Source organism: Bordetella muralis, assembly GCF_965139205.1.
Classification (GTDB): domain Bacteria; phylum Pseudomonadota; class Gammaproteobacteria; order Burkholderiales; family Burkholderiaceae_B; genus Bordetella_A; species Bordetella_A muralis.
Genome location: NZ_CBCSIU010000005.1, coordinates 57,159 through 114,514, shown reverse-complemented (window position 1 = coordinate 114,514; position 57,356 = coordinate 57,159). Strand labels below are relative to the sequence as shown.

The window sequence follows — 57,356 nt, the reverse complement described above, 5'->3', positions numbered from 1 at the left end:
GCGTCCAGGCGAGGGCCGCCATCGGCCGGGTAGACCCCGCGCCGGCGCAACTCGGCGCGGACAGCCAGCATTACATAGAAAATGACGCCCACCCCGGCCAGGTTCTTGGAGGGAAAACCGCAACCCGGTTGATTGGGATTGACCAAGGCCAACGCGTCGGGCAGCGTGTCGCCGGGCAAGTGGTGGTCGGTGACGACCACGCCGATGCCGGCGTCATTCGCCGCAGCGACGCCGTCCACGCTCGCGATTCCATTGTCTACGGTAATGATCAGGTCCGGCTTGCCATTGCGGTGAGCGCAGGCCAGATCGACCACGGCGGGCGACAGGCCGTAGCCGGTTTCAAAACGGTTCGGCACCAGGAAATCGACATTGGCCCCAAAGGCGCGCAACGCCCGTAACCCGACGGCGCAGGCGGTGGCTCCATCGCAGTCATAATCGGCGACGATCAACAACCGTTTCCCTGCCAAAATCGCGTCGGCCAGAATGTGGGCGGCGTGATCTACGTGGGTAAGGCCTCCGGGAGGGATCAGTGCAGGCCAGGCCATGCGGGTCTGATCGGGGTGGGTTACTCCCCGTGCCGCCCATAGCCGGGCTAGTAACGGATGAATGCCCGCAGCCTCCAGCGAGAGCCGGGCATCGTGATTGGTCGAGCGGACGGTTAAACGGGGCGAGACCACCAGGAATTCCAGTTCTTTTTGGGCGCAGGCAGCCAGGCGAGCAGGCGGCTGCGCGGTTGCAGGGTAAGCGTGGCGCGCCGGTCGGCGCCCAGCAATATGAGTTGTGTCGGCTGCTCTGGCAGACCGGAGGAACCGCTGAGCGGTTGAAGATGATGCTTGTCCAGATAGGCCAGAGCATCAAGCCAATTGGCCCAGTCTTCGGTGCGATGGGCGGCATCCAGTTCGGTGAGGATATGCGTCTGGCCTTTCGATGCGACGGAATCACTTGCCGTGGGCGAACTCGTCGCTGTTCCTGACCAGCGACGTGCGCCTCCATATAGCCATAGTGCGTTCACGGGAGGCAACCCTCGCTCTGCCCGGGCCTCGTTGGCCGGATGCTCGTACCAGGCCATCTGTATTTCATTGAGCAAACGCCGCCAGGGCCGCATGGCGGCGTCCTGGCTCCACCAGTCGCGCAATGGTTGGCCAGCGACGGCGGCAGGGCTGCCCGTGCGGGGTTCCAATTCATCGGGTAGCGTCAATCGCCAGCGTTGTGGCGTCAGAACAGTGACCCCAAATCCGGCGGCCTCTATGCTGGGCAGCGCGGTGGCCAACAGTGCCTCGGCTTCGTCGGCTCGGATATCCATCACTCCCGGATCCAGCAAAACGGCTTGATCTGTGCCCAATGAGAGATGCGCCAAGTCGGCCAGCCATACTGGATGATTGTCGTTGATGGCGTCGCCCGCCAACAAGGGCCCTAATCCCGCGCCTGAGGGTGTCCCGGCAGCGGGCCGATAGCCGGCTTGCTCGAGCTGCCAAGCCTCATAGGGCGTACAGCCTTGCGCGCGGACATCAAAGCCGTCCACTTGGGCGGCCGCCGCCAGCAGCCAGCCGTGCAGGACTGGCGCGCGCTGCGGCAGCAAGCGCGCCAGCTCGGCGGCAACAGGCAAAGAGGGCAGAGCGCCCGGAATTACGATCAGCATGGCAACGATTGTAGTCGCTGCCCGTCCATGACTATGTCGAGGCCATTTCCGTCCACATATTTCCGAATGTTGTTTCCTGGAACATCCGGGAACTGCCCCGGCCTTCGCAGCTCAAACTCACCTCCCAGTTAATGCCATAATGCACGCGTGCTGAAAATACCTTACGAACTATGGATCGGCGCCCGCTATGCGGGGATGGCCCGACTCCGCAAACGCCGTGGCCGCCGCGATGGCTTCATCTCTTTCATTTCTGCCAGTTCCATGGTGGGTATTGCGCTGGGCGTCGCCGCCCTGATCGTGGTGCTGTCCGTGATGAACGGCTTTCAGAAAGAGGTGCGCGACCGCATGTTGTCGGTGCTGCCGCATATCGAGCTGTACATCCCGGGCGCTGCGCCCGAGCGCGTCGTCGAGCAATGGCAGCGATTTGCCAGCGTGGCCGAGCGCAATCCCGAGGTCAAAGGTGCTGCACCTTTTGTCGCCGCGCAGGCCATGGTGGTACGCGGCCAGACACTGCGTGGCGCGCAGGTCCGTGGTATCGACCCCGAGCGCGAAGGGCAGGTATCGGATCTGCCCCAGCAAATGGTCAGCGGCAAATTATCCGACCTGAAACCCGGAAGCTTTGGCGCTATCCTGGGTAGTGACCTGGCCAACATGATGGGGGTCAAGGTCGGCGATACGTTGATGATGATGGCGCCGCAGGGCTCGATCAGCCCGGCAGGTTTTGCGCCGCGCATGCGTCAGTTCACGGTGGCCGGCATTTTTTCATCCGGCCATTATGAGTACGACTCCAGCCTGGTTTTCGTCGATGACGAAGACGCGGCAAAGATGTTCCGCGAAAGCGGCACGGGCGGCGTACGCCTGCGAGTGCAAGACATGCAGCGCGCGCCGCAGGTGGCGGTTGAGCTTTCCAAGACCTTGCCGCCGTATGTGATGGCAAGCGACTGGTCGCGCAACAACCGCACCTGGTTCGCCGCCGTGCAAACCGAAAAACGCATGATGTTCCTGATCCTGGCGATCATCGTCGCGGTTGCGGCTTTCAACCTGTTGTCCTCGCTGGTCATGGTGGTCAAGGACAAACAATCCGACATCGCGATCTTGCGCACCTTGGGTGCCAGGCCGAGCGTGATTGCACGCATTTTCCTGGTGCAGGGTATGTTGATCGGGGTAGTTGGGACAATCATGGGCGTGGTGTTCGGCATCCTGATTGCCTACAACGTGGATGTCATCGTGCCATTTATCGAAGGCCTGCTCGGCGTTCATTTCCTGCCTCGCGAAATTTATTTCATCAGCGAGTTGCCGTCCGATCCGCAATCCCAGGATATTGTCGTGATCGCTGTGACGTCGTTCGTGCTGTCGTTGCTGGCCACCTTGTATCCCAGTTGGCGCGCCTCGCGCCTGCAACCCGCACAGGTGCTGCGCCATGACTGATAACGATTTGACACGACAGGCGGGTACCCCCGCCTTGCAGGCCAGCAAACTGAGCAAGGTCTATGACGAAGGTCCCGCCCGCATCCAGGTGCTGGATGACGTCAGCCTGACCGTTGAACGCGGCGAGATGGTTGCGATCGTCGGCGCCTCTGGTTCAGGCAAGAGTACCTTATTGCACATCCTGGGATTGCTGGATGTGCCGAGCTCCGGCGAAGTCACGGTTGACGGCGTGTCAGCCGCTGGGTTATCCGAGGTCCAAAAAAGCGCCTTGCGTAATCGCAGTCTGGGGTTCGTGTATCAATTCCACCATCTGCTGTCGGAATTTTCTGCGCTGGACAATGTCGCGATGCCCTTGATCGTGCGCCGCGAAAATCGTGACACGGCGCGCGAGGCGGCTCGCCAAGTGCTGTCGCTAGTGGGCTTGGCCGAGCGCGCCGAGCACTACCCAGGGCAATTATCTGGCGGCGAGCGGCAGCGTGTGGCGCTGGCGCGTGCGCTGGTCACACGGCCCGCCTGCGTGTTGGCCGACGAGCCGACCGGCAACCTGGATCGTGGCACCGCGCACAAAATGTTCGAGCTGCTGACCCAGGTAAATCGCGAGTCCGGCACGGCATTTGCTATCGTGACGCATGACATCGAATTGGCTGCACGCGCCGATCGGCAATTGCTGATGGAGCGCGGGCAATTGGTTTCGGGGTAACCCACTCATCGGCACGAGGCTGCCATGTTGATCGACACGCACTGTCATCTCGACGCCTCTGAATTCGATCCTGACAGGATGCAGGTGGCTGAGGCAGCATGGGCGGCCGATGTGCGCAGGATCGTGATTCCGGCGGTCGAGGTCGCAAATTTCGCGACGGTACGGGACCTGGCCGCACAGATCCCGGGCGGCGCGTATGCGTTGGGTATCCATCCGCTCTACGTGAGCCGTGCCCAGGACGCCGATCTGGATACCTTGCGCCAAGCCGTCATCAGCGCATTGGATGATCCGCGCTTCGTGGCGATAGGCGAGATTGGACTGGATTTTTTCGTCCAGGACATCGCATCAGGCAAGCCGCGCGAGCGCCAGGAATATTTCTACGATGCGCAGTTGGCCCTGGCCGCGGAGTTCGATCTGCCCGTGTTGTTGCACGTGCGCCGGTCGCAAGACATCCTGCTGAAATACTTGCGGCGCCGCACGGGTGTGCGCGGCGGCATCGCCCACGCCTTTAACGGCAGTGCTCAGCAAGCGCATGCCTTTGTGGACCATGGCTTTGCGTTGGGGTTGGGGGGCGCAATGACTTACCCTCGTGCCCTGCAGATCCGCCGTCACGCTGTGGATGTTGGACTGGAACATCTGGTCCTGGAAACCGATGCGCCGGATATTCCTCCTGCCTGGTTGTATACACCGCATCGGCGCAATTCCCCTGATCAATTGCCACGTATTGCTGAAATCCTCGCCGAGTTGCGCGGGCAGAGTGTGTCCGACATTGCCGAGGCGACGACAGCTACCGCGCAGCGTGTGCTGCCACGCCTGGCGCATTAATTGGTCAGGCCGCTGACGGCGCTGGGAGACAGGGCCAGGGCGGGGCAGGCGATTCGTAGGGGCGTCAAGGAATAATCAGAGATAGCCGTCTTTTACGACGCTTGCTTTTTCAGCGCCAGAATCGATTGCCCACCCTGCAGAATGTCCGTCTGTACGGCAATGCGCGCGGCCTGCCCGTCGCGTTGGCGCATTGCGCCTAACAGCGCATAGTGCCCGTCAATCATGTCGCGGCCTCCCTGCACATAGCATTGGGCGATCAACGGACCCATCTTGAGCCATAGACGTTCCAATATGTCCAACAGTACGGGCATGTTGGCGAGTCGGCAATACTCAAAGTGAAAACGTTGGTTCAACCGGATCGCAGCCGCGACGTCGCCTGCGGCCAGAGCCTGCTCGTTAACGGTGATCAATGCTTCGAGACGGGCGATATCTGCGTCGGTGGCGGAGACAGCGGCGCGTGCCGCTGCCATTCCTTCGAGTTCCAGACGTATGTCGCGGATCTCGAGATATTGCGCCAGGTCCACTTGCGCCACGCGAATATCCCGGGCGCTGCGCATGACCAGCGCGCCGTCTTGCACCAGTCTCAAAATCGCATCGCGCACCGGAGTGACACTTGTCCCGATTTCGGCAGCGAGCTCGCGGATACGCAGTCGGTCGCCTGGCTTGAGCTTGCCTTCGATTAAGGCTCCGGCGACTTGCTTATAGACCCGGTCTCCCATGCTGTCGTATTGCACAGTAGAAAATCGGGACGTTTCGATCTCGGTCTCAGGCGTCATGGTTCTGGTGAGTGAATGGCCTTGAAATTCACGATGATGCATCATAATCGGGAATATACTAGTTCAAACCCCAAAGTAACAGATTCATAATGCATCAAACATTAGGATCTATGAGGGCATGCCGTGGCATCTCAGGGCGTCGCAGAGCAACAAGTACCGGGCGATATCAGAGCATTGTTTACGACGTCACCGCCTCCCGTGTCGTCGGAAGACGCAGAGCGCGTAGCGCGCGCATGTTTTCCCGGCAGCGTCGCCTGCGCGCCGCTATCTGGTGAGCGAGATGCCAATTTCCGGGTGACTCGGGCCGACGGATCGATCCTGACGCTCAAATTCATCAACTGCGCCGAGCAAGTCGCCGAGACCGAGATGCAGGTGGAGGTGCTCAAGCACCTGCGAGACACCATGCCTGTACAGGCGCCTCATCATCAGCCTATCGATCCTGCCGGATTGGCTGCCTTATCGGGTTCCCAAGCGGGACAGGCGAGTACGGGCCCAACCTTGGACTGGATTCAATATCGGCCATTGTCAGGCGGACACCGAATCCGTGTGCGGGCCTATGGATATTTGCCCGGCGCGCCGGGTACCAATCTCCAGGCCGATCCGCGGTCGTGGCGCGCTGTAGGCCGGACTGCAGCCATCCTGGACCGTACACTACAGCAGTTTGATCACCCGGCAGCACACCGGAAATTCCTTTGGGATGCCTGCCAAGTCCTGGATTTGCGACCGCTTTTGAATGCGGTAGAGAGTCTGGCCGTACGGCAGGTGATTGCCGAGTTCCTGGCGTTGTTTGAGCATCGAGTGACGCCGGTGTTGGATAAATTGCCCAGGCAAGTCATTCATAATGATCTGTCACCCAGCAACATCCTGGTCGAAGAGGATGGATTGGAGCTGGCCGGCATACTCGACTTTGGCGATATGGTCTATGCCCCGCGTATTGCCGAGATCGCTATCGCCGGGTCATATTTAATGACCTACTCGTTGGATCCGATGAGGGCGCTCGATGGTGTGGTGACCGGCTACTGCGAGGTGTCTCCCTTGCACGCGATGGAGCACGCCCATTTGCTGGATCTCGTGTTGGCGCGGCTTGCACAACGCATGGTCATTACTGCGTGGCGAGCGGCGCGCTTTCCGGGTAACCGGGATTACATCATGCGCAGTCATGATGCTGCTACGGCTTTGTTCAATCGTCTCTATCCAGATTGGAGAGCCGCGCAGGGCTCGCGATCGTTTCCTTCAAATGCTGAAAGCTGAGGTATGACTCATGTCATCAATGACCCATGCGACTGCCCCTATCACTGAACTGCGGGAAAGACGCCGTATATTGGGCCCGGCTTATCGTTTGTTCTACGATCAGCCAGTCCATCTCGTGCGCGGCGAAGACGTTTGGTTGTTTGATACGGCCGGCAAGCGATATCTGGATGCCTACAACAATGTGCCGGTAGTCGGGCACGCCAATCCTGCGGTCGTTGAAGCACTGGCGCGGCAAGCCTCGGTATTGAATACCCACACGCGGTATTTGAGCGAAGGCGTGGTCGAATACGCCGAGCGTTTGCAGGCACATTTCCCCGCGGCGTTGGACACTGTGATGTTGACCTGCACAGGCAGCGAGGCCAACGACCTGGCGCTGCGCATTGCATTCGAGGCTACCGGCCGTCGAGGCATTATCGTCACACGCAATGCCTATCATGGCGTGACGCAGGCGCTGGCCGACATGTCTCCTTCATTACGCCCCGTTGCGTCGCACGTGCGCACCATTGAGGCTCCTTGCCATCTGGCTGGTTCACCCGAACAGGTGGCTGATCAATTCGCTCTGTTGGTCGACGAGGCCGCGCGCGATTTGGCACGAGCGGGCATCCCCGTTGCAGTGCTGATCGTCGATACGGTATTTGCCAGTGACGGTATTCATATCGGCTATGACGAGGTCCTGTCACGCGCTGCCGCTCAGGTGCGCCAACATGGTGGAATATTCATCGCGGACGAAGTGCAGGGCGGCTTTAGCAGGATCGGCCGGCATTGGTGGGCATTCGAGCGCGACAACGTCATCCCCGATATGGTCTCTTTGGGAAAACCGATGGGCAATGGACATCCGATGGCGGGTCTGGTTGTACAGCGTTCGCTGGTCGAGGCGTTTGGCAAGAACTGCCGCTACTTCAATACGTTTGGCGGCAATACGGTTTCTGCCGCGGTCGGCCTGGCCGTCTTGAATGAGCTGGAGCGCATGGAGATGCCAGCACACGTTGCGCGCGTTGGTGAGGTGATGGCAGACCGGTTGTTGCATTTGGCGAAAACGGTCCCTTGCATCGGAGCGGTGCGCGGACAAGGGCTGTACTGGGGAGTTGACATCCGTGATCCCGGTGGAGACAGCGCGCGTAACGGGCTGCTGGCTCAGGCAATTTCCAATGGATTACGGCGCGAAGGGATCCTGATAGGTGTATCCGGACATCAAGGAGACGCGCTCAAGATTCGTCCCCCACTGACGTTCCAGACCGAGCACGTAGACATTCTCGTGTCCGCATTGGCCCGTCAGTGCCAAGCCGTACTGCCCGCCGTATCGTGAGCGCCGGACAGAACCGATCACAGCGGAAGCGAGGCAATCAGGCTTGTTCGAACCCACGCAACGCGCTCTCCAGATTCAGCCCCAGGTCTTCGCTGAGGTAGCCGCCTTCTTGCACGATGACTGTTGGCAGGCCGAGCTGAGCGATGTTTGCGGTTATGCGAGCAAACCCGGCGGTGTCCACCGCCAAGGCCCGATAGGGGTCCCGTTCATGGGCGTCCAATCCGAGTGCCAGCACCAGCGCACCGGGTGAGAATTGACGGATACTGACCAACGCGTTTTCCAGCGCATCGAGGTATTCGTCTGTTGTCGTGCCGCGGCCTAGCGGAACGTTGATGTTATATCCGAAACCTTCGCCATCACCGCGCTCATGAGCATGGCCCGTAAAAAACGGCGTGCAGAAATGCGGATCGGCATGGATAGATACGGTAAGCACATCGGCCCTGCGCCAGAAGATTCCTTGCGTGCCGTTGCCGTGATGGACGTCAATATCCAATATCGCGACACGCCCATATTTGCCGCGCAAATGCTGGGCAGCAATGGCGGCGTTGTTCAGGTAGCAGAAGCCATTGGCGCGGTCTACGTAAGCGTGATGTCCGGGCGGGCGGCATAGAGCGTATACCGCACGCTCTCCCTGCAAGATCAGTTCGGCAGCGTGCGTTGCGCAATGGGCGGAGTTGATTGCGGCATGCCACGTATGTTCGCCGATGCTGCAGGCGCAATCGCCCATGTGATAGCCGGCCTGGCCCACGATATGATCGGGATAGGTGAAAGGCTGGCCGGGGAAGGGAAATACATTGGGCAATACTTCCATGGCCGCATCGGGCAGCTCGCGCCAGCGCTGCCAGGCTGTTTCGAGAAAACGCAGATAGGTCGGGGTGTGGACTGCTGCCCGTGGGCCGGGCCCGAAATCCTCTGCGAGGATGGGTTGATGCCCCGCCGTTTCTGCCGCGCGTAGCAGAATATCTGCCCGTTCGGGCTGTTCGTTGCTTCGCTTGAGCTGTCCCCGCACCATGAATTGTTGAGGGTCGTGATCGCGGTGCTCGTGACTATAGATGAATTTCATGACTTGGCTGGCTTTGGTCGAGAGGAGGCGCGAGTCGGCTTCGCCTTGGGATCGGCGGGCTGCATGTCGTCGTCTAGAAGTTGAGCGTGGGCCTTGTCGTGAGCGTCGTTCAGATGTATTCGAAGCGCGTCTTCAGCGGCTTGTGCGTCACGGCGTAGAATGGCATCTACGACAGGCAAATGGGATTGCGCGATGAAAACCGGATCGCGATACTGCCGTTCAATAAAGCCCTGGCAGATACGGATTTCCGTTTGCATGTTGGCAAATAAGCGTTGGAGATATTCATTGCCCGACAGGCGGCTGATGGTGGTGTGAATGCCCAGGTCCATGGCAATGCGTTCTACATTGGTGAGAGTGGTCGCACGGCGCAGCATGTCGTCGGCGTAGGCTTTGAGTTCGGCCAGTTGTTCGTCGGTGGCGACTTCGCAGGCCAGGCGCGCTGCCATGATCTCCAGGCTCACACGAACCTGGAACAGATCCTTGATTTCCTTGGTGCTGAAGGTGCGAACCGCAAATCCCCTGCGCGGTTTGGCGGTAAGCACGCCTTGGCTCTCCAGCCTGCGGGCCGCTTCGCGCAACGGCGCGCGGCTGACGCCCATCTGGCGAGAAAGCTCGGCCTCTACGATTCGAGAGCCTGGCGGCAGGCGGCCTTCAAAGATGGCCTGGAGCAATTGCCGTTCCACGAGCTCCACCAGATCAGGCATGCGGATGGAAGAGAAACCTGCGCTGTCTGAGTCTCCATCCGTCAGTGCGAAAAGGGCGTTTTTTGAGGTTGTTGTCATAGTGTTTCAGCGGTCGGGATGCGAATGAACGGCAGGCCTTCAGGCGCATCGGGTCCCGGCGAATACGTCCAGGTTGAATCAGCCATTCAGTCCATCCAGAAATGCTACTAAGCCCGGGCCGATCGCCTCAACCAGATACCCCCCTTCCTGTACGACGACCAGCGGCAATTGCAACGCTTTCAGTTTGCGCCCCACTTCGTAGTAAGCGTCAAAATCGACTCGCAACACGCTGATCGGGTCATCCTTGAAGGTGTCAAAGCCCAGCGCCAGTACCAAGGCTTGCGGCGCATAAGCGCGCACAGCATCAATACCCTCGTCCACGGCAGCCAGGAATTCCAGATTGCCGCTGCCGTGCGCAAGAGGCAGGTTCAGATTGAAGTTCTCGCCCGCGCCACTGCCGCGTTCGCTGGCGTATCCGGTGTAGAAAGGGTAGTAGGTCGTAGTGTCCGCATGTACAGACACAGTCAGGACATCATCGCGAGCATAGAATATGCTCTGCGTGCCGTCGCCATGATGCGCGTCTACATCCAGAATCGCGACACGGCCAAAGTGCTGCACCAACCGAGCCGCCGCGCAGGCATTGTTGTTCACATAGCAGAAACCGCTGGCGCGATCCCGGTGTGCATGATGGCCGGACGGGCGGCATAGCGCGTAGGCGGCAGCCGCCCCATTAATGACTGCATCAGCCGCTGCAACGGCGCTATGCGCGGATCGCAAGATCGACAGCCAGCTCTGCGGGCCTAGCGGGCAGGACAGATCGCCCAGGTAATAACCCGTTTGAGGGATGAGCGCAGGCGACGGGCAGGGAGGGCGGTGATGTCCGGCCGGCACGCCGGCGTAAGGCGAGAGATTTGCCAATACTTCCGGGCCGACGACGGCACCTTGGTCGGCCATGGCTTGCCAGCGCGGCCAGGCCGTCTGCAGATAGTCGAGATAGTGAGGAGCATGGACTTGCTCCAAGGGTTCTCTCCCCATCTCCGGCGGCTCGCTCACGTCAAGGCCGGCCTTTTGCAATGCCAGTGCGAGAGCTTGCGCGCGGCCGGGAAGATCGGGCGCCGGCACGAGTTTTCCCAGCTTCATGAATTGACGGGGAGTGTGCAGGGCTTGAGCAGGGCTGTAGAAAGCTTGCATGTCGCTTATTTCAAGGTGGCTTGCAGTTTGTCGACGGCGCGGTCCAGACGATCAAACATCTCGGTCAACTCTGTATCAGTGATGATGAGCGGCGGGCACAGCGCGACGGCGTCACCCATGGCGCGCACGATGAGGCCTTCTTCCAGCGCATACTGGGCCAGGCGCGCCCCTACTTTGAGATCGGGGGCAAATGGTGCTCGTGCGGTCTTGTCTGCAACCAGCTCTATTGCACCAATCAGGCCTACGCCGCGGGCTTCTCCCACGTGGGGGCGATCGAGATAGCTTTGCAGGCGATTCTGGAATAGAGGACTGATAGCGTTGACATGGTCCAGGATCCGGTCTTCCTCATAGACCTTGAGTGTTTCGAGCGCTACCGCGGCCGCTACCGGATGACCCGAATAGGTATAACCGTGTCCGAACGTGCCGATTTTGCCGCTGTTGACGGCCATGGCGTCATAGATGGCCGGCGACACCATGACGGCAGAGATGGGAATATAGCCGGACGAAAGCGCCTTGGCGCAGGTGAGGATGTCCGGTTGAATGCCGAAAGTCTGCGAGCCGAACATTTTGCCAGTGCGTCCAAAGCCGCAGATGACTTCGTCGGCCACCATCAGCACGTCATATTTGCGCAGCACCGACTGGATCTTTTCGAAATAAGTTTCGGGCGGCACGATCACGCCGCCCGCACCCATGACAGGTTCGGCAATAAAGGCGGCGACGGTCTCGGGGCCTTCCTGCAGAATGCGCTGCTCGAGTGCCTGCGCCATACGTGTGGCGAAATCGGCTTCGCTTTCGCCTGCCAGCCCGTAGCGATAGTGGTGCGGGCACTCTACATGGCCGATATTCGCGATCGGCAGATCAAAGTCTTGGTGGTTTGCCGGGAGCCCTGTGAGACTGGCGGAGGCCACCGTGACGCCGTGGTAGCCGCGCTGGCGCGAGAGAATTTTCTTCTTCAGCGGTTTGCCGATGGCGTTGTGGTAGTACCAGATGATCTTTATCGCCGAATCGTTGGCCTCTGATCCCGAGTTTGCAAAGAACACTTTGGCCATGGGTGAGGGCGCCAGCTGAATGAGGCGGTCGGCCAGTTGTGCAATCGCCGGATTCGAGCGGTGATTGAACGTATGGTAGTAGGGCAGGGTTTGCAGTGCGTTGATGCCGGCCTGAACCAGCCGTGGATGGCTGAATCCCAGCGAACTGCACCACAGCGCTGACATGCCTTCTATATATTTGGTGCCCTTGTCGTCAATGACGTGAATGCCATCACCGCGTGTAATGATCAATGGACCAACGTCTTCGTGTGCGGCCAAGTTGGTGTAAGAGTGCAAGTGGGCGCCGATGTCCAGTGCGCTCAACGTGCGGTTCTTGTCTGCTGTATTCATTTCGCTCTCCTGCCTTTGATAAGTCGATTGTCACTTGCAGCCAGCATGCCGATGCTGGCTCAGTAGCCTCGTTCCAGGTCTACCGCTACTTCCTTTGCTCTGCCCTTGCTGATTGCAGCGAAATTGAGGGCCGTTTGCTGCGCAATGACTCGGGGGGCCGTGCGCGTGGCAATATGCGGGGTGATCAGAATACGTTCATCATTCCAGAATGGATGTCCCGGCGGCAATGGTTCGATGTTGAAGGTGTCCAGTGTTACGGCGCCGACCTGGCCCTCGTCAAGTGCTGTGAGCAGGTCATCCTCGACGAGATGCGCACCGCGGCCCACATTGATCAGGTGTGCGCCACGAGGCAATTGCCGCATCAGCGCCAGATCCAGAAATCCCGCCGTTTCGCCGGTCAGCGGCAATAAGCAGATCAGAGTGTCGCAGCCACCCAGAAACTCCGCTTTTTGCGTTTCGCCATGGAATGCTTTCAGATCTGCCGGCAGGCCCGTCTTTGGCGAACGGCTCCAGCCACGCACGTCGTAGCCAATGGCAAGCAACGCCCTGGCACAGCTCAGGCCCAAGGAACCCATGCCCGCAATGCCTACGCGATGCCGCACCGGAGCAACAATGGGCTCCTCTTGCCAGCGACGGTTGGTGGCGTGCTCGATATATCGATCCATATGACGTTGCCGGTGAATCACAGCCCAACACACAAACGCGGTCATGCCGCTGCCCATTTCGGTATCGATGATGCGGCATACTGGCACAAACGGCGCCAGCGATCCGAGATCGATATGATCGATACCGGCGGCAATTGATTGCACTAGCTTCAGTCCAGAAAGCACAGCCAACTGTTCTGCTGGGGGATGCCAACATACTGCGACATCAATGTCATCACTATGGCCCGAGGCGATCAACGCCTGCAGATCGTCACCCAGATAAAGCGCCGCATCAGGAAACTGTTCGCGGTAGGCGGGCACGAGGAAATCCATCGCGAGCGTCTTGCTCAGGAAGGCAATATGGCGCGGTGCAGACGATTCTCGGACTGGACGAGTATTTTCGGATGTCATGGCATCAAATCAACCGGACAATCATGCAGCTCAAGAAACTGCGGGCGCTTCGGAATCGAATCGTTGCTCCAGCGAAGGAATGGCATCGATCAGGCTTCGTGTATAGGCATGCTTCGGCGAGCCAAAAACCTCTGCCGTAGGGCCATATTCCACGATGCGGCCTCGCTGCATGACCGCCATATGATCGCACATCTGGCTGGCGACTCTCAGATCGTGCGTAATGAACACCATGCTCAGATTAAAGCGCTGGCGTACCTCGGTAAAGAGCTTGAGGACTTGTGCTTGTACGGATACATCCAGCGCCGAGACGGGTTCGTCGGCTACGAGCAGCGAAGGCTCCATGGCGAGTGCGCGTGCAATGCCGATGCGTTGCCGCTGGCCACCTGAAAACTCATGGGGATATCGGTCAGCGGCCTCGGGCCCCAGGCCCACCAGAGCGAGCAGTTCCATGGTGCGTTTCATCGCCTCGGCCTTGGACACGCCCTGTGCGACCGGTCCGCTGGCAATGGCCGGGCCGATCCTGTGCCGGGGATTGAGCGAGGCATATGGATCTTGGAACACCATCTGAATTCTGCCGCGCGCCTGGTGACGCAGCGATTCGCCAGCGCTCAGGTGTTGACCGTCAAAAATAATATCGCCGCTGTCAAATGGCGCCAACCCTACGATGCAGCGTCCGAGTGACGATTTTCCTGAACCGGACTCTCCCACGACGCCCAAGGTTTGCCCACGTCCCAGGTCGAAGCTGATGCCCTCGGCCGCAATTACTTCACGACCGGGCTTGAAAAGGCCGCCGCCGCTGCGATAGGTCTTGTTCAGATTCTTGATCTGCAAAATGGGTGCTGCTGGCGACGGCTGCGTATCACGTACGCGGCCGTGTGGAATCGCTGCCAGCAGTTTCTGCGTATAGGGGTGTTTCGGTTGGCGCAGAACAGCGGCGGCAGGGCCGGCTTCCACGATCTCACCCATCTGCATCACGATCACATGATCGGCGATTTCGGCCACCACGCTAAAGTCGTGGGTAATGAAAAGCATCGCCATGCCGCGCCTTTCCTGCAAGGCACGCATCAGTTTCAGGATCTGAGCCTGCGTCGTGACGTCCAAAGCGGTGGTGGGTTCGTCGGCAATCAGCAGACTGGGCTCCAGCAACATGGCGATGGCGATCATCACGCGCTGGCGCTGTCCGCCAGAAAGCCGGAACGGATAAGCATTGACCAATCGTTCCGGTTCAGGCAACCCGACGTCCGCGAGCGCCGTGATGATCCGGCTGCGTTTTTCGTCCGCGTCGAGCTGTAGATGCGCGTCCAATGCCTCGCTCATTTGTTCACCGATGCGCATGACCGGGTTGAGCGCCGTCATTGGTTCCTGAAAGATCATCGCCATGCGGCTGCCGCGCAGTTCGCGCAACGCTTCTTCCGGGAGCTTTAGCAGGTCATGGCCTTCGAACAGAATTTCTCCTGCCACGGGTTCGACCTTGGGGCGGGGCAGCAGACCCATGATCGCGTTGGCGATCATGGACTTGCCCGAGCCGGATTCTCCGACGACGCACAGCGTCTGGCCGGGAGCAATCTGCAGATTGGCGTTATTTACCGCCAGCGTTCTGTCCGAGCCCAAGGGCAGCCGGATGTCCAGTCCGCGTATTGCGATGACCGGTGCCTGCCGGCTTGTTTGCTTTTGCTCGCCAGTATCGAGTGCATGTCTGGTTTGGTATGCGTGGGCATTCATCTTGTTTTCCCATCCTGACGCGCGTTGAGACCGTCGTTCAGACCTTCTCCGACGAGATTGAATGCGAGAACCGTGAGCAAAATGGCGACGCCGGGGAACACCGCCATCCACCAGGCCTGGCGCAAGACGGTACGGGCCGAGCCGATCATATAGCCCCAGCTCATCAGGTTCGGATCCCCCAATCCCATGAAACTGAGGCTGGACTCCAGCAAAATGGCTGTCGCTACCATGAGCGAGGCCATCACCACGATAGACGATGCCGCATTGGGCAGGATCTGCGTCAGGATAATGCGCGGGGTGCTCTGACCTGCCAGCTGAGCGGCCGCGACGAAGTCGCGCTGACGCAGGGTCAGGAACTCGCCCCGCACCAGCCGCGCAACGGGTGGCCAGGAAACGAGAGCGATGGCCGCGATGATGGAATACACGGAAGGCTCAAAAATCGCCACCAGCACCAGCGCCAGTGCAAAGCTGGGAACAGACTGGAACATTTCGGTAAAACGCATCAGGAACGCGTCCACCCAAGTGCCAAAGTAGCCCGATATCGCCCCGATACTGACACCGATAAGTAGTGACACCAGCGTGGATATCACGGCGATCAGCAGCGACACGCGCGCGCCGAGCACCAGGCCGGAGAAAATGTCGCGGCCCAATGTGTCAGTCCCCAATGGGAGGCTGGCGTTCTCCATCGGTGCGAGAAAGGGTTGATCGACCATATCCCAGGGACTGTTGGGGGCGATGAATGGGCCGATGCACACGAGCAGCGCGACGGTAAACAGGATGATCAGACCAACGAGCGCGCCACGGTTTCGGCAAAAGCGCTTATAGAACGTCGAGCGGTGTTTATTGCTGGCGGGCGGTGTATCCGCGGCCGAGGATGCATGAGTGGTGGCAGTCATGGAGGCTCCGGTTCAGCTCAGCTCGATGCGGGGATCGACCAGTGTGTAGACAAAGTCGGTTATCAGGTTGAACAGCACGGCAACCGCTGCGGCAACGAGAAAGCAGCCCAGCAAGAGGTTGTAATCGCGTTGCAGCAGTGAATCGAACATGAGCCGGCCAATACCGGGCCAGGCAAACACCGTTTCGGTCAACACGGCGCCACCGATGAGTCCGCCCGCCTGGATGCCGGCGAGGGTCACAATGGGCAAGAGCGCATTACGCAGAATGTGGTTGCGCTGGATACGCCCTGCGCGCACGCCCTTGGCGCGAGCCGTCTTGACGAAGTCCATCTGGGCGACCTCCAGCATTGCGGCGCGGGTCATGCGTGCATAGACGGCCATGTAAAACAGCGCGAGCGTCAGCGCGGGCAGTACCAGATGCTGGGCAATGTCCCATACGTGAGCCAGGCCTGTGGCGTTGCTTCCCACCGTGAAATAGCCAAAGCCCGGAAGCCAATTCAAATGTACCGAGAACACCAATACTGCCATCATTGCCAGCCAGTACAACGGCGTCGCATAAAACACCAGGGCGACGAAGGTGATCACGCTATCGAGCCATTTTCCGGCATGCCGGCTGGCCGTCGCACCCAAGGCTATACCGAAAATCAGCGACATGACGAAGGCCGTTCCCGTCAACAGCAGTGTCGCGGGCAGGCGCTCTGCGATCAGATCCAATACAGAGCGCTGCTGCCGGTACGAGTAACCCAGGTCAAGCTGAACAACGTGCGAAAGGTAAGTCGCCAACTGTGTGGTAACCGGCTTGTCGAGTCCGAACTGTTCGCGCAACTGGGAGACGAACTGCGGGTCGGAAGCGCCGGCTTCTCCGGCGATCACCGCGACCGGATCTCCTGGCGCCGCGCGTATGAGCATGAAATTGACGGTGGCAATGCACAGCAGAACGAGCACACCCTGCAGCACGCGGATCGTCATGTATCTGAGACGGTTCATGATTGGAGACCTGACGCTGGACAACAAGTAAAGTGCTGCGAACGCCAGCGTAGGCGGACGTCCGGCACCGGCATACAGTGAAATACTTCGTCAGCCGATCGAAGCCCGGCTCAATCCATCATTCAGGCCCACACTGGAACTGATGGGATTTTTGATTTTGGTGCGATAAAGCGTGGGAAAGTTGATCTCATGCAGCCACGCTACGGGCACCTCATCGGTCAGCAGCTGTTGTACCTCTGCGTAGGCCTTGGCACGGTCTGCGTCTGACAGAGCCTTGGCGCCCGCGTCAAAGAGTTCGTCAGCCTTGGGGTTGACGTACCCTTCGATGTTGTTGAATGGCGAGCCTTTGGCGATATTGTGGCTGGTGTACGTACGCGCGACGCCCAATGCGGGATCTGCGTATTGATAGACATAGATGATCGCCATGTCATAGTCCCACTCTGACGTACGCTGGTTCCAGCCAGCGACATCGGTACCGACGGTTTCCACCTTGATACCGGCTTGAGTGAGGTTCTGCCGGATCATTTCGGCCAGACGCTGCCATGATTCGCCATAGGGCAGGGGAAGCAGCTTTACCGTCTCGCCCTTGTAGCCAGCTTCCTTGAGCAGTGATTTCGCCTTGTCCAGGTCGTGAGGGTATTGGGTGACCTTGTCAGACGCAAATTTCACATGGCTGTTGAACGGTCCCGCCGCCGTTTTCGCAAAACCCTGCCACGCCACCTTGGTCATGGCGTCGCGGTTCATCGCGTACATGACTGCCTGGCGGAACTTTACATTGTCGAAGGGGGCTTTACGATTGTTGAGCACCAGCCAGGAATGCGGCGAATAGAACTCCCATCCCTTGGTAGTTACCGCCGCGCCAGGCAATTTGGACAGACGTGCTACGTCAAAAAATTCTACCGCGCCTCCGGGCACGATATCTACCTTGCCCGACTCGAATGCCGCTGCTCGGGATGCCGCATCGGGAACGACATGAAAGTAAAGGCTTTGCACTACGGGCTCGCCTTTCGTGTGATAGGCCTCGTTTGCGACAAGCTGGATGTAGGAGCCGCGGACCCATTCTTTGAACTTGAACGGGCCGGTGCCAATCGGATTGGCGTTGGCCGGGTTGGTGGCAAAGTCAGTGTTTTCGTAGATGTGCTTGGGCACCATGGGCATGGTCCCCGTCTCGAACATGCTGATGAATGGCCCAAAGGGATATTTGAGCTTGAACTCTACCGTCAGCGGATCCACCGCACGTACAGTATCTAGCGCGGCCAGGCCGGAGCGCAGGCGGGCGTGGGTCTTGCGCAGAAACTTGTCGACCGAAAATACCACGTCATCGGCAGTAAACGGCTTGCCATCATGCCATTTCACATCGGGTTTAAGCTTGAATGTATACGTCAACCCGTCGTCGGATCGGTTCCACGACGTGGCCAATAGTGGCTGCGGATTCAGTTTCTCGTCATATCTGAGCAGGCCCTCGTAGATATTGCCTGACACCAATTGCGTCGGTCCGTTTTGCACCAGACCCAGCATCAGTCCTGAGGGCTCGGGTTGCACCAGTACATTGATAGCGGTCTTATTCTCTTGTGCGAGCACCGATAAGGGGACTCCAGCAATGCTCAGCCCCGCGCTGGCGACTGCGTAGGAAATGAATTCTCGCCGATTGATCATGCTTTTCTCCTGTTCCTAGGAAAGCTTGTCCTGCGTCCCGGTGATAGGACGAGGAATGCCGCCAGGCAGCGCGGCGGTTTGGGGGGGCGTTGCTCAGTCGCGATAGCTGCTGTGTTCAGGCGAGCGAAGAAAACCGAGCAGTCCTTGCCACTCGCGCTCGTTCGGATCAGCGCGGCGCTGTTGATTGGGCATGACATCCGTGTCGCCGCTCTCATACTGCCGGGCAGTCAGCTCGCAGACTTCGGGTGACAGGGGGTTGATTTCTTGTCCACTGGACTGAATGGCCAGTTGTACCTTGCAGGCACGGTCCAGATTGAGCATCAGGATGAATGCCTCTGCCACCGTGCGGCCCAGTGTCAACAAGCCATGGTTACGCAGAATCATTGCCCGGGCTTTGTCGCCGAGATCCGCAACCAGATGCTCGCGTTCTTGCAAGTTCAACGCGATGCCTTCGAACTCATGGTAGGCCACGCGGTTATAGAACTGCAGTGCCCATTGATTGCATGGTTGCAATCCACACTTTAACGACGATACCGCCACGCCTGCGACGGTATGGGTGTGCGCCACGCACATCGCGTCATGGCGGGCGGCGTGCACCGCACTATGGATGGTAAATCCTGCGGGGTTGACATCGTAGGGAGTGTCTTCGATGACGCGGCCTTCGGTGTCTATTTTCACCAGCGAGCTGGCCGTGATGTCCTTGAACAGCATACCGAACGGATTAATGAAGAACTGATCCGTGCGGCCGGGCACTCGGGCCGAGATATGGGTGTAGATGCTGTCGTCCATCCCGAAATGGGCGACGAGCCGATAGGCTGCGGCCAGGTCTTCACGAACCTGCAATTCCTGCTCTATCTGGGACTTCTCCGCTCTGCGTTGAGCTTCGGTATCAGACACTGCTGGCATATAAGGCCCCTTGGCTATGTCGATTGTTATTCATCGACTGTCGTCTGTCGACAGATTGAAAAATAACAGAAAGAACAAGCCCGGGAAAGGGATGGTGACTAGGTGATTTCCTTAGGGTGGCTCGTCACTAATGCGTCGCAAACGCATGCGGCACCGATATCCCTACCGCCGTGAAGCCGCCATCCACGGCAATCACCTGTCCTGTCACGAAACTCGATGCAGCATCGTCCAATAGCCAATTAATGGTGCCGCACAGTTCATGTGCCAAGCCATAGCGGCGCAGTGCGACGGCGGTCATCCAACTCTGGCGCGTTGCTTCGGTATGGACGGCTTTGGTCAGCGGCGTTTCTATGGGGCCGGGTGCGACGGCATTGACGCGGATTCCGTATTCAGCGAATTCGACGGCCATGACTTGAGTCATGGTGAGGATCGCCCCTTTGGACGATCCATAAGCCACGCGGCCGTAATTGCCGCGCATGCCCGACACCGACGCAATGTGCACGATCGACCCTGTGCCGCGCGTTCGCATCCGCCGTGCGGCGGCGCGTGCAGTGATAAACGAGCCGACCACATTGACGTCCAGTATCCTGCGAAATGTCGTGACATCCGTGTCCAGGCAGGGAATCTCCGCCGCGATGCCGGCAGAGTTCACCAAACCCGCGATAGGGCTGAATTCCTTTTCACAGTCATCCAAGGTTTTTTCGATGCCGTGCTCGTCGGTGACATCAACAGTCGCCAGCATCAGCCGGGAGGGATCGGGTCCGTGCAGTTGTGAGCGTGCGGCCTCGATGCGCTCTGGCTGGATGTCCAGCGCCAACACGCGCCAGCCGTCGTCCAGCAGGCCCTGAGCCAACGCCAGGCCTATGCCAGAGGCGCCGCCAGTAACGACAATCGCACCGTCGTGGCTTGCTTCAGCTGTGTTCATGAATTTGCGTCTCCAATCTTATTTATGCTGATGTTGCGGGCAGGTGGCTTTAGTCCAGTGTCAGGGTCTGGTCCACAATCCATTCTTCGATGACGGCCTCGACCGTCATGCAGGCAGGATTGCGTCCACTGACAAAGGCTCCCGCATGGAATTGGCCGTTCATGTCCATGACCGTGCCTGTCACATGCGCCGACGGGGCGCCGGACTCAGTGCAGCGGATCTCTCCGTTCATGTTCAGTATCTCTATCGCGGGCCCGTCCAGCTCCAGCGTGCCGTGCGATCCGCGTTGAAAGCTGCAGTGCGCCAGACTGCCGACACTGCTGCGTACGATGGCTCGGTTCAACTTCGATTCAATAAACGTCTTTTCCAGGCTTTGTACGAGGTCTTCGTTAGGATGGATGCGTATATAAAAAATGCGGCCTGTGTGGCCCTGTTCCATGATGGTCATCTCAGGCCTCCCGGTAGCTGGGCTGAAATACCGGGGTGCGGATCTCGGGGTCTATGCCTATGACCAGATTCATGTAGCTCATCGTGTGCATGTAGGCCACGCCGTCTTCGGCCAGAATGCAATGTTCGGTCAGGAAATGGCCTCCCACCAACAGTCCCGAGTCTGCCACGGCCAGGCCGTGGCAATGGATGGCGTATCGGCCCTGGTCCGTGGTGCCGATGGTGATGCCGGCATTGACCAGCGTCGCGGGCTCATGGAAATCGAGTGGAGTGGTGTAATTCGCGACCGGCTCTACATTGGGATCGCTCACAATCAGAAAATAGCGAATATGGCTGAATGTCGCGCGACCGATGTGCAGCGATGCGGCCGTGGCGCCCGTGCAGGAGATGGTGCTGGCAACGCTGTCATATAGGCTTTCTCCGGCTCGCAGCGTGATGCGGTAGGTCTTCTGATTTTCGCCAACCATGACGTCACGCCTTGTGGGTGCAACCGGGCCGGGATGTTTCAGCAACGGGACTGCAGATGGGGTAATCATCTTTTTGCCTTCTTTGTCGAAACAAGAGCGGATAGCTCTCAGGGTTGAGAAAGAGCTCCCTGGTTCAAGAGCTCTTGGTAAACGATTTTCTTGGTGACTTTGCCATAGCCCGATTTGGGTAGTTCGGGCCAGATGACAAACCGGCGAGGGTGTTTGTAGCGCGCGATATTCGCGTCAAGCCATGCTTGAAAAGCGTATTGATCCCACTGCACGCCGTCTTTGAGCACACCGACCATGACGCCGATTTCGCCCCAAACCGGGTCCGGCACGCCGAGTACGCAGACCTCTTTGATGAGGCCTGCCGCGAGGATTTTTTCCTCTATTTCGCGCGGATAGATATTGGAGCCGCCCGAGATATACATGTCGGATTCCCGGCCGGTAATGTAGAGGTAGCCTTGGGCATCCTGGTAGCCGATATCGCCAGTGCGGAACCAGCCGTCGCGAAAAGATTTGCGATTGGCCTCCGGGTTGTTGTAATAGCCGGCAAACACAGCCGGACCGCATACGCAGATTTCTCCGGTTTGATCCGGGGGCAGGCGATTACCGTCGGCGTCCTGGATGCTGATCTCCATGCCGGTGCGTGCATAGCCGCAGGACCCCAGGCGTGTCATTGCCTGATCATCGGCCGAGTGGTCACACGGAGGCAGCACCGTGATATTGCCTGTCACTTCGCCCAAGCCAAAGTACTGCACCAGTATGGGACCGAGTTTCTCCAGTGCTTGTTTTTGGTCTGCGCGATACATGGGTGCCCCTGCATAGATGATGTAGCGCAGGGTGTCGTGGTTGTAGCGATCCACGCTTTCGTGTTCGATCATCAACTTGAGAATTGTGGGCACGGTAAAGAAATTGCTGACGCGGTGGCGTTCGATGGTGGCCCATGCCGCCTCGGGGGAAAACCTCACGTTGGTGGAGAACAGTGTGCACGCTCCACGTACCAGCTGCGTCAAAAAGTGGATGCCGGCGCCATGCGACAGCGGTGCCACGACCAGACTGCGGTCATGATGTGTGGTGCCAGGCATCAGATCGCACAGATGATTCGTCAGGACAAAGGCCATCTGCCCATGGGTCAGGACCGCGGCCTTGGGTTTACCTGTCGTGCCAGAGGTAAAGAAGAACCAGCAAGGATCATCGTAGTCCACACGTGCCGCGGGCAGGGCGGCTGATACGTCGAGATGTTGGCCAATCAACCCGTTGATGCCGGGTGTATCACTGGTGCAGGCGGTATCGGCCCTCTCCGGCGTCGGCTCGATGCTCGCTGCCAACTTGAGCCCGAGGAGGTTTTTCGCGAGCTGCGCATGGTCTGGAAATCCTGCATGGCAGATGAACGCCGACACGCCCGCGCTTTGGGCGAGATACTCGACTTCGCCGGGCGTGATACGAAAGTTCGTCGGTACCCATATGCCACCAATCCGGAATGTAGCCAGCATGACTTCGATCAGCTCGCGGCAGTTCGGTGAATGTGTGAGGATGCGGTCGCCTTTGACGAGTCCCGCTGCCAGAAACGCTCTGGCAAGGGCTTGTACGCGCTGCTCCAGTGTTTTCCAATCTGTCGTCTGCCCGTCAATGATCAGCGCGGGCTCATCGGGCAGACGCGCTGCCGCCTGGCTGAGAAAGGTGGACAGATTCATGACACGGCGCGACACCGGCATCAAGCCGCCCGCGGGCGTGCTTTGTTGCACTGCTGTCATTTCACGCGCTCCAGAATGCTGACATAGTTGGTGACTGCGGCGCCTCCCATGTTGAAAACCCCCGCTAGTCGCGCGTCTGGAATCTGCATATCGCCGGCGCTATGGGTCAGTTGCATGCAGGCCATGATGTGCATGGAAACGCCGGTCGCGCCAATCGGATGTCCCTTGGATTTCAGTCCTCCGGACGGATTGATCGGCAGTCTGCCGTCTTTTTGTGCAATCCCTTCCCGTACGACCTTGTAGCCTTCGCCGCGCGCGGCCAGGCCCATGGCCTCATATTCAAGCAATTCGGCGATCGTGAAGCAGTCATGCGTTTCGACGAAACTCAGATTATCGACGGTGGCGCCTGCAGTTTGCAGTGCTTGACGCCATGCTCGCGTCGCGCCTTCGAATGCCAGCGGATCACGCCGGCTCAACGGCAAAATATCATTGACATGTTGACGGGCACGAAAGCCGATGGCGCGGGGAAATTCGGCGGCAAGCGATTCGTCGACCAGCACAATGGCCGCTGCGCCGTCAGAAACCAGAGAGCAATCCGTGCGGCGCAATGGCGGGGCCACATAGGGGTTCTTTTCTGACACTTCATCGCAGAACGCTACCCCGAGATCCTTGCGGATCTGTGCATAGGGATTCGCAACGCCGTTGTGATGGTTCTTGGCAGCAATCATCGCCAGTTCGCGGCTGCGATCGCCGTAGCGCGCGAAATACTCGCTGGCAATCTGGCCAAATACACCGGCGAATCCACCTTGGATGTCAGCTTCTTCCTTGCGGTAACTGGCATTGAGCAGCAAGTCGCCGATCTCCGGTGTGGGGCGGGAGGTCATTTTTTCTGCGCCTACTACCAAAGCGATACGGCCGCGTCCAGACTCGATGAAGTCCATAGCGCTATATAGGGCCGCAGAACCTGTCGCGCAGGCGTTTTCCAGACGTGTGGCAGGGACGTGAGCCAGGTCGGGATCAGCAAGCGCCACCAGGGCGCCCTGGAAATCCTGCTTTTGAAATCCATTGTTCATAACCCCGACATAAATGCCGTCGACGTCCTTGCCCGTGATGCCTGCATGCTCGAGCGCGGCACCAGACACGCGCGCCATCAGGCTCTCGGTATCCGGGTCTGCGAGTTTTCCAAAAGGGATGTGGGACCATCCCGCAATTACGGCTTTAGTCATTGTGTCGTCCTCGAAGTAAGTTGATCTTTGTTCGGCCGCATTCAGGTGCGGCCCTCAAGTTGCAAATGCGCGTGGCAGTCCCTGTTCACGCAAGTGTTTTTCCAGCATGTCGGCTTCTTTCTTGAGCAGGCGATATAACAGTGCCTCGCGCTCAGGCGACATGCGGCTCTCTACTGTCGCGATGCTATAGGCGCCAATCACATTTCCGTCGGGGTCCCGCACGGCGACGCCTATGCCCCAGGATCCCTTCAGTACCATGCCCGGGTTGACGGCATAGCCTTGTGCACGGCTGCGATGCACGAGGGCTTCCAAGGCGGTACGGTCAAATTGGGAATACATCAGACGAATGTCGTCCATGTTCAGGTCCAGGCAATACGACACCTGTCCGTCATCCAGCGCGGCCAGCATGGATAGCGTGCCGCCGCCCACGCCAAGCGGATGCCGGTCTCCCGCCTGCAGTACATGTGACTTCAGCGGATAGCTGCCTTCCTCACGTATGAGGCATAGTCCATGGGCCCCTTGCCGAACGGAAAAAAACGCTGCATCGCCGCTTTCTTGTGCCAGCCGTCGAACCGGCTGGTCGACAACGTTGTGCAAGCCAAATCGCGGCGAGGCGACTAAACCCAATGCATAGCATTCGGCTCCCAAGCAATAGCGTCGAGTGTGTTCATCCTGTTGAACGAGTCCCTCGGCAATCAAGGCGGTTGTCAGCCGATGCACCGTAGATTTATTCAGTCCCGTTTGCTGACAGATAACTGACAGTCCTGTACCGCCAGTTCGGCCGCGAGCGATGCTGCGCAGCACGTTGACTGCACGATGTATTGCTTGCGTTCCCGACAAACGCGGGTCATGTAGAGCCACATTGTCTCGTTCCATAATATGAATCTATAACGTGTTTGCTCGTGTTAATTCATTATGTGCGAAATGCGGATTAACGGTACACCCTATGCCGCTCTACTATGGAATGCCCTAATCATGTTGGGTTCACAATCTGGAACTTCGTGACTATTGCGATAACTCGCTGCGTACAATCGAACGGCATCAAATAAAGATAACCACGGAGACAAACCATGCCTATTTCCCGTCGTTCGTTCATGCTGTCAACGGTTGGTGTTGCGGGTGCAGCGATGATTGGCGCACCGATTCAATCTGCGTTTGCGGCCAAGACGTATCGCTATAAATACGCCAACAATCTGCCGCCGTCGCATCCGATGAATTTGCGTGCCAAGGAGATGGCGAAGAAGATCGAGGAGGAAACCAACGGTGCGTTCAAGCTGCAAGTGTTTCCCAGCAGCCAGCTTGGTTCCGATACCGAGACATTGAATCAACTGCGCTCCGGGGCTGTCGAGTTCTTTACGCTGTCAGGTTTGATTCTCTCTACATTGGTGCCGGCCGCGGCCATCAGCGGAGTCGGTTTCGCTTTTCCCGACTACGACACCGTCTGGAAATCCATGGATGGAGAATTGGGTTCCTACATCCGCAGCGAGATCGAACGCCATAACCTGGTGGTGATGGAAAAAATCTGGGATAACGGCTTTCGCGAAATCACCACCAGCAATAGGCCCATTGCTTCACCCGACGATTTTCGCGACCTCAAAATTAGGGTGCCGGTGAGTCCGTTGTGGACCTCCATGTTCAAGGCGCTGCAGTCCTCTCCCGCTAGCATCAATTTCAACGAGGTCTACTCCGCGCTGCAGACCAAGGTTGTGGACGCGCAGGAAAATCCGTTGGCGATCATTCAAACGGCCAAACTGTTCGAGGTGCAGAAATACTGCTCGCTGACGAACCACATGTGGGACGGGTTCTGGTTCCTGGGCAACAAAGATGCCTGGCATCGTCTGCCCAAAGAGATACAGACGGTGGTGGCCAAACACATCAACGAGGCAGGGATGCAAGAGCGTGTGGATGTGCATGCGCTAAACGACGAATTGCAGAAAAAACTCACCACGGAAGGTATGCAGTTCAATACGCCGGATACGGCACCCATCCGCGCGCAACTCAAACAAGCCGGTTTCTATTCTGAATGGAAAAAGAACTTCGGCGACAAGGCATGGGCCATCTTGGAAGGCTCCGTCGGTTCATTGGCATAAAGGTGAGCCATGTTCAATCAAGCCACCATGCCTCGGCAAGCGATCGAGCCGCGCGCCGGAAAGCCCTCCGGATGGATCAAGCAGGTAGACGTTTTTCTGGGATACCTGATAGAGATTCCCGTGGCGCTGCTCGTTGTTGCCGAAGTCGTCATATTGTTTTCAGGTATCTGTGCACGGTATGTATTCAATACACCCTTGATATGGTCTGATGAGTTAGCTTCGCTGCTGTTTCTGTGGCTGGCGATGCTCGGCGCTGCCGTGGCGTTCAGGCGCGGCGAGCACATGCGCATGACGGCTTTTGTTAATCGGGCCTCCGCGTCGACGCAGGCCTTCCTGCACGTGTTCGCCATTTCGGTATCGCTGTTTTTTGTCCTGCTGGTGTTGGGGCCTAGTTACGAGGCAGTTGCAGAACAAGCCGTCATCACCACCCCCGCCATGGGGCTAAGCATGGCGTGGCGGACGGCAGCCCTGCCTACCGGTCTGACCTTCATGACGATCTTTGCGGTGTTGCGTCTGGTCGAGCTTTCCAACTGGCGGCTTGTCGGAAAAACACTGGCATTGATGGTTGTGATCGGGTTGGCGTTGTATGCGATGACGCCGTTGTTTGAGGAGCTGGGCAACTACAATCTGTTGATCTTCTTCGTTGCGCTGGTTGCGCTGGGCGTTTTTACCGGCGTGCCTATTGCCTTCTCGTTCGGCATCGCGGCCTACGCCTATTTGTCGCTGACAACGTTCATGCCCGTCACGGTCTTGGTGGGGCGTATGGACGAAGGCATGTCTCACCTGATTTTGTTGGCGGTGCCGCTGTTTGTGTTTCTGGGTTTGTTGATCGATATGACCGGGATGGCACACAGGATGGTGTCATTCCTGGCGAATCTGTTGGGCCATGTGCGAGGCGGCCTGTCGTATGTGTTGATCGGCGCCATGTATCTGGTATCAGGCATCTCTGGCGCCAAGGCCGCCGACATGGCCGCGATCGCTCCCGTGCTGTTTCCGGAAATGAAGGAAAGAGGCACCGACGAGGGAGAGCTCATTGCATTGTTGTCGGCAACCGGCGCACAGACAGAGACCGTTCCTCCCAGCCTGGTGTTGATCACTATCGGGTCTGTGACAAGTGTGTCCATCACTTCGCTGTTTATCGGTGGATTGCTGCCGAGTGCGGTGCTCGGCGTGATGTTGTGCCTGGTGGTGTGGTGGCGCAATCGTACGGTGGACTTGAAAGGCGTAACTCGTCAGTCGCCTGGCGAGGTAGTCAAGAGCCTGGTGGTCGCGCTGCCTGCGCTGGCTTTGCCTTTCGTCATTCGGGCGGCAGTCGTGGAGGGCGTCGCCACGGCCACCGAGGTATCGACTATCGGTATTGTGTATTCGTGCATCATCGGCGTCTGCGTATATCGTCAATTCGATGTGAAGCGGCTCTATCCCATTCTTATCGATACCGCGGTCTTGTCGGGCGCCATCCTCCTCATCATTGGCACGGCGACAGGCATGGCATGGGCGTTGACACAGTCGGGATTCTCGGCAGATCTGGCTGAGTTCATGGGTAGCTTGCCAGGGGGCGCACTGACCTTTATGTGCGTGTCGATTGTGACCTTTATCGTGTTGGGCAGCGTGTTGGAGGGCATTCCCGCTGTCGTGCTGCTGGGGCCACTGTTGTTTCCGATCGCCGAGGAGCTGGGCATCAACGATGTGCACTATGCCATGGTCGCTATCCTGGCCATGGGCATTGGGTTGTTCGCTCCGCCGTTCGGGGTAGGGTACTACGCAGCATGCGCCATCGGCCGTGTCGCGCCCGACAAGGGCATCAAGCCAATTGTCGGCTATCTGTGCTCGATTTTCATCGGTTTGCTGCTCGTGGCTGCGATTCCGTGGCTGTCCACGGGGTTCCTTGATAAATAGCCGTTTGCTGGCGTCAGGATGATGGTGCAGAGATAATGGACGTTGGATCGATAGCGATGAACGACAGACAATTCGCAGGGCGTGTCGCCTTGGTATTTGGGGCCGGCTCGGTGGGTGAGGGATGGGGCAATGGCAAGGCAGCGGCAGTCGCCTATGCGCGCGAAGGCGCCCATGTCGTCGCCGTGGATCTGAATTTCGAGTCGGCCAACCAGACGCGCGACATCATCGTCAATGAGGGCGGACTGGCCGAGGCGCATACGTGCGACGTCACGCAATCCGAACAACTCAGTGCGCTCGTCGACTCGATCCTTGCGACGCACGGCCGCATCGACATTCTGCACAATAACGTTGGCATGGCGATGATGGGAGGTGTCACCGATCTGTCCGAGGCACAATGGGACAGGGCGATGGACGTGAACTTGAAAAGCGCCTTTCTGGCCTGTAAATATGTGCTGCCTGTGATGCAGGCCCAAGGGCATGGCGTCATCATCAATATCTCCAGCCTCGCTGCGATCCGCTACACCGGCTATCCCTACCCGGTGTATTACGCTTCGAAAGGCGGACTGAATCAGTTCACCGTGGGCTTGGCATTGCAATACGCCAGACAGGGTATACGGGTCAATGCCATCATGCCCGGTTACATAGACACACCCCTGATCTACAAGGACATTTCCGGTCAGTACGCCAGCCGGGAAGACATGGTGAACGCGCGTAATGCCCATTGCCCCATGGGGCATATGGGGACGGCCTGGGACATCGCCCGTACGGCGGTGTTCCTGGCTTCGGATGCAGCGGCCTATATCACCGGCGTATGCCTGCCGGTCGATGGTGGAGTGCATCTGACTTGCGCATAACGACTCATCATCCTGGCATCCTGCATAGCTGATTTGCCGTTCCTCGCATAGCCTGGCCCTGGAATGTCCCCTAACATAGCGGATACTTTCAGGAGGGTCGAATGAAACTGCATTGGTCGCCACGCTCGCCGTTTGTACGCAAAGTCATGATCGTGCTGTACGAAGCCGGCATAGAACATCAGGTGACATGCGTACGCACGCCTGTCGCGATGGACAAACCCAATCTGGATCTGATGCCTGACAATCCGCTGAGCAAATTGCCGACATTGGTGCTGGATGATGGAACGGCCATTTACGACTCGCGTGTGATTTGCGCGTATCTGGATGGCGTGGCAGGAGCGGGGTTGTTGCCCGCTGAGCCCAGGGCACGTTTGATTGCCGAACGCCGTCAGGCATTGGGTGACGGGTTTCTCGATACGTTGTTGTTGTATCGCCAGGAGCGCAATAAACCTCAGGAGCGGCAGACGCCAGCATGGCTGAGCGCCTTCGGCTTGAAGGCGAAGGCGGTCGTGGCCGCGTTGGAAAAAGAGGCTCCCGAGCTGGAGACAACCCCTTTTGACCTGGGCTTGATCTCGATAGGCTGTGCGCTGTCGTACCTGGACTATCGATTTGCCGATCTGCCGTGGCGCGATGGTCATCCGGCGTTGGCGGCATGGCATCTTCGTTTCAACGAGCGGCCCTCTGTGGTCCGCAGCCAACCAGACGATGCCGCAGCATGAGTGCCGGCATAGCCAGGAGAATTTCGTGAGCCGTATTCCATTTCCCTCGCCCGACACGATGAACGAGGCGCAGCGTAGCGTCTACGAACGTATCGTGTCCGGGCCTCGAGGCCGATTGGTGGGGCCGCTGCGCGCCGCGCTGCACAACCCTGAGTTGGCGGAACGCTGGCAGGCCTTTGGCGCCTTGCTGCGATTCGGGACCAGCCTGCCACCCCGAGTGAGCGAGTTGGCCATCGTCGTCACTGCACGGCGTTGGAATAGCCAGATCGAATGGCATATCCATGCACAGGCTGCGCTGGACGCCGGCATCGATGCTCGTGTCCTGGATGCCATCCGGGAACGACGCGTCCCGGAATTCGAAACGGCCGCCGATGAAATCGTCTACGAATATACCCGGCAACTGCAGGAAACCAGTCGCGTGGAATCGGCTCTGCACGCAAAGGCAGTTGGTCAATGGGGTGTCGCGGGCGTGGTGGAGCTGACAGCCGTCATTGGCTACTACACGCTGGTATCGATGACCCTGAACGCCCATGAAATACCCATGCCAGACGAGGCGCCAGAGCCTTTGGACGTGCCGCTCGAATCTGGCCAACCGAGCCTGAGCACGTTGCCGACGATCGCGAATCGGGATAAACCATGACGATCGAATCGCAGGCGATCTCGTACGTTCCCGAGACCATTGAAACGCCTCGCATGCCCGGCCGACCGCGCCATGTACTGCCAGCGCAGGCGTGCGACGCGCATTGCCATGTGTTTGGTCCGTATGACCGATTCCCATTGCAGCATGCGTCATCGTACGCTGCACCGGACGCATCCGCCGAGCGTTACCTGATGATGTTGGACACATTGGGGGCGCAGCGGGGTGTGCTGGTTCAGCCAGCGCCTTACGGCACGAATCCCGCTGCACTGCTGGACGCCCTCGCGCAAGGCCAGGGGCGGTTGCGAGGGGCCGCTGTCGCGGATGCCAGCGTCAGCGATGCCGAGCTTCAAGCGATGGCCGACGCAGGGGTACGGGCACTGCGCTTTGTCGAGGCGAGAGACCCGGCTGGCCGGTTGTTTCCCGGCAGCATAGGTTTTGAACAGGTGGCAGTACTCGCTCCGCGTATGAAGCAGTTCGGCTTGCATGCTCAGCTATGGGGGCCTAGTGATGTCTATGCGCAGCATCTGCCGTCTCTTGCGCGGCTGGACTTGCCGCTGGCGATCGACCATATGGGCAGCCTGACGCCGGCACGCGGCTATACCGACGAGGTGTTTGAACTGCTATGCGCGCAACTGGCCGAGGGAACGATCTGGATGAAATTGAGCGTGTGCCGGGTTGGGACAGCGCCTGGGTATGCCGATGTCAAACCGCTGCACGACGCATTTGTCGCTGCGAATCCGGATCAGGTCGTGTGGGGATCGGATTGGCCGTACGTGCGCATGGGTGCGAATGCGCCAGCTGCTGACGCGCTGATTGATCTGGCGTGGGACTGGCTGGGAACCGATGCGCTGCGTCAGAAGGTATGGGTAGACAATCCGGCGCGCCTGTACGGGTTTTAATCTTGTCGCTGTGGCGCGTCCGCCTGCGGGCTGGCGTGCCAAATTCCCTCATCACCGATTTCCTGCACCAATGCCTCGATTTGATCGGCGACCTCTTTGACCGTGCGGCCAGGGCCCTTGCTGCGAGCGTAAGCCATGGAAATAATCCGCCCCATGGTCGGGTTGCGCAGTGCAGCGACGCTGAGCCTTCCTTCGTGCACCTCCTGCCATACCGCGTGCAGTGGCAGGACCGTGTACATGTTTTCGTGTTCCACGATGGACTTCATCAAGGGCAGCGAATCGGCCTCGATCAGCGGTGAAATAGTGATCTTGCGTGCTCGCGCCAGGCCATCCAGCGTATTTCGCAAACCATTCGGCGCACCCGGCAAAATGAACGGCAGACCGTCCAGCGTATCGAAATCGATCTCAGCGGATTGCGTGAGAGGATCGTTCGCCGCGCCAATCAAATACGAGTCCACATAGGCCAGCGCCGTCTCCCCAGGCGGGCATTTTTCCGCATAACGATACAGGATCGCGATATCCACCCGGCTATCGGTGAGCCATTCTTCGATCTGTCCACTGGAACCCTCGAATATCCTCAGATGGACTTTAGGAAACTGTTTACGCAAACGTGAGAACAGCCTGCGTATCATCGGGTGTGCGGTCGATGGCAGCAGGCCCAGCCTGACCTCGCCAGCGGGTTCGCGAGCCTGGCCGTTGACCTCGAGCTCCAGGCGTTCGGCATCATCCAATAGTGTCCGAACGAGCGGAAAGAGCCGTTGCCCGACCTCCGACAGATGCACGCCGCGGCCGGTACGATTGAACAGGCGCGCATTACACTCGCGCTCGAGCGCGTTGATACGGCGGCTGAGCACGGACTGGTCTTGATCGAGATGCAAGGCGGCCCGTGTGATGCTGCCTAGTTCCGCAATGGCGATGAAAGCACGCCATTTATGCAGGTCGGCAGTCAGGTCCAGACTGGGGCTAGTGGCTTTGACAGAGGGCATGGTCGTTCGCAGAGCAGGGGGCGATCACACTATACGGCAGCACGCGGCGGGGCGCAGCCTCAATAGTGTGTGCCCTCGTTATCAGGACAGTTTCTTTACTGCAGTCCCAATTTGCCTCGGCGGATGACGTCCCCCCATTTCTTTGACTCGGCCTCCATGAGCGAGCGGTATTCGTCCGGCGTGGTGGCTGCCGGCACGGCGCCCTGATCGATCATCTTGCGATGCAGCTCGGGATCGGCAAGTGATTCGGCAATCGCCGAGGCCATTTTGTTCACAATATCCGGGGGCGTACCGGTCGGGGCAATGACACCATAGTTCGATTCGACCTGTACGCCGGGAAATCCCAGTTCCTTGGTCGTAGGGATATCGGGCAGCCCCTCAAAGCGTTCGGTGCTGCCGACAGACAGTGCGCGCAATTTTCCGGCCTTGATGAACCCCAGCACTGCCGAAGCATCGCCAAGGAACAATTGCACCTCGTTGGACAGCAGCGCCGTGACGGCTGGCGCGGCGCCTTTGTACGGAATATGCGCGATATCGATTCCCGTCTGTTGCTTCAGCAATTCCACCCCCAGGTGTGGCGTGGTCACATTACCTGCCGAGCCGTAATTGTATTTCCCGGGATGCTGTTTCGCGACATCGACAAAGGCAGGCAAGGATGTTTCCGGCAATGCGGGGTTGACCACGAACACCATGGGAATACGCGCGACGAGCGACACGTACTGGATCTTGGACACATCGTAGGGCACCTTCATCACGTGCGGTAATCCCGATATCGCGCCTGGGACGCCGAATCCAAACGTCGATCCATCCGGTGTGGCGCGTACCGTGGCGTCTACGCCGATGGTGCCCGACGCGCCCGCCTTGTTTTCTACAACAACGGTTTGGCCCAATTTTTTGCCCAGGGTAGGAGCCAGTACCCGTGCAAGGCTATCGACCGAGCCGCCAGGCGGATAGGGCACGATCAGGCGTATCGGTTGATTGGGCCAGGCTTGAGCCGCCAGTGCGGCAATGGGTTGTGCTGCACCTAGTGCCAGGGCAAAGGCGGCGGCCAGGATGGCGCGAGTGTTTTTCAAGAATGTCTCCTTGTGGCGCGATGGTTGCGCGAGTTATGCCACGTCCAAACCCAGAACCTGTTTGGCGTAGATATTGCGTTGTATTTCGTTGGTGCCGCTGAAAATAGTGGCCGCCATGGCGTTGATATACGGAGCCAGTGCGTACACTGTTCCAGGTGCCTCTTCGATCGCCGCGCCGCCATACTCTTCGGTGGCTTGAATCAACAGCGCGCCCAGACGCTCGTGCGTTTCAGTGGCCCAGATTTTTAGTAACGACAGTTCGGGTGGCAACGGCTGGCCGGCACGAGCCATGTCGGCAAAGACCTCGTACATCGCAGTCAAATCAGCCGCATCCATGCGCAGTTCGGCCAAGCGGTCGCAAAAGGCGGGATCCGTCAGCAAGCCTCGCTGGCGTGCGAGCTGGAATATCTGCTGCAACGTGTGATTGGCATGCTTGGGGCTGCCGCTGAACAAGCGTTCAAAACCGAGCAGGGCCTTGGCAATGGTCCAGCCGGCGTTCAACTCGCCCACTATGTTGCTGCGTGGGACGCGGACTTGGTCAAAGAACACCTCGCAAAATTCTTCGTGGCCCGCCAGTGTCCGGATCGGGCGGCGGGTGACGCCCGGTGTGCGCAGATCGACCAGCAGGAAACTGATGCCCGCCTGTTTTTTGACTGTCTTGTCGGTACGTACCAACATGAACATATGCGAGGCATCCTGAGCCAAGGTAGACCAGGTTTTCTGCCCGGTGACAATCAGATCGTCGCCGTCAATGACAGCCTCGCAGCGGACTGCCGCCAGATCCGAGCCCGCGTTAGGCTCTGAATATCCCTGGGCCCAGACATCTTCGCCTGACAGGATGCCGGGCAGAAATCGGTCGCGCTGTGCCTGAGTGCCGTAGCGAAACAGGATGGGCCCCAGCATGACCAGGCCTTGATCCGGGGCGCGTGCTACGCCGTAGCGTTCGGCTTCTTCGATGTAGGCGATCAACCGCGACGGAGACAAGGCCATGCCGCCGTGTTCCAGCGGCCAGGACGGTGCGATCCAGCCCTGGCGGGAAAGCGTGAAATACCAGTCTTTGATTTCACTCCAATGCAACCGCCGCGCCACATGGCGCAAGTGCGACGGGTAATGGCGCCGGAAAAAACGCTGAAGCAGGGCGCGAAACTCGTCCTCCGGCATTGTGTTCCAGTCGGCATGACGGGGAAAGGACTCGTTCGCGACCGGGGCCTCGTGATCGTCTTCATCCGTTTGTGGGGGAATAGGCGTCAACGCTTGAAACCGCTGCCGATGTGCCGTGGCGTTGCCCAGCCACGAGGCCAGATGCAAAGCGTTGTTGAAATACAGACTGACGTCGCATTCGTCGGTGTATCCGATGGCACCATGCAATTGCACTGCTTGACGCCCGGCTTGCACTCCGGCTTTGGCGGCGCGTGCTTTTACTCGGCTGGCAGTCGCGCGGACGGCAGCGCGATCACCTTGCTCGAGGTTATTCAGCGCATTCAACAGGCTCTTTGCCGCCAACTCGACCTGCAGCGTGGTATCAACGAGCCGGTGTTGCAAGGCTTGGAACGAGGATAACGATTTGCCAAATTGCTGACGCGTATTCAGATAGGCGACCGTGTCCGCCAATACCTGACGAGCCGCGCCTATCAATTCGGCAGATTGCATGAGACGGCTCAGGTCCAGTGCAGTGTCAATCGCGTCTGCCACGTTATGCCGGGCAATCAATGCTTCAGGAGGTACCGCGACGGACTCCAGTACCAGATGGCAGGCCCGGCTGCCGTCTGCACGCGTATAGGGGTGGACGTGCACGCCGGGGGTTCGGGCTGCAACGTAAAACAAGGCGAGCCCTTGTTCTCCGTCGGCGGACACGAGCCAGCCGTCAACATCGTTGCCTGGAATGACGTGGCGTTTTTCGCCATTGAGCACATAGGTGTTCTCGAGCCAGGTGACATTGACGCCAAACGCGCCTGCGGCGTCTTCGGTCTCCAGCTGGCCGTCGGTTTCCTGCCATGCGAGTGCGACGATACGTTCACCGGCGCAGATATCCTGTATCAGAGATTCGCGGAGATGCGCGCCCTGCGGGTCGTCCAGGCGGGACAGGACAGCAGCAGGCAGTATGGCAGCGCCGATCAGGGGTTCGGGCAGCTGGGCTCGACCAGTTTCCTCCATCACGGTTGCCATGGCATGCCAGCCTAAACCCAACCCTCCATGTTGTTCGGGCACTGCCAGCCCCAGCCAGCCGACATCCGCGATGGCACGCCAGTAGTCCCGGTCGAGCGGCGCATGCAGACGTTTGCGCTTCTTTTGATCCAGCCGTTGCAGAAAGTCTCGTGCGCTATCGCGAATTTCTTCGATCAGAGAGGGATCGGGGCAGGTCATACGATGCCGTCCTGTTGTAGTTGCGCGATTTCTTGTGCGGTGAGTCCCAATTCATCGGTCAGGACCTCGGCCGTGTGTTCTCCCAGCAAGGGAGGCGGCCGGTCCGTTGTCACTGGCGTGCCCGAAAAATGAATGGGGTTGCGAATGAAAGGCATGGACCCCAGGCTGGGATGCGGCATCTGTCCCAATACCTGTCTATGCTTGACTTGAGGGTCTTCGAATACTTGATCCATCGTATAGATCGGCCCGCACGGCACCTTGGCCTGTTCCAGCGCGATGATCCAATCACCGACTTTTCTCGTGAGCATGGCCGGTTCTATCAGGCTGGACAGTTCGATCTGTTTCGCTGCGCGCTTTGGATTGGTGACAAAGCGCGGATCGTTGGCCAACTCAGGTAGGCCGATTACGTTGCAGAAACTCTGAAACTGGGTGTCATTGCCAACCGCCACCATGAGATGTCCATCTGCGCAGGCAAAAGCCCTGAACGGCGCCGTGATTTGGGAAGACGACCCCGTACGCATAGGCAACTCGCCCGTCGCCAGATAGTTCATGCCGATATGCGACATGGCCGCGATCTGGGCGTCCAGCAGCGCCAGGTCGATGTGCTGTCCACGGCCGGAATGCTGGTCGCGATGATGCAGGGCGGCCAACATGGCGCACACGGCGTAGAACCCCGCAGTCAGGTCGGATACCGAATAGCCTGCTTTGACGGGGCCGGCGCCCGGTTCGCCGTCGGGGACGCCGGTGACGCTCATCAAGCCACTCATCGATTGAAAGATCGGGTCGTATCCGGGCATATGGCTATAGGGACCGTCCTGTCCGAATCCCGTAATCGAGCAATAGACGAGCCGCGGATTCAGTTCCGATAACGCTGCATAGTCCAGGCCATAGCGCCGCAAATCGCCGGCCTTGAAGTTCTCAATCAGAATGTCCGCTTTCTGCGCCAGGCGGCGAACCAAGTCTTGGCCTTGCGGGCGCGAAATATCGATGGTCAGCGATTGCTTGCCCCGGTTCATGGCCACAAACGACGAAGTTTCACTGCTGGGGGCGCCATCAGGACCTGGCATCTTGTAGCCCTGATGGCGCACGTCGTCACCGCGGCCAGGGCGTTCGACCTTGATGACATGCGCACCGAAATCCGCCAGCATCTGGGCAGCCCAGGGGCCGGAAAACACACGGCTCAGATCCAATACCTTTACGCCGTCCAGCGCTCCTGACATGAATGTCTCCTTGTTTGTTGGAATCGTGGCGGGCAGGGCCCTAAACAGGCTTTTTGCCTCGTTACGGTGCCCGCTCTTGGCGAGCGGATCGGATGACTTATCGACCTTGGAAAACCGGGGGGCGTTTTTCCAGAAAGGCGCGCCGCGCTTCTTGTGCGTCTTCCGTCTTTGCAATGGCGGCCGTCATGTCCTGTTCGTAGCGATAACCATCGCGCAGGCTCATTTCCTCGATGGCATTGAGCGTTTGTTTCGCCAGCACCGAGGCGAGCGGGCTCTTGGAGGCGAGCTCGCGCGCCAATGTCATGGCCTCGTCCATCAGCGTGTCGGACGGCACGGCAGCCTCGACAATGCCCAACCGGTATAGCTCGTTTCCATCGACTCGCAGTCCCGTCAGCATCATGCGGCGCAGCCGTGAGTGGCTGAACAAGCGCATGCCGTGACGGCCGCCGCCCAACAGCCCGACATTGATTTCCGGCAGGCCTACCGTGGCAGTCGTCGCGGCAATCAGGATGTCGCAAGAGGCCACGATCGCCAGGCCGGCACCCAGGGCTGGGCCATTGATGGCTGCGATGACCGGTTTGGCGCATTCCCGGATGGCGTGAAAACACTCTCGCGTCCTGCGCGAGTGCTGGGGCAGGTCGCCCGGTCCTTTGATCGTGGCGGCACGGTTCTTCAAATCGGCGCCGGCGCAGAACGTCTTGCCTTGCCCCGATAGCACCACCGCTCTGACCTCTGGCGTCTCGGAGATGCGGTCCAGCACCCACGACAGTTCGTTCATCATCTCTGTCGAGAGCGCATTGACGGGCGGATTGGCCAGCAGAATCACGGCGACACCGTCGTCCAGCGTGACATCCAGGGCGGTATAGGGGCCTTGCAGAGCGGGGGGCATAGTCAAAGCTGTCTCCTTGTAATGAATCAGATAATTTTTCGGGCGCGCAAATCCTGGATGCGTTCGGCACTCATTCCCAGCTCGTTGAGAATGTCTTCCGTGTGTTCACCCAATAGCGGCGGAGCGCGATCGACACGCAAATCCGAATGGCCGAAGCGCAGGGGGTTCATGACCTGGGGGACCGAGCCCGCGACGGGATGAGGCAGGTGGCGCAGCATTGCGCGATGCTGCACTTGCGGGTCATCGAAGACCTCGGCAACGTTGTTGATAGAGCCGGCCGGCACACCTGCCTGCTTGAGCTTGTCCAGCCAATATGCCCGGGGCTGGCTGGCAAAGACGGCATCCAGTATCGGATCCAGGCTTTCCAGGTTTTTGACACGCTGGCTATTGGTCGCATAGCGGGCGTCCTGGGCCAATTCTGGTTGCTCAATGACATCGCATAAGGCGACAAATTGCGCGTCGTTGCCGACCACAATGATGATGTCACCGTCGGCGCAACTGAACGTGCGCTGCGGTTGAATATTGGGGTGAGCGGTACCAGTGCGTTTGGGGATGCGGTTACCCAGTAGAAAGTTCATTGCCTGGTTGGCCAGCAGGCCTACCTGCACATCCAGCATCGAGACATCGACGTATTCGCCTTGGCCGGTCTGGGTGCGGCGCAGCAATGCCGCCACAATGCCTAGCGCGGCGTAAACGCCTGTACTGAGATCCACAATAGGAACGCCGACCTTCTGCGGGCCTCCGCCGGGTTTATCATCCCGTTCGCCGGTCACGCTCATCAAGCCACCCATGGCCTGGATGAGAAAATCATAGGCAGGCTCCGCCGCGCGCGGGCCGGTCTGCCCAAAACCCGTGACAGAGCAGTAAATCAGTCGCGGATTGATAGCAGACAGTGCGGCATAGTCCAGGCCCAGGCGCGCCAGCGTCCCGACTTTGTAATTTTCCAGCACCACATCGGCGTCGCGGCATAGCGTTTTGACGAGCTCTTGCCCCTCCGGAGTCTGCAGATCCAGGGTCATCGAGCGTTTGCCACGATTGGTCGCAATGAAATACGCCCCATCGCTGGTGTCCTCGCCTGCGCCGTTTTTCAGAAAAGGCGGCCCCCAGGATCGGGTATCGTCGCCGCGTCCGGGCCGTTCCACCTTGATGACGTCTGCGCCCAGATCGGCCAGAATCTGGCTGGCCCAAGGGCCTGCCAACACACGACTGAGATCCAGCACTTTGATATTCGACAACAGCGCAGGCAAGACCCTCTCCTTGATTCCTGTAACGTGTTGCCAGTCTAGGAATTCCCGTTGCGAAAAGGCAGGGGTCCGATAGACAAAGCTGTTATGTGGTTGGCGTCAAGGTGGGGCGATGGTTGGCATGGGAGCCATAACGAGAGGCCTCCGGACACAGGCCAGGACTGACATGCGTATCACGCGCCGTGGATCAGAATAAATTCGACCGCAAAGACCGGGGTGTCGTGCATGACGCAGGGTTTTTATACTGATCTCATCCTGTTAGTCCACGGGGAGGGATACCGGTGAAAACCACAGCCAAACGCGAACGGCCTGCCTTGACCTGCGATTGGGCGGACATCGAACATTCGCTTGATACTCATGGAAATGCGGTACTGCCCGGGCTATTGAACGCAGAGCAGTGCCAAGCCCTCGCCGCGCTTTACGCCAAAGACGACGCGTTTCGCTCGCGCATCGTCATGGCCCGTCACGGATTTGGGAGGGGGGAGTACAAGTACTTTGCTTATCCATTGCCGCCGTTGATAGACCAGTTGCGTCACGAGCTATATCGCGGCCTGGCCCCGATCGCCAATTGCTGGAATCAGCAGCTAGGGATCGATGTGCAGTATCCAGACGAACTGGATGCCTTCTTGCAGCGGTGCCACGACGCTGGCCAAACGAGGCCAACGCCGTTGATGCTGCATTACACCGAGGGCGATTACAACTGCCTGCATCGCGACCTGTATGGCGAGCATGTTTTTCCGCTGCAGGCGACCATGTTGTTGTCCAAGCCTGGCGAGGATTTCACCGGCGGGGAATTTGTGATGACCGGTCTGTCGGCGAGAAGCCAGCGCGTAGAGGTGGTGCCGTTGAAACAAGGCGATGCGGTGGTGTTTACCGTGAATCAACGGCCCGAAATTGGCAAACGCGGCATCCGCAAAGCCGCCATGCGGCATGGCGTCAGCCGGCTTCGAAGCGGAGAACGATACACGGCGGGCTTGATCTTTCACGACGCTCGATGAGACTGTGTGCCTGCTGTTCGGGATTTCGTTTCCAGTAGCTTGTAGTAATAAGTCGTCCCGCTCAACGTCCCATCAGGCATCAATGCATAGTCAGGCACGCTGCCCACCCGTTGCCAACCTGCGCGGGCGTACACGCGCTCTGCGTCCCCGCCTGTCGTGGTGTCCAGCACCAGCACGCTCTTGCCCTCATGCCGGGCGACCTGTTCAATCTCGGCCATCAATAGCGCGGCTATGCCTTGGCGGCGTGCGCGGCGGTGGACCAGCATTTTTGCGATGTCGGCGCGGTGTGGCTGATTCTCTGGCTGGTCCATGATGAGTTGCACGGTGCCGACGGCTTGCCCCTGCGCGTCCTCAGCAACGAGCAGCACTCGTTCACCGCGTGCGACGCTATCGGTCACATTTTTCCAAAACCGTATTGCCTTGTCGTGCGAGAGGGGCAGCATGAAGCTGACCGAGGCGCCGCCTTCTACGCAATCTATCAGAATGTCGGCCAAACCTGGTATGCAGGCCTCGGCGTCATGGCCATCGACTCGGCGTATGTTGATTCCGCTGCTGTTCATGATTGTTTCCGGGGTTTATTAAACGCCAATCGAGCCAGTGCTACGAGATAGCGCGCGGGCTTGTTGGTGGGGTTGTGGTAGACGATAGGGCTGTCCAGACGCATGGCAAGACAGTCGCCGCGTTTCAGCCGCCATTGTTCAGCACCCACTGAGATATCCATGGTGCCTTCGATCAGCCAGACTTGTTGATAGATATCCGTATCGGGAATGGCGGTGTCGTAGGCGACGCGTTGCTTGGCCGGAAACTCGACTTCCACGAGTTGGATAGGCGAAGGAAACGAGGGCGATAAATTGCGGCGTATGTAGCCCGAGGACGGATCGGCCCACGAATGCTGTTCGCCTGCCCGCGACAACGGCGAAGGGGCCGTTTCGCTTTGACACGCATCAGGCTCGAACAGCGAGGCCAGCGGCACATTCAGCGCCATGGCGAGTTTGTCGAGTACGGTGGCAGTGGGGCTGCTTTGTGCCCGCTCGATCAGCGAGATAGCGGAGCGGCTGACCGTGCTGCGCTCCGCTAATTCGTCGAGCGACCAGCCCTGACCATCGCGCAATTCGCGTAATCGCCGGGCGATCAGAGTGTTGACGTCCTGGGATGAATCGGTCATTTCTACAATATTGGAAATTTATTTCTAATATTCTAGATATCTGAGGTGAGACCTGTCAACATGATGTTGCTAGAGCGCTCCCCGCGGCATCTCTGCATTGAAACACTGACAGTTTTTACACCGATGTGACTTTCATTCATGGCAGGCGATATTTTCAGGCTGCGGTATTTACGCACGGATATTTTTATTCACTGCCTCTACCTACGTCTGAACGTACTTCCTATGCTGTGCATTTTGGGAGTCGAACATTACTGGCCGTTTGTTGTTGCTGGGCGTTGTCGCGGGAGCGGGGTGGGTGCAGTGCCTGCCGGTCTTGCCGCAGCAGCGGTGGTTCGCGCCGACGCTATTGGCGTTGACGCTTATGGCAGGAGTGTCGTGGTATATCGCAAGGGCGTGGTTTGCAGCGCCAGTTGCGTCCCCATCTATACATCGATTCACGTCGCTTTTGCTGCTGGCTCGTCTTGGTTGTGCATCGGTATTGGGTCTATGCATCGGCGCTGCTTCTGCCTTATGGCAAGCTCAACTGCGCCTGGACGATGCGCTAGCCTGGGCTCATCATGATGTGGTCAGCCGCTTGATTGTGCGGATCGCTGATTTGCCGCAAGGCGATGGAAAACACTACCGATTCATGGCGGACGTTGATGAACCTCGTCCCGAAGGCATTCCGTCGCGTATTGCTGTGAGTTGGCATGCACAGTCTGGTGCCCCATTGCCAGCGCTGAAGCCCGGTCAGATCTGGCGCATGGCGCTGGTGCTGCGTCAACCTCATGGCGCGCGCAATCCTCACGGTTATGACGCTGAGGGACGATTATTCGCAATGGGAATTCGCGCGACGGCGACGGTGCGCGGCGTGCCTCGCTTGTTGGGGGATGAGCCTTGGCATAGCCCTGGCATCCTGATCGAGCGTGTCCGTCATTGGATGCGGGATGGCATGCGACAGGCGTTGGAGAAACGCCGTTATGCACCGGTATTGATCGCTTTGGCTATGGGGGATCAAGCCGCCGTTGAGCGTGTCGATTGGCAGATATTCAACCGCGCAGGCATTACGCATCTGGTGTCGATCAGCGGCATGCATGTCACCTTGATCGCGGCAGTGGGTGGGGTGGCGACCGCTTTTTTATGGAGGCGCGCACGTTGGCGAACTGTGCGGGTGGCCGAGTATTTGCCTGCGCAGGTCGTAGGTGCAGCTGCTGCGTTATGGGTCGCATTGTTGTATTGCTTATTGGCAGGGTGGGGCGTGCCCGCACGCCGTACCTTTTTCATGCTGGCGGTAGTGGCCTTGGCTGCCATGGTGCGCTTGCCTTTGTCGCCCTCGCGGATTCTGGCGCTGGCAGGTGCCGTGGTGTCGCTATTGGATCCCTGGTCGGTGCTGGCGCCAGGGTTCTGGTTGTCGTTTGGCGCTGTGGCGATCTTGTTGCGGGTAGGGGCATCGATGGATTCAGGCGGGCGACGCGAACGCCCCGATTGGAGGGGGCGGTTGCGCGCGGCCCTTGTAGAGTTCGGCTGGGTACAGTCGGCCATTACATTGGGTCTGGTGCCATTGCTGGCCTATCTGATGCAACAGGTGTCTTTGGCATCGCCCCTGGTCAACGTGTATGCCATCCCTATTGTGAGTTTTCTAGTGACACCACTGGCGTTGGCCTGTGCGCTGTTGAGCACCATACCCGGATTGCAGTGGCTGGCTCATGGGGCCGGCATTCTCGGGCACGGGATTTTCGATGCCATGATGGTGCCAGTAAAGTGGATGAGCGCCTCGAACTGGGCAGTGTTGGATGTCGCCGCCGCGCCATGGCCCTGGATGGCGTTGGCATTGTTTGGCGTGGCGTGGGCCGTGCAGCCGTATGGCTTGCCTTTGCGTACGGCCGCATGGTTGTTGATGCTGCCGATGTTGTGTTGGCGGCCTGAGCGGCCTGCTCCTGGATACTGGACGTTGACGGCGCTGGATGTGGGGCAGGGTAGCGCTATCGTGATCGAGACGGCGACACAGGTGTGGCTGTTCGATACGGGGCCGATGACGCGGCAGGGGAATGATGCTGGAGAACGCGTTGTCGTGCCATATTTACGTGCCCGAGGGCATCGGGTGCTGAATGGGCTCGTGGTGTCTCACGCAGACATGGATCATGCCGGTGGCGTGCGCAGCGTGTTGTCCTCGTTGGTGGTGGACCAATCCTATAGCTCATTCGATTTATCGGCGTTGATACGCAAGCACGGCGCGGGCAAAACGGCATCAGCGCTTTTCACCGAGGTGCGAATGCCTCAATCCATGCAGCGTTGTCATGCTGGACAAGCATGGACCGTAGACGGCGTGCAGTTTCGATTTTTGCATCCCGATGCCGCGATTAAAACCGACGGCCCGGGCAACGCGCGCAGTTGTGTGTTGATGATTCAAGGCAAAGCGCATACCGCATTGCTGCCAGGCGATATCGGCATTGCGCAAGAGCGTCGCATGGTGCATGGCCTGCCGCGCATGGATGTGGTCATAGCACCGCATCATGGCTCAGCGACATCGTCCGGTCAGGCGTTAGTGTGGGCGGCCGATGCAAAGCATGTCATTGCGCAGGCCGGGTACATGAACCGGTTCGGGCATCCTGCGGCCGCGGTGCAAGCGCGTTGGCGCGAGGCTGGGGCGACTTTCTGGCGTACTGATCATCATGGTGCCACTGTGGCTATTTCCGACCGGGGACGAGGACTGCGCATCGAGGCGCAGGCGGATGTCTCGCGCAGATACTGGCATCGGGAACCACAATAGACGGTGGTGCGCTTACATGCTGCGTCGTGCATGCGATTGATGCCTCACAGACTCGACCCGCCGTCCACCACTAAAAGTGTGCCCGTGACGTAGGCGGCTTCATCAGAGGCCAGGAATAACGCGGCATTTGCGATGTCCCAAGGGGTTCCCTGGCGGCCCATGGGGCATCGCGAATCCCGGAATTCGTGGCCTTTTGCTGCCTCGGCCTCATTGGCGTACAGCGCGTCAGCGTGCGGCGTGCGTATCATGCCCGGAACGATGCAATTACAGCGGATCTGTTCATTGGCATATTGCCGGGCAATGACGCGCGTCATGTGGTTGAGGCCGGCTTTCGCCGTGCTATACGACAGAAACTGCATTGGGCTCCATTTCAGGCTGGCCGTAGAAGAGACGTTGATGATCGAGCCACCTGCGTGCTGACGCATGTACGGTACGACGGCGCGGGACATGGCCATTGTGCCGCGCAGATTGACGGCCATCACTTGATCCCACTCGTCGTCTTTGACAGCGAGCAGATCACCCTGAATCTCTATTCCCACGTTATTGTGCAGAACGTCGATGCCGCCGTGACGGCTGGCGATATTCCTCACGACCTCGTCGATCTGCGGGGTGTCGGTGACGTCTAGTGCCAGCGCAGCAGCGTCTCCGCCTTCTGCACGAATCATTTCAACCGTTTCTTGAGCAGCATCCAGCGATCTGTCCGTGCAGATCACTTTGGCGCCTTCTCGCGCGAACCGTATGGCACAGGCTGCACCGTTGCCTACCTGATCGGCAGAGGTAAAGGATTTCTTCAGTGTTCCTGCACCTGACACCAGGGCGATCTTGCCTGCCAGTCTCATTTTTTATCTCAACGTGTTTGGGACTGCGGGATGCACATTTATTAATCGCGCGTGAATTCAGCGCCGCCCTTTGGCCTGATGTAGCGGGGAATAGGCAGGCCTGCCTTTTTGGCAGCGGCGAGGATGGAGTCTTCAATGGCGCCGGCATCCCGGATATTGGCAAACTCGTTATCGACGAAATTGATATTGGCGCCGAATACCACCATGAAACCCTCGGCGTACTCTGTGGCGTCTTCGGGCACAGAGAACGTATGCACGGAGCCGCCAGGTTCGTAGAGATAGCTCCCCGCCGTCTGCGGATCGTTCGGGTATTCGAGGTAGTTCCATTGACCTTTGGTGGTAAAGAAATGAACCACTCCGGTATGGAAATGCGTAGGCAGCCGAGTTCCCGGTGCGAACTTTCCATAGAGCACCCAGACGCCGTTTTCTCGGTCGAGAAAGAGCGGCGTGATGGTCGAGCCGGGGGCGGAACCAGGCAGTTCGACGCCGTCAGCGATGTTGACGCTCAGCAGACGATCCTGGTGGGTGATGGTATCGGGTAATGCCATGACTACTCCTTGAAAAATCAACTGGGTGGTGTGGCAGGGGCGCATGATTCGCGCAGTATCAATTGCGTTTTGATGGCAATGCGGTCGGTCGCGGCGGTGGGTAATTGCCGGTCCAGGTGCTTGAGAACCAACTGCGCTGCGCAGGTCCCCATGACTTCCAGGTCCCAACTCAGCGATGTGATGGTGGGACTGAAAAGCTGGGAGAGATCGGTATCCCCGATGCTGATGACGCTGACGTCTTGCGGAACGGAGTGACCGGTATGGCGGATGGCTTGGAGAACGCCTGAAAGAATTCTCGTACCGAGGCACAGGAATGCGGTTGGACGTTCTGCGTGCGACAGCAGCGACATCGCTTCGGCAAAGGCGAACTGCATGGCAGAGCGTTCGGCTCGAATCAAGGCTGAATCGGGAGTCAGGCCTCGGGCCTCGAATGCCTTGCGGAATCCCGCAATCCGTTCTTTACCCGTTCGGAGTTCTGTCCCTGGCGTCAGCAGGGCGATGCGGGTGTGTCCCAGATTCAATAGATACTGCGTGGCCTGAAAGGCCCCCGCGCAATGATCTACCAGGACGCCGACCGAGCCGGCGCTAAAGTCGCGATCCAGAGCGACGACGGGTAGATCCTGGCTCAGCTTTTCAATGAGCTCGGCAGATTCTCTCTCGCAGGGTCCCAGGATCAAGGCATCGACACGCCTGCCGCGGAAAATCTCGATCAGGGATTCTTCCCGTTTGCGTTCATTGTGTGTGCTGGCCACGAGCAGGGAATATCCCTCTGCCTGCAAGGCAGCCTCGGCAGCGGTGATGATCCTCGCATACAGAGGGTTGGCCAGATCGGACACGAGCAAACCGATGACGCCGGACGAGCGGGTGCGCAGGCTGCGTGCGACGACGTCCGGCTTGTAGTCAAGCTCACGCGCGGCTTGGTTGACCGCGGCGATGGCGGCATCGCTCACCCTGCCTGTACGATTAAGCGCGCGTGAGGCCGTGCCGAGCGAAACGCCGGCCTTCTTCGCAACATCGCGGATAGTGATACGGTCTTTCATGTTTGCATTTGCCCGTGCCAAAATTGGCTAACATACACTGTCTTCAGGCTCGTGACCTACCTTATGATCGTCGGCGAATGGGGGCCGAGCCATCCCAGCCGTCGCTGGCTTTCCTGATCTCATCGAAATATTCGCCTTTACCGCCTTTCATTTCAGAGATTTCGATCATGCCGCTGGGCAGGTCCGGGTGAACGAAATAGGCGAAACGGCCTCTCGTTCCCATTTGCCCGCCATGGCCCTCCACGTAGCCGTGTTCCAGCAACCTGGCGGTAAAGGCGTCAAACTCATTCAGCGTCCAGTACGCGATATGCTGCGCGCATTCGCCAGCCTGCTTTAGCGAGTCCATATACAGTGAAGGCGCATTGTCACGTTGCTGGATGAGTTCGATTTGCAGGTCGCCAGAGTTCGCCAGTGCGATGGACAGCCGAGGCGGTTCAGAGGCTTTGCCGTAGTATCGAAACTCTGTCGTTCCGACCTCTTCTTTATAGAACCAGGGGCCGACGCCGAGTACATCGGACCAATGCTTCATGGCTTTTTCGATGTCTCGCACCACGTAGCCGACCTGGCGTGCGCCTTTAAAGAAAATACTCATATCGGTCTCTCATCAATTCATGTGGGCGCCGCCGTTGATATCCAACGTGGTGCCGGTGATATAGCTGCTCAGGTCGCTCGCCAGGAATAGGCACCCGCCGGCGATTTCATGGGGGCGCCCCGCTCGCTGCAATGGCCAGATCTGTGCGGCCTGGTCTTTGCTCTCGTCGGACCGCCCCGTGCGGGAAAAATCAGTCGTAATCAGTCCTGGGGCAATGGCATTGGCGCGGATGTTGTGAGCGCCGAGTTCTTTGGCCATGGCCCTGGTCAGCCCTTGCACACCGGCTTTGGNGGCGCAGTAGTGTGCGCCGCCAAAGACCCCACCGCCGTTCTGCGCGGACAGTGAGGAGATGCTGATGATGCTGCCGGCAGACTTCTCGATCATGAACGGCACGGTGGCTTTGCTGAGGTTGAAGACACCTTTGAGATTGACGCGGACGAGCCGGTCAAAGTCGTCATCAGCGATGTCCTGGAAGACTGCTTTTTGTGTGATGGCCGCATTGTTCACCAAGATATCGATTCGGTCAGCCGACCATGTGCGGACGTTATTTACCGCGCGTGCGCATTGTTCAGGATCGCCAACGTCGCACGTCAGTGGCAATAGGCTGGACTCGTCTGCGCCCAGATCGCGCGCGCTTTCCCTGATCGCGTCTTCATTCAGATCGACTATGGCGACCCGTGCGCCGTGCTCCAGGAACAAGCGTGCGGTGGCTTTGCCAATTCCTTTGGGATGCGACGCGCCGGAGATAATTGCGACACGGCCTTCGAGCAGTTTCATAGGCATTGGGGATGTCTTCACTGACTTATTGCGGTTTGATTCCGGCCTCTTTGGCGACGGCGCGCCAGGCCTCGATGTCTGCCGCGTTGGCTTTTTCGTGTTTGGGTCCGGATATATAGTTCGCGGTGATCCCCAGGCCAAGCAGTTTCTGGATAACGTCCGGTTCTTTCAGAACCTTTTCCAATGTCGAGGAGAGCCGCTGGACAACGGGGGCAGGGGTACCGGCGGGGACATACATTGCCCAGTTCAAATCCCGGTCGAAATCAATCCCCTGTTCCTTGTAGCTGGGTACGTCCGGTGTGCTCGGGGATCGCTTGGTACAGACTGCCAGCGCTTTTACTTTGTGCTGCGTGACCATGGGCGTGGCCGTGGCCATGTCGACAAAGCCCAGATCGATATGCCCGCCGATCACGTCGGTCATGACTTGCGTGGTTCCTTTATAGGGCACATGCGTGAGTTTGACGTTGCCTTTCTGCGCCATGACTTCACCGCAGAAATGGCCCGTCGAGCCGACTCCCCAGCTGGCATATTGCACGGGTTCTTTCCTGGAATCAGCGAGCTTGCGCAGCTCGGCAACATTGTTGGCGGGGAAGTCGTTGTTGGCGATGACGATGATCGCCGAGTTTCCGATTGCGCCTAATGAGGTAAAGCTCTTGATAGGGTCATAAGACAGATTCTGGTAGACCAATGGGGAAAGCACATGTGTGGTCATTCCGCCGATGGTGATGGTATAGCCGTCAGGCGCGGATCTGGCCACCGTGGCTATCCCGATGGTTCCGCCCGCCCCGGGCTTGTTTTCCACGATGACGGGTTGCTTGAGTTCCGCGGCGAATCGTTCGGCGAGAATGCGCCCCAACGTATCTCCGCCTCCACCGGCGGAGAACGGCAAGAGCATGCGAATCGGACGATCGGGGTAGTCGGCATGTACGGCGCCGGATATGAGCAAGCCCGCCATCATTGCAGCGGCAGATAGTTTCTTCATTTTTGGTCTCCTGAGAGGTCGTTTTTTCCGTGCGCTCGTTGACGCCGGTTTATGTCATGCTCGATAAGCGACAGGCGACGCCGCCTCCTTTTGACAGCGCCGATGAGCTTTACAGCAACCCTAGTGAACGCAACTTTGCGTTCTGACAGCTGTAGGGGCGTTCGCAAATGATTCTGTCGGAATTGGGCGCGAATTCGAATGTCGCAGCCATACGCACGCGAAAGGTGCGGCCTGTGGGCTCATACGTTTTGCCGTCAACGGAGAAGGGGCCCTTATGCGTACCGGTGAGCCAGAACTCAACCAGGACGGTGTCTGTCCCCTCGGCTGCGGCGACCGCGATGATCTCGTTTTTCAGGTCAGGAAAAGAGGCGCGCGAAGAATGAAAGTAGCCCATCACCTGATCGACGCCGTCAAACGTTGCACCGCTTGAGTGCATTTCATAGCGGGGGTGCTCGAACGTGTCGATGACCTTATCCCATTCCTGTACGCATTCGAGCGCCATGTGATCGATCACGGTTTGTACACGAGCCGCCTGGAGTTCCTGATTCATTGTCTGCCTTTGATTGATATTGTGGAAACGTTTCCACAAATTATCATGGCGTTTTAAGCGGCTATTAATTAGGGATAACCATGATTTTGCGGAAACGATTTTATTGTTTCGGCTCAGAGCCGGCCTGGTGGTGACACAGGGGGGGATAGTGGGGGGATATGAGGACGGGGCTGGGATCTACCTGCGATAAGATGTCTGCTCCCCCAAAACGGTCAGGAGCCCCCATGCTGGAACCCAGATTCGATTACGTCACCTGCGCCAGTCCCGCGGGATTGCATCGCATGGCTTATAGCGAATGGGGGGATCCCGATAATGATCGCGTTTTGCTCTGCGTACATGGATTGACCCGTACGGGCCGGGATTTCGATTCTTTGGCCCGGCGAATGGCGGGTGATTTCCGGGTGGTCTGCCCGGATGTCGCGGGGCGCGGCCGTTCCGATTGGCTGCCCACGCCGGCGCTCTATAGCGTGCCGCAGTACGTCTCGGACATGGTGACCTTGATCGCGAGGCTACGGCCCGCCTCGTTGTCGTGGGTGGGGACGTCGATGGGGGGCTTGATCGGGTTGGGCTTGGCCGGCATTGCTACCTTTGCCCGCATGATGCATGCTGTGCAGCCGCGTCCCGAGGCTTGGCCGGCCGATCAGGATATCCGCTTTGATCGGATGGTGTTAAACGACGTGGGACCCAGGTTGAGCCCCGAAGCCCTGGGCCGCATCGGTCAATATGTCGGCCAGCCTGTCGAGTTCGAGTCGTTTGCTCAGGCGGTGCAGGCCGTGCGCGAAGTATCGGCGACGTTTGGGCCGCATACGGATGCCCAATGGGAAGACCTGACGCGTAATGTATATGTCCAGCGTGGCGACAAATGGGTCAAACACTACGATCTGAATCTGGCTGTGCCTCTGGCATCGCAGGCGGTCGAGGCGTATTCCACGGGCGAGCAGATTCTGTGGAATGCCTATGATTCCCTGGATTGTCCTATTCTGATCGTGCGAGGCGCCGAATCGGATTTGTTGAGCGAGGCGACCGCGCACGAGATGGTGGCACGCAATTCCCGAGCCAGTCTGGTCACTGTCCCGGGCGTGGGGCATGCGCCGACGCTCATGGACGATGCGCAGATCGATCCCGTGGCGAGTTTTCTGCACGGGCAGCCGGTATCGTCGTGATGGTAGGTGTGCCCGACGCATACTGAAACACGCGCGACGCGAGAGTCATGCTTCGGTCAAAGCGGTACGGCGCATTATTTGGGTAACAGCGACGGCTCCAGCGTCGCGAGCACATCATCGCGTCTGGCGCGATACAAGCGCGCAGGCCGATGGCCCTCGGTTCTTGTACGGCCGGTTTCCTCCAGCGCGTTCATCTCCTGGATTCGGCGGATGAATCCGCGGGGCTCCAGCGTACCGCCCAGCAGCTGTTCATATGCCCCGCGTAATTCCGAAATCGTGAACTCGGGCGGCATCAGATGAATGGGCAGCGCGGAATAACTGGTCTTGGACTGCACACGCTCGACGGCGGTACGCAAAATCGTGGAATGGTCAAAAGGCAGGGTGCGCTTTGTGATCTCGCTGACGGGTTCCCATCGGAATTTATCGTTGCCTTCAGGCGCGATGTGCGGCGCCACCAACGCGTAATAGACGATGGAGGCCGACCACCCACGCGGGTCGCGTGCCGCGCCCGCGAACGTGGCGAGCTGCTCGAGATAAGGGCTTTGGACGCCGGCTTTTTCCTGCAGGACGCGCATCGCCGTGTGCTGGGCGTCGTGATCGGTTTGCGGATGCACAAATCCCCCGGGCACGGTCCATGCCTGAAAAAAGGGCTCTTGCGGATTGTCACGCCGAACCAGGCCGACCTGAAGGCGGCGATCGAGTAACGTCAACAGTACGACATCGACGGTCAGGATCGGGGTAGGGTGTGAGGTGGAAGAAATATCGCTCATAGCCAAGCCAGAATCGGATTCCAGGATATTAACGGCGAAAACGCGGTATGTCACATATTTCTACATCAATTGGCGTTTATGTCTTATGGCAAATATGCCGTAAGTATGTATAATTTGATCAAGCCTACCCAGATGCCTTTGTGGAGAACCATCATGAGCCAGCAGATTCACCTCTTGATCATCGATCCGCAGAATGACTTTTGTGATTTGCCGGCTGATGCGCGGCCGCAGGTGCGGGGAATAGCCGCGTCGCCCGCTTTGCCGGTTTCTGGCGGGGATCGGGATATGAAACGGCTGGCCGATTTTGTGACCAGAATGGGGCCGCGTCTGCGCGACATTACGGTTACGCTGGACTCTCACCCCCATGTCGCGATCGAGCGCACGACGTTCTGGAAAGACCGTGATGGACAGCCCGTTGCGCCCTTTACCCTGATCTCGGCGGATCGGGTCGCGGCAGGGGATTTCGTGCCGGCCAGTCAAGCAGATCTGGTGTTGCGGCAATTGCGCGCATTGGAGCGCGCCGGGCGATATCAACTGGTGGTGTGGCCCGTACATTGCGTCACGGGCACTTGGGGCCACAACATTCACGCCGAAGTCGCCGAAGCCCTGGCCGCCTGGGAATTGCAGTCACACAGTACGCCGCACAAGGTATTGAAGGGTGAATACCCATGGAGCGAACATTACGGTGCATTCGAAGCCGAGGTTCCCCTGGATGAGGTGCCGTGGACGCAATTCAATATGCCATTGGCTCAGCGGGTCACCGAGGACGTCGATCTGCTTTTGGTAGCAGGCTTGGCCTCTAGTCACTGCGTGGCGGCGAGCGTGGACCAATTATTGGGCGCGTTGCCGCGCCTGCCGCTCAAACCCGGGTTTCAGGTGATGTTGCTGTCGGATTGCATGAGCCCGGTCGGCGGATTCGAGGCGCAGGCGGAGCAGTTCTTGCAGCGCGCGAGCGCCGCAGGCGTGCAGCTGCAGACGGCTCAGCAGGTGCTCGATGCTTGCACGCGCTGATTACCCAACAGTCTATTAAAGAGAATCGCGATGTCCCAATACTTTCGTCCCGTCATTCAATCACTGTTGGAAACTGATCTGTACAAGTTCTCGATGCTGCAAGCATTGCTGCACAAGTACCCGACCAACACTGCGGAGTATCGATTCGTATGTCGTAACCAGCCGGCTTTTCCATTGGCTGACTTGGCCGACGAGCTCAACCGGCAGTTGGATTATCTGTGCACGTTGCGGTTTTCGCCGGACGAGTTGAAATACCTGGCCACGCGCAGCTATTTCAAGCCGGACTTCATCGAGTATTTGCGCATGTTTCAGTTGCACCGCCCGTTTATCGAGGCGCGGGCCGAAGGCGATCAGCTCTCGATCATCGCTCGTGGGCCGCAGGTGCATGTCATGTTGTTCGAGATTTACGTACTGGCGATCGTGAACGAACTGTATTTTCGCCGCTTGCAGATTGAGGACATGTCAGAGGGACGCGCGCGGTTGCGCAATAAGGTAGCGCAATTGCGAGACGCCTTGGCTGACCTGAAGCTGCGTCACCCCTTTGAGTTTTTTGATTTTGGTCTGCGCCGCCGTTTCAGTGGCGCTTGGCAGGAGGAGGTGGTGGCGACCTTGGCTACCGAATTGCCGGCCTATTTTCGTGGTACGTCCAACGTGTATTTGGCCAAGAAATTCGACCTGGTGCCGATCGGCACGATGGCACACGAGTATTTGCAGACCTTTCAAGCGGTAGGCGTGCAACTGCGTTTGTCGCAAAAGGCGGCCTTGGAGGCCTGGGTGCAGGAATATCGTGGCGACCTGGGCATCGCGCTGACCGATGTGATCGGCATGGATGCGTTCCTGGCGGATTTCGATCTGTATTTTGCCAAGCTGTTCGACGGCCTGCGTCATGACTCGGGCGACCCTGTAGTATGGGGGGAAAAGGCCTTGGCGCACTACAAATCGCTGCGTATCGATGCCCATACCAAACGCCTGACGTTTTCCGATGGGCTCGACGTGCCGAAGATGTTGTCGCTATATGCGCATTTTGGCGATCGCTGCCAGTTGGGTTTTGGGATTGGCACGAATCTGACGAACGACGTGGGGGCGACGCCTTTGAATATCGTCATGAAGCTGGTGAGTTGCAATGATCAGCCGGTGGCCAAGTTGGCGGACTCGCCGGGAAAGACCTTGTGCGATGACGAGACGTTCCTCGCGTATCTGCGGCAGGTGTTTAACCGCACGGCGGATTGAGCGGAATTCTTTATATAAGGATCGAACCATGCAAAACCAATTTTCGATCACGGTAGGCCAGATCAATCCCACGGTCGGGGACATGGACGGCAACATCGCTATGATGTTGGCGGTCGCACAGCAGGCGCAGAAAACGGGCGCCGACATGGTAGTGTTCCCGGAACTCGCGTTGACGGGTTACACACCAGGCGACCTGCTGGACGATCCGCTTTTTGAGCGTCGTCGCGCGGCTGCGCAGGCAAAACTCTACGAGACGAGCCGTCAGACGCCGGATGTGTATTGGGTGGTCGGGCTGCCGATACGGCGAGAGGGCACGTCTGGAAAGCCTTTTTATAACGGCCTGCAGGTGCTGTTGAACGGTGAAGTCGTACACACGCAATATAAACAGTTATTGCCCACCTATGGGGTGTTCGATGAACAGCGGCACTTCGCTCCCGGGCCGGATACCGCCAAAATACTGCGTCTCCGGGGGGCGACGATCGGCTTTCTGATTTGCGAGGATGCCTGGAACGATGAGGCTCAGGATTATTCGGTGAATCCTTTTCAGCGCTTGGCAGATGCAGCGCCGGATCTGGTGATTTCTATCAACGCCAGCCCCAGCAGTAAGGGGAAACGCCAAGTGCGCCATCAATTGTTCTCCAAAGCGTGCGCGCGTCACCAACTGCCGGTGTTGTATGTCGCCCAGGTAGGCGGGCATGATCAGTTGGTGTTCGACGGAGCCTCGTTTGCAGTGGATGCGGCTGGGACGGTGGTGTTCGAGGCCAAACGGTTTGAGGTCGATTCGCCTACACTGCGCTTCGATCTGAGCAGTCAGAAATTCTTCGACGCGCAGGGGCAAGCGCTGCAGCCGGTGCCACGCGATGGCCTGCCTGTGCTGGAGTTTTATCGCCAGCAGATCGTGCTGGGCCTGCGCGATTATGCGCGTCGTTGCGGGTTCGACAAGGTCCTGGTGGGCTCGTCTGGCGGCATAGATTCCGCGCTGACGATCGCGTTGGCAGTGGAGGCGCTCGGGCCGGCAAATGTGATTGCCATCACCATGCCGTCGGTCTATTCGAGCGAGGGTAGTGTGTCTGACTCGGTGTTGTTGTGCCGCAATCTGGGGGTTACGCTGCACGAGATTCCCATACGGGACATCGTGTCGCAGTTTTCGGCGTCGATGCAGGACAGTACGGTTGGTGCGGCGCCGAGCGGTTTGGCGCTGGAGAACCTGCAAGCACGCGTTCGTGGCACGTTGTTGATGACGTATTCCAATCAATATGGTCCGTTATTGCTCACGACGGGCAACAAGTCGGAGCTCTCTGTCGGATATTGCACGCTGTATGGTGATACGAACGGCGGCTTGGGTTTGATTGGCGATCTCTACAAGACCGAGGTTTTTGCCCTGTCGTGGCATATCAACAAGACTGCGGGCCGGGAGCTGATTCCGCAGAGCATCATCGAAAAAGCCCCGTCGGCGGAATTGGCTCCCGATCAAAAGGATACGGACTCGCTGCCGCCCTATGAGGTGCTGGACGAGATCCTGAAGGTGCTGATCGAAGGCACCTTGCTTGATGCCGACGATCTGGCGGTCGCGCAGAATACGGTCGATGCGTTGACGCAGACCGAGACAGGACGGCAGACGCTGGACAAGGTGCAGCGGCTCATCGCACGCAGTGAATACAAGCGCCGCCAGGCGCCGCCTATCATTCGGGTACGTGCCCGTGCGTTTGGAACGGGCAGGCAGGTGCCTATCACGGCGCGGCAGTATTGAGGGGCTTCGGTGTTGGCTTCTGTTCAACTCATTTTTCTGAATTGAAACGGATTGGGGCGGACATTGTCTAGAAAATCAGGAATGTTGTGATGTCATCTACTTATCGCTATCCGGTCACTGTCGTTATCGGCCGCTGGCAGTTGCCCCACTTGGCGCACAAGGCGCTGATCGAACACGCGTTCGATACCGGTGAACGCGTGATGATCGTGATTGGATCTTCATTTCGATCACGCAATGATAAAAATCCATTTCGTGAATTCGAACGCCGCGCCATGCTGGAGAGTATGTTGACGCAGGCGCAGCTCGCACGTGTGGAATTTGTGTATGTGCGGGACTATTACGATGATCGGCGTTGGGCGGATGTTTTGCGAGAGGAGGTACGAGCGCGCGCCTCGGGTCAACGTGTCGCTCTGGTTGGTTTCAAAAAAGATGCTTCGGGCTACTACCTGGATCTTTTTCCCGACTGGGCCTATGAAGATGCAGGCAGCATCCAGCCGCTGGATGCGACGCGTTTGCGCGATGTCTATTTTGGCGAAGGCTCGCTGTCCTCCAGCATTCAGGTCTTGGAACCCTATGTCGATCCAGGCGTGCTGGACTATTTGCGATCATGGGCCGCATTGCCGGAATACGAGGTGCGGCGCGCCGAGCACCAGGCGATCAAGCGCTACAAGGCAAAGTACACGGGGCCGTATTTTCTGACGGCCGACAGCGTGCTGCAGGTGAATGATCACGTCCTGCTGATCAAGCGTGGCGGCGAAATGGGCCATGGGCAGTGGGCATTGCCGGGCGGTTTTGTCGATCCGGGGGAGCAGTTCTATGACGCCGCGGTCCGCGAGTTGAACGAAGAAACGCGCTTTGCCGCATTACCCGGAGTGATGAGGGCGGCCCTGAAGAGCAGCGCCGTTTTTGATCACCCGGACCGCAGTCCTCGCGGGCGCCTCATCACACAGGCTTTTCACTTTCGTTTCAGTCGAGATGAACTGCCGCAGGTACACGGCTCGGACGACGCCAAGGAAGCCGTGTGGTGGCGCATCGAGCGTTTGCCTGAAATCGAAGCTGATCTATTCGAGGATCATGCTGTGATTCTGGACCATTTCTTTGGCTTTCGTTGACTGTGAGGCACTAGGGGGATGAACTGAGAGCTGATCAGGTTGGCATGTCTTTGGCTCTGCGTAATCTTGCTATCGCATTATGTAACGCGGTCTTCAGTGATCGAGTGAGTAGGATTTGCAGGAGGTTGGAGTGCTTATTGGACGTCGAGCCGAGGCAATCGGGCCGTGAGGGCTTCACAAAGCCGGTNNNGCGGACGTCGAAGGGAGCGCGAAGGCCTTCGCGCTCCCTTCGACGTCCGCTCCACTCGGCTTTGAGGCGCCCTCACGGCCCGATTGCCTCGGCTCGACTCGCAGTAATTCAAGCTCATCACATCGCTGGCACGGTTGTTTTGCTTGGCATTTTTATGCTGCTGTGTTGGCAAAGAGAAAGATCTTGCAGGGCTGNGATTCGCGTGTGCCCTGCACACACGCGAATCGCGNTCGGNCCGGGCATGCGACGGGGTGGCGTGGTGCCAGGTTGGAAGATCTGCTTGGTGATAGTTGATGCCTGCGACGATGACGCATGGAACGTACGATGAGATGTAGAGCGTTATGACGCATGGAATGATGGTACGTAGAACGTCACTACACGTAGAGCATCAGGATACGCAGAACGTGCGAAGAGGTGTCTCACCTCTTTGGATATCACGAAATCGTCATTCGAAAGATCTCTTGCTTGTCTGCGAGAAATCGTTGCTCGAGAGATCTTCAAAATGTCACTGATGCCAAAGCCTTCGCATGCTAATCACGAACGCTATGCATGGGCGCGCCCGTAGGCGCCCGTGCATAGCAGCCCTGCAAGATCTTCATCCTTGCAAAAGCCAGTTCCTACGAAGCCTACGTAGACCACTCGTCCCAGCGACGAGGGAACAAGAGATGCTGTGAGTCGAAGCGGGGCAGTGACCGTGTTGGCGCGCCTCGTGGCCGAGCGAGTGGAGGTCGAAGGNAGGCCCGAAGGGGCCG

General features: G+C 58.6%; 53 protein-coding genes and 1 pseudogene (1 of these 54 only partly in view). 18 read left to right on the top strand and 36 right to left on the bottom strand.

Annotated elements, in window-relative coordinates; genetic code table 11:
- Window positions 1–677, bottom strand: partial view of a single-stranded-DNA-specific exonuclease RecJ gene (gene recJ, locus ACNA0I_RS10270; RefSeq protein ID WP_415805902.1) — the start only. 1,024 nt of this gene lie to the left of the window's left edge; 677 of the gene's 1,701 nt are visible here — the first part of the coding sequence; the start codon lies at window positions 675–677; the stop codon falls past the left edge of the window.
- Window positions 659–1,639 carry a hypothetical protein gene (locus ACNA0I_RS10265; RefSeq protein ID WP_415805901.1) on the bottom strand — a complete coding sequence of 327 codons (981 nt, stop codon included), beginning with the start codon at window positions 1,637–1,639 and terminating at the stop codon, window positions 659–661. Before ACNA0I_RS10265 ends, recJ begins: the two co-directional genes overlap by 19 nt.
- Before the next feature lie 195 nt (window positions 1,640–1,834).
- Between ACNA0I_RS10265 and ACNA0I_RS10260 the strand changes: the two genes are divergently transcribed.
- From ACNA0I_RS10260 to ACNA0I_RS10250, 3 genes are read left to right on the top strand one after another with little or no spacing between them, the layout of a single operon-like run.
- Window positions 1,835–3,067, top strand: coding sequence for a lipoprotein-releasing ABC transporter permease subunit (locus ACNA0I_RS10260; protein WP_415806033.1), 1,233 nt, complete (start codon window positions 1,835–1,837; stop codon window positions 3,065–3,067).
- Entirely contained in the window at window positions 3,060–3,767 is a 708-nt protein-coding gene (gene lolD / locus ACNA0I_RS10255; RefSeq protein ID WP_415805900.1) for a lipoprotein-releasing ABC transporter ATP-binding protein LolD, read from the top strand. The genes ACNA0I_RS10260 and lolD overlap by 8 nt, the downstream gene beginning before the upstream one ends.
- Before the next feature lie 24 nt (window positions 3,768–3,791).
- On the top strand, window positions 3,792–4,592 hold the full coding sequence (locus ACNA0I_RS10250; protein ID WP_415805899.1) for a TatD family hydrolase: 801 nt from the start codon (window positions 3,792–3,794) through the stop codon (window positions 4,590–4,592).
- Window positions 4,593–4,684: 92 nt separating this feature from the next.
- On the opposite strand, the gene ACNA0I_RS10245 is transcribed toward ACNA0I_RS10250, so the two are convergent.
- The gene (locus ACNA0I_RS10245; protein WP_415805898.1) at window positions 4,685–5,368 is read right to left on the bottom strand and encodes a GntR family transcriptional regulator; all 684 of its coding nucleotides are present in this window, start codon (window positions 5,366–5,368) and stop codon (window positions 4,685–4,687) included.
- A 123-nt stretch (window positions 5,369–5,491) separates the two neighbouring features.
- Between ACNA0I_RS10245 and ACNA0I_RS10240 the strand changes: the two genes are divergently transcribed.
- The gene (locus tag ACNA0I_RS10240; protein ID WP_415805897.1) at window positions 5,492–6,619 is read left to right on the top strand and encodes a phosphotransferase; all 1,128 of its coding nucleotides are present in this window, start codon (window positions 5,492–5,494) and stop codon (window positions 6,617–6,619) included.
- 10 nt (window positions 6,620–6,629) lie between these two features.
- On the top strand, window positions 6,630–7,925 hold the full coding sequence (locus tag ACNA0I_RS10235; protein WP_415805896.1) for an aspartate aminotransferase family protein: 1,296 nt from the start codon (window positions 6,630–6,632) through the stop codon (window positions 7,923–7,925).
- Between the two features lie 37 nt (window positions 7,926–7,962).
- Here the strand turns inward: ACNA0I_RS10235 and ACNA0I_RS10230 are convergent, their stop codons facing one another.
- From ACNA0I_RS10230 to ACNA0I_RS10155, 16 genes are all read right to left on the bottom strand, one after another.
- Window positions 7,963–8,988, bottom strand: coding sequence for a histone deacetylase family protein (locus tag ACNA0I_RS10230; RefSeq protein WP_415805895.1), 1,026 nt, complete (start codon window positions 8,986–8,988; stop codon window positions 7,963–7,965).
- On the bottom strand, window positions 8,985–9,770 hold the full coding sequence (locus ACNA0I_RS10225; RefSeq protein ID WP_415805894.1) for a GntR family transcriptional regulator: 786 nt from the start codon (window positions 9,768–9,770) through the stop codon (window positions 8,985–8,987). The genes ACNA0I_RS10230 and ACNA0I_RS10225 overlap by 4 nt, the downstream gene beginning before the upstream one ends.
- A gap of 78 nt (window positions 9,771–9,848) precedes the next feature.
- Window positions 9,849–10,901 carry a histone deacetylase family protein gene (locus tag ACNA0I_RS10220; protein WP_415805893.1) on the bottom strand — a complete coding sequence of 351 codons (1,053 nt, stop codon included), beginning with the start codon at window positions 10,899–10,901 and terminating at the stop codon, window positions 9,849–9,851.
- A 5-nt stretch (window positions 10,902–10,906) separates the two neighbouring features.
- A complete protein-coding gene (locus tag ACNA0I_RS10215; protein ID WP_415805892.1) occupies window positions 10,907–12,280 on the bottom strand; it encodes an aspartate aminotransferase family protein in 1,374 nt (457 codons plus the stop codon).
- 59 nt (window positions 12,281–12,339) lie between these two features.
- A complete protein-coding gene (locus ACNA0I_RS10210; protein ID WP_415805891.1) occupies window positions 12,340–13,335 on the bottom strand; it encodes a 2-hydroxyacid dehydrogenase in 996 nt (331 codons plus the stop codon).
- A 30-nt stretch (window positions 13,336–13,365) separates the two neighbouring features.
- Window positions 13,366–15,057 (bottom strand): ABC transporter ATP-binding protein, encoded by a 1,692-nt coding sequence (locus tag ACNA0I_RS10205; RefSeq protein WP_415805890.1) that lies wholly within the window; start codon window positions 15,055–15,057, stop codon window positions 13,366–13,368.
- On the bottom strand, window positions 15,054–15,953 hold the full coding sequence (locus tag ACNA0I_RS10200; RefSeq protein ID WP_415805889.1) for an ABC transporter permease: 900 nt from the start codon (window positions 15,951–15,953) through the stop codon (window positions 15,054–15,056). The genes ACNA0I_RS10205 and ACNA0I_RS10200 overlap by 4 nt, the downstream gene beginning before the upstream one ends.
- A gap of 12 nt (window positions 15,954–15,965) precedes the next feature.
- Window positions 15,966–16,940: an ABC transporter permease gene (locus tag ACNA0I_RS10195; protein WP_415805888.1), complete on the bottom strand. Its 975-nt coding sequence runs from the start codon at window positions 16,938–16,940 to the stop codon at window positions 15,966–15,968.
- A 90-nt stretch (window positions 16,941–17,030) separates the two neighbouring features.
- Complete coding sequence (locus ACNA0I_RS10190) at window positions 17,031–18,593, bottom strand: ABC transporter substrate-binding protein (RefSeq protein WP_415806032.1); 1,563 nt, start codon at window positions 18,591–18,593, stop codon at window positions 17,031–17,033.
- Between the two features lie 96 nt (window positions 18,594–18,689).
- Window positions 18,690–19,502, bottom strand: a complete 813-nt coding sequence (locus tag ACNA0I_RS10185) for a class II aldolase/adducin family protein (protein WP_415805887.1) — start codon at window positions 19,500–19,502, stop codon at window positions 18,690–18,692.
- 127 nt (window positions 19,503–19,629) lie between these two features.
- Window positions 19,630–20,427, bottom strand: a complete 798-nt coding sequence (locus tag ACNA0I_RS10180) for an SDR family NAD(P)-dependent oxidoreductase (protein WP_415805886.1) — start codon at window positions 20,425–20,427, stop codon at window positions 19,630–19,632.
- A gap of 49 nt (window positions 20,428–20,476) precedes the next feature.
- Window positions 20,477–20,875 (bottom strand): PPC domain-containing DNA-binding protein, encoded by a 399-nt coding sequence (locus tag ACNA0I_RS10175; protein ID WP_415805885.1) that lies wholly within the window; start codon window positions 20,873–20,875, stop codon window positions 20,477–20,479.
- A 1-nt stretch (window position 20,876) separates the two neighbouring features.
- Window positions 20,877–21,410 carry a PPC domain-containing DNA-binding protein gene (locus ACNA0I_RS10170; RefSeq protein WP_415805884.1) on the bottom strand — a complete coding sequence of 178 codons (534 nt, stop codon included), beginning with the start codon at window positions 21,408–21,410 and terminating at the stop codon, window positions 20,877–20,879.
- Window positions 21,411–21,448: 38 nt separating this feature from the next.
- Entirely contained in the window at window positions 21,449–23,098 is a 1,650-nt protein-coding gene (locus ACNA0I_RS10165; protein WP_415805883.1) for an acyl-CoA synthetase, read from the bottom strand.
- The gene (locus ACNA0I_RS10160; protein WP_415805882.1) at window positions 23,095–24,264 is read right to left on the bottom strand and encodes an acetyl-CoA acetyltransferase; all 1,170 of its coding nucleotides are present in this window, start codon (window positions 24,262–24,264) and stop codon (window positions 23,095–23,097) included. Before ACNA0I_RS10160 ends, ACNA0I_RS10165 begins: the two co-directional genes overlap by 4 nt.
- 54 nt (window positions 24,265–24,318) lie before the next feature.
- Window positions 24,319–25,140 (bottom strand): IclR family transcriptional regulator, encoded by an 822-nt coding sequence (locus tag ACNA0I_RS10155; RefSeq protein WP_415805881.1) that lies wholly within the window; start codon window positions 25,138–25,140, stop codon window positions 24,319–24,321.
- A 194-nt stretch (window positions 25,141–25,334) separates the two neighbouring features.
- Here ACNA0I_RS10155 and ACNA0I_RS10150 point away from each other — a divergent pair, with 194 nt between their 5' ends.
- The 6 genes from ACNA0I_RS10150 to ACNA0I_RS10125 all read left to right on the top strand — a co-directional run bounded on the left by ACNA0I_RS10150 (window position 25,335) and on the right by ACNA0I_RS10125 (window position 31,362).
- Complete coding sequence (locus ACNA0I_RS10150) at window positions 25,335–26,354, top strand: TRAP transporter substrate-binding protein (protein WP_415805880.1); 1,020 nt, start codon at window positions 25,335–25,337, stop codon at window positions 26,352–26,354.
- Window positions 26,355–26,363: 9 nt separating this feature from the next.
- Entirely contained in the window at window positions 26,364–28,250 is a 1,887-nt protein-coding gene (locus tag ACNA0I_RS10145; RefSeq protein WP_415805879.1) for a TRAP transporter large permease, read from the top strand.
- A 56-nt stretch (window positions 28,251–28,306) separates the two neighbouring features.
- Entirely contained in the window at window positions 28,307–29,104 is a 798-nt protein-coding gene (locus ACNA0I_RS10140; protein WP_415805878.1) for an SDR family NAD(P)-dependent oxidoreductase, read from the top strand.
- A 101-nt stretch (window positions 29,105–29,205) separates the two neighbouring features.
- The gene (locus ACNA0I_RS10135) at window positions 29,206–29,823 is read left to right on the top strand and encodes a glutathione S-transferase family protein (protein ID WP_415805877.1); all 618 of its coding nucleotides are present in this window, start codon (window positions 29,206–29,208) and stop codon (window positions 29,821–29,823) included.
- A gap of 25 nt (window positions 29,824–29,848) precedes the next feature.
- The gene (locus tag ACNA0I_RS10130; protein WP_415805876.1) at window positions 29,849–30,463 is read left to right on the top strand and encodes a carboxymuconolactone decarboxylase family protein; all 615 of its coding nucleotides are present in this window, start codon (window positions 29,849–29,851) and stop codon (window positions 30,461–30,463) included.
- A complete protein-coding gene (locus ACNA0I_RS10125; protein ID WP_415805875.1) occupies window positions 30,460–31,362 on the top strand; it encodes an amidohydrolase family protein in 903 nt (300 codons plus the stop codon). Before ACNA0I_RS10130 ends, ACNA0I_RS10125 begins: the two co-directional genes overlap by 4 nt.
- Here the strand turns inward: ACNA0I_RS10125 and ACNA0I_RS10120 are convergent.
- The 6 genes from ACNA0I_RS10120 to ACNA0I_RS10095 form a co-directional block, all read right to left on the bottom strand.
- Complete coding sequence (locus tag ACNA0I_RS10120; protein ID WP_415805874.1) at window positions 31,359–32,348, bottom strand: LysR family transcriptional regulator; 990 nt, start codon at window positions 32,346–32,348, stop codon at window positions 31,359–31,361. The genes ACNA0I_RS10125 and ACNA0I_RS10120 overlap by 4 nt on opposite strands.
- Before the next feature lie 95 nt (window positions 32,349–32,443).
- Window positions 32,444–33,421: a Bug family tripartite tricarboxylate transporter substrate binding protein gene (locus ACNA0I_RS10115; protein WP_415805873.1), complete on the bottom strand. Its 978-nt coding sequence runs from the start codon at window positions 33,419–33,421 to the stop codon at window positions 32,444–32,446.
- Window positions 33,422–33,454: 33 nt separating this feature from the next.
- Window positions 33,455–35,785 carry an acyl-CoA dehydrogenase gene (locus ACNA0I_RS10110; RefSeq protein ID WP_415805872.1) on the bottom strand — a complete coding sequence of 777 codons (2,331 nt, stop codon included), beginning with the start codon at window positions 35,783–35,785 and terminating at the stop codon, window positions 33,455–33,457.
- On the bottom strand, window positions 35,782–37,005 hold the full coding sequence (locus ACNA0I_RS10105; RefSeq protein WP_415805871.1) for a CaiB/BaiF CoA transferase family protein: 1,224 nt from the start codon (window positions 37,003–37,005) through the stop codon (window positions 35,782–35,784). Before ACNA0I_RS10105 ends, ACNA0I_RS10110 begins: the two co-directional genes overlap by 4 nt.
- A gap of 97 nt (window positions 37,006–37,102) precedes the next feature.
- Window positions 37,103–37,894: an enoyl-CoA hydratase/isomerase family protein gene (locus ACNA0I_RS10100; RefSeq protein ID WP_415806031.1), complete on the bottom strand. Its 792-nt coding sequence runs from the start codon at window positions 37,892–37,894 to the stop codon at window positions 37,103–37,105.
- A gap of 26 nt (window positions 37,895–37,920) precedes the next feature.
- A complete protein-coding gene (locus ACNA0I_RS10095; RefSeq protein WP_415805870.1) occupies window positions 37,921–39,141 on the bottom strand; it encodes a CaiB/BaiF CoA transferase family protein in 1,221 nt (406 codons plus the stop codon).
- A gap of 278 nt (window positions 39,142–39,419) precedes the next feature.
- Here ACNA0I_RS10095 and ACNA0I_RS10090 point away from each other — a divergent pair, with 278 nt between their 5' ends.
- The gene (locus ACNA0I_RS10090) at window positions 39,420–40,136 is read left to right on the top strand and encodes a 2OG-Fe(II) oxygenase (protein ID WP_415805869.1); all 717 of its coding nucleotides are present in this window, start codon (window positions 39,420–39,422) and stop codon (window positions 40,134–40,136) included.
- Here the strand turns inward: ACNA0I_RS10090 and ACNA0I_RS10085 are convergent.
- Together ACNA0I_RS10085 and ACNA0I_RS10080 are read right to left on the bottom strand one after the other, a co-directional pair.
- Entirely contained in the window at window positions 40,121–40,696 is a 576-nt protein-coding gene (locus ACNA0I_RS10085; RefSeq protein ID WP_415805868.1) for a GNAT family N-acetyltransferase, read from the bottom strand. The two genes, ACNA0I_RS10090 and ACNA0I_RS10085, sit on opposite strands and share 16 nt — an antisense overlap.
- Window positions 40,693–41,301, bottom strand: a complete 609-nt coding sequence (locus tag ACNA0I_RS10080) for a helix-turn-helix domain-containing protein (protein ID WP_415805867.1) — start codon at window positions 41,299–41,301, stop codon at window positions 40,693–40,695. Before ACNA0I_RS10080 ends, ACNA0I_RS10085 begins: the two co-directional genes overlap by 4 nt.
- A gap of 295 nt (window positions 41,302–41,596) precedes the next feature.
- Here ACNA0I_RS10080 and ACNA0I_RS10075 point away from each other — a divergent pair, with 295 nt between their 5' ends.
- A complete protein-coding gene (locus ACNA0I_RS10075; RefSeq protein ID WP_415805866.1) occupies window positions 41,597–44,050 on the top strand; it encodes a DNA internalization-related competence protein ComEC/Rec2 in 2,454 nt (817 codons plus the stop codon).
- A gap of 44 nt (window positions 44,051–44,094) precedes the next feature.
- Here the strand turns inward: ACNA0I_RS10075 and ACNA0I_RS10070 are convergent, their stop codons facing one another.
- The 8 genes and pseudogenes from ACNA0I_RS10070 to ACNA0I_RS10035 form a co-directional block, all read right to left on the bottom strand.
- Window positions 44,095–44,889 carry an SDR family NAD(P)-dependent oxidoreductase gene (locus ACNA0I_RS10070; protein WP_415805865.1) on the bottom strand — a complete coding sequence of 265 codons (795 nt, stop codon included), beginning with the start codon at window positions 44,887–44,889 and terminating at the stop codon, window positions 44,095–44,097.
- A gap of 41 nt (window positions 44,890–44,930) precedes the next feature.
- Window positions 44,931–45,437 (bottom strand): 2,4'-dihydroxyacetophenone dioxygenase family protein, encoded by a 507-nt coding sequence (locus tag ACNA0I_RS10065; protein WP_415805864.1) that lies wholly within the window; start codon window positions 45,435–45,437, stop codon window positions 44,931–44,933.
- 17 nt (window positions 45,438–45,454) lie between these two features.
- Window positions 45,455–46,477 (bottom strand): LacI family DNA-binding transcriptional regulator, encoded by a 1,023-nt coding sequence (locus tag ACNA0I_RS10060; protein ID WP_415805863.1) that lies wholly within the window; start codon window positions 46,475–46,477, stop codon window positions 45,455–45,457.
- 61 nt (window positions 46,478–46,538) lie between these two features.
- A complete protein-coding gene (locus ACNA0I_RS10055; protein ID WP_415805862.1) occupies window positions 46,539–47,069 on the bottom strand; it encodes a VOC family protein in 531 nt (176 codons plus the stop codon).
- A 12-nt stretch (window positions 47,070–47,081) separates the two neighbouring features.
- Window positions 47,082–47,359: pseudogene (locus tag ACNA0I_RS10050) on the bottom strand (SDR family oxidoreductase); the annotation flags it as partial.
- 1 nt (window position 47,360) lies between these two features.
- A partial coding sequence (locus ACNA0I_RS10045; protein WP_415805861.1) for an SDR family NAD(P)-dependent oxidoreductase occupies window positions 47,361–47,846 on the bottom strand: 486 nt, incomplete at its 3' end.
- Window positions 47,847–47,871: 25 nt separating this feature from the next.
- Entirely contained in the window at window positions 47,872–48,828 is a 957-nt protein-coding gene (locus tag ACNA0I_RS10040) for a Bug family tripartite tricarboxylate transporter substrate binding protein (protein ID WP_415805860.1), read from the bottom strand.
- A 109-nt stretch (window positions 48,829–48,937) separates the two neighbouring features.
- A complete protein-coding gene (locus ACNA0I_RS10035; protein ID WP_415805859.1) occupies window positions 48,938–49,378 on the bottom strand; it encodes an ester cyclase in 441 nt (146 codons plus the stop codon).
- A gap of 224 nt (window positions 49,379–49,602) precedes the next feature.
- On the opposite strand from ACNA0I_RS10035, the gene ACNA0I_RS10030 reads away from it, so the two are divergent.
- Complete coding sequence (locus ACNA0I_RS10030; protein WP_415805858.1) at window positions 49,603–50,541, top strand: alpha/beta fold hydrolase; 939 nt, start codon at window positions 49,603–49,605, stop codon at window positions 50,539–50,541.
- A 74-nt stretch (window positions 50,542–50,615) separates the two neighbouring features.
- Here the strand turns inward: ACNA0I_RS10030 and ACNA0I_RS10025 are convergent, their stop codons facing one another.
- Window positions 50,616–51,311: an NUDIX hydrolase gene (locus tag ACNA0I_RS10025; protein WP_415805857.1), complete on the bottom strand. Its 696-nt coding sequence runs from the start codon at window positions 51,309–51,311 to the stop codon at window positions 50,616–50,618.
- A gap of 153 nt (window positions 51,312–51,464) precedes the next feature.
- Between ACNA0I_RS10025 and ACNA0I_RS10020 the strand changes: the two genes are divergently transcribed.
- The 4 genes from ACNA0I_RS10020 to ACNA0I_RS10005 all read left to right on the top strand — a co-directional run bounded on the left by ACNA0I_RS10020 (window position 51,465) and on the right by ACNA0I_RS10005 (window position 56,414).
- Window positions 51,465–52,322, top strand: coding sequence for a cysteine hydrolase family protein (locus tag ACNA0I_RS10020; RefSeq protein ID WP_415805856.1), 858 nt, complete (start codon window positions 51,465–51,467; stop codon window positions 52,320–52,322).
- Window positions 52,323–52,352: 30 nt separating this feature from the next.
- Window positions 52,353–53,552, top strand: coding sequence for a nicotinate phosphoribosyltransferase (pncB, locus tag ACNA0I_RS10015; protein WP_415805855.1), 1,200 nt, complete (start codon window positions 52,353–52,355; stop codon window positions 53,550–53,552).
- A gap of 28 nt (window positions 53,553–53,580) precedes the next feature.
- The gene (locus tag ACNA0I_RS10010) at window positions 53,581–55,302 is read left to right on the top strand and encodes an NAD+ synthase (protein ID WP_415805854.1); all 1,722 of its coding nucleotides are present in this window, start codon (window positions 53,581–53,583) and stop codon (window positions 55,300–55,302) included.
- An 89-nt stretch (window positions 55,303–55,391) separates the two neighbouring features.
- Window positions 55,392–56,414 (top strand): NUDIX domain-containing protein, encoded by a 1,023-nt coding sequence (locus tag ACNA0I_RS10005; RefSeq protein WP_415805853.1) that lies wholly within the window; start codon window positions 55,392–55,394, stop codon window positions 56,412–56,414.
- The last annotated feature ends 942 nt before the right edge of the window (window positions 56,415–57,356 follow it).

Bases quoted from the DNA above. Each gene is read 5' to 3' on its own strand.
- ACNA0I_RS10265 (WP_415805901.1), bottom strand. From the start codon at position 1,639: ATGCTGATCGTAATTCCGGGCGCTCTGCCCTCTTTGCCTGTTGCCGCC.
- ACNA0I_RS10260 (WP_415806033.1), top strand. From the start codon at position 1,835: ATGGCCCGACTCCGCAAACGCCGTGGCCGCCGCGATGGCTTCATCTCT.
- lolD (WP_415805900.1), top strand. From the start codon at position 3,060: ATGACTGATAACGATTTGACACGACAGGCGGGTACCCCCGCCTTGCAG.
- ACNA0I_RS10250 (WP_415805899.1), top strand. From the start codon at position 3,792: ATGTTGATCGACACGCACTGTCATCTCGACGCCTCTGAATTCGATCCT.
- ACNA0I_RS10245 (WP_415805898.1), bottom strand. From the start codon at position 5,368: ATGACGCCTGAGACCGAGATCGAAACGTCCCGATTTTCTACTGTGCAA.
- ACNA0I_RS10235 (WP_415805896.1), top strand. From the start codon at position 6,630: ATGTCATCAATGACCCATGCGACTGCCCCTATCACTGAACTGCGGGAA.
- ACNA0I_RS10230 (WP_415805895.1), bottom strand. From the start codon at position 8,988: ATGAAATTCATCTATAGTCACGAGCACCGCGATCACGACCCTCAACAA.
- ACNA0I_RS10225 (WP_415805894.1), bottom strand. From the start codon at position 9,770: ATGACAACAACCTCAAAAAACGCCCTTTTCGCACTGACGGATGGAGAC.
- ACNA0I_RS10220 (WP_415805893.1), bottom strand. From the start codon at position 10,901: ATGCAAGCTTTCTACAGCCCTGCTCAAGCCCTGCACACTCCCCGTCAA.
- ACNA0I_RS10215 (WP_415805892.1), bottom strand. From the start codon at position 12,280: ATGAATACAGCAGACAAGAACCGCACGTTGAGCGCACTGGACATCGGC.
- ACNA0I_RS10210 (WP_415805891.1), bottom strand. From the start codon at position 13,335: ATGACATCCGAAAATACTCGTCCAGTCCGAGAATCGTCTGCACCGCGC.
- ACNA0I_RS10205 (WP_415805890.1), bottom strand. From the start codon at position 15,057: ATGAATGCCCACGCATACCAAACCAGACATGCACTCGATACTGGCGAG.
- ACNA0I_RS10200 (WP_415805889.1), bottom strand. From the start codon at position 15,953: ATGACTGCCACCACTCATGCATCCTCGGCCGCGGATACACCGCCCGCC.
- ACNA0I_RS10195 (WP_415805888.1), bottom strand. From the start codon at position 16,940: ATGAACCGTCTCAGATACATGACGATCCGCGTGCTGCAGGGTGTGCTC.
- ACNA0I_RS10185 (WP_415805887.1), bottom strand. From the start codon at position 19,502: ATGCCAGCAGTGTCTGATACCGAAGCTCAACGCAGAGCGGAGAAGTCC.
- ACNA0I_RS10180 (WP_415805886.1), bottom strand. From the start codon at position 20,427: ATGAACACAGCTGAAGCAAGCCACGACGGTGCGATTGTCGTTACTGGC.
- ACNA0I_RS10175 (WP_415805885.1), bottom strand. From the start codon at position 20,875: ATGACCATCATGGAACAGGGCCACACAGGCCGCATTTTTTATATACGC.
- ACNA0I_RS10170 (WP_415805884.1), bottom strand. From the start codon at position 21,410: ATGATTACCCCATCTGCAGTCCCGTTGCTGAAACATCCCGGCCCGGTT.
- ACNA0I_RS10165 (WP_415805883.1), bottom strand. From the start codon at position 23,098: ATGACAGCAGTGCAACAAAGCACGCCCGCGGGCGGCTTGATGCCGGTG.
- ACNA0I_RS10160 (WP_415805882.1), bottom strand. From the start codon at position 24,264: ATGACTAAAGCCGTAATTGCGGGATGGTCCCACATCCCTTTTGGAAAA.
- ACNA0I_RS10155 (WP_415805881.1), bottom strand. From the start codon at position 25,140: ATGGAACGAGACAATGTGGCTCTACATGACCCGCGTTTGTCGGGAACG.
- ACNA0I_RS10150 (WP_415805880.1), top strand. From the start codon at position 25,335: ATGCCTATTTCCCGTCGTTCGTTCATGCTGTCAACGGTTGGTGTTGCG.
- ACNA0I_RS10145 (WP_415805879.1), top strand. From the start codon at position 26,364: ATGTTCAATCAAGCCACCATGCCTCGGCAAGCGATCGAGCCGCGCGCC.
- ACNA0I_RS10140 (WP_415805878.1), top strand. From the start codon at position 28,307: ATGAACGACAGACAATTCGCAGGGCGTGTCGCCTTGGTATTTGGGGCC.
- ACNA0I_RS10135 (WP_415805877.1), top strand. From the start codon at position 29,206: ATGAAACTGCATTGGTCGCCACGCTCGCCGTTTGTACGCAAAGTCATG.
- ACNA0I_RS10125 (WP_415805875.1), top strand. From the start codon at position 30,460: ATGACGATCGAATCGCAGGCGATCTCGTACGTTCCCGAGACCATTGAA.
- ACNA0I_RS10120 (WP_415805874.1), bottom strand. From the start codon at position 32,348: ATGCCCTCTGTCAAAGCCACTAGCCCCAGTCTGGACCTGACTGCCGAC.
- ACNA0I_RS10110 (WP_415805872.1), bottom strand. From the start codon at position 35,785: ATGACCTGCCCCGATCCCTCTCTGATCGAAGAAATTCGCGATAGCGCA.
- ACNA0I_RS10105 (WP_415805871.1), bottom strand. From the start codon at position 37,005: ATGTCAGGAGCGCTGGACGGCGTAAAGGTATTGGATCTGAGCCGTGTG.
- ACNA0I_RS10100 (WP_415806031.1), bottom strand. From the start codon at position 37,894: ATGCCCCCCGCTCTGCAAGGCCCCTATACCGCCCTGGATGTCACGCTG.
- ACNA0I_RS10085 (WP_415805868.1), bottom strand. From the start codon at position 40,696: ATGAACAGCAGCGGAATCAACATACGCCGAGTCGATGGCCATGACGCC.
- ACNA0I_RS10080 (WP_415805867.1), bottom strand. From the start codon at position 41,301: ATGACCGATTCATCCCAGGACGTCAACACTCTGATCGCCCGGCGATTA.
- ACNA0I_RS10070 (WP_415805865.1), bottom strand. From the start codon at position 44,889: ATGAGACTGGCAGGCAAGATCGCCCTGGTGTCAGGTGCAGGAACACTG.
- ACNA0I_RS10065 (WP_415805864.1), bottom strand. From the start codon at position 45,437: ATGGCATTACCCGATACCATCACCCACCAGGATCGTCTGCTGAGCGTC.
- ACNA0I_RS10060 (WP_415805863.1), bottom strand. From the start codon at position 46,477: ATGAAAGACCGTATCACTATCCGCGATGTTGCGAAGAAGGCCGGCGTT.
- ACNA0I_RS10055 (WP_415805862.1), bottom strand. From the start codon at position 47,069: ATGAGTATTTTCTTTAAAGGCGCACGCCAGGTCGGCTACGTGGTGCGA.
- ACNA0I_RS10040 (WP_415805860.1), bottom strand. From the start codon at position 48,828: ATGAAGAAACTATCTGCCGCTGCAATGATGGCGGGCTTGCTCATATCC.
- ACNA0I_RS10035 (WP_415805859.1), bottom strand. From the start codon at position 49,378: ATGAATCAGGAACTCCAGGCGGCTCGTGTACAAACCGTGATCGATCAC.
- ACNA0I_RS10030 (WP_415805858.1), top strand. From the start codon at position 49,603: ATGCTGGAACCCAGATTCGATTACGTCACCTGCGCCAGTCCCGCGGGA.
- ACNA0I_RS10025 (WP_415805857.1), bottom strand. From the start codon at position 51,311: ATGAGCGATATTTCTTCCACCTCACACCCTACCCCGATCCTGACCGTC.
- ACNA0I_RS10020 (WP_415805856.1), top strand. From the start codon at position 51,465: ATGAGCCAGCAGATTCACCTCTTGATCATCGATCCGCAGAATGACTTT.
- pncB (WP_415805855.1), top strand. From the start codon at position 52,353: ATGTCCCAATACTTTCGTCCCGTCATTCAATCACTGTTGGAAACTGAT.
- ACNA0I_RS10010 (WP_415805854.1), top strand. From the start codon at position 53,581: ATGCAAAACCAATTTTCGATCACGGTAGGCCAGATCAATCCCACGGTC.
- ACNA0I_RS10005 (WP_415805853.1), top strand. From the start codon at position 55,392: ATGTCATCTACTTATCGCTATCCGGTCACTGTCGTTATCGGCCGCTGG.